The sequence below is a fragment of the Kitasatospora sp. NPDC085464 genome, assembly GCF_044541955.1.
Classification (GTDB): Bacteria; Actinomycetota; Actinomycetes; order Streptomycetales; family Streptomycetaceae; genus Kitasatospora.
The window spans coordinates 1-57,671 of the sequence record NZ_JBITTM010000033.1 but is presented as its reverse complement, the minus strand read 5'-3'; the positions used below and the strand labels follow the sequence as shown (position 1 = coordinate 57,671).

At 73.8% G+C, this 57,671-nt stretch carries 48 protein-coding genes and 1 tRNA gene (1 of these 49 running past the window's edge); 28 read left to right on the top strand and 21 right to left on the bottom strand.

The window, feature by feature from the left end:
* Both ACIGG8_RS27810 and ACIGG8_RS27805 read left to right on the top strand, forming a co-directional pair.
* Positions 1-804, top strand: the final stretch of a protein-coding gene (locus tag ACIGG8_RS27810; protein ID WP_396551546.1) for an AMP-binding protein. Its footprint begins 813 nt before the window's first position; only the last 804 of its 1,617 coding nucleotides appear in the window; the start codon falls outside the window, past its left edge; it ends in the stop codon at positions 802-804.
* Between the two features lie 88 nt (positions 805-892).
* Complete coding sequence (locus ACIGG8_RS27805; RefSeq protein ID WP_396551545.1) at positions 893-2,608, top strand: DUF885 domain-containing protein; 1,716 nt, start codon at positions 893-895, stop codon at positions 2,606-2,608.
* Between the two features lie 289 nt (positions 2,609-2,897).
* Here ACIGG8_RS27805 and ACIGG8_RS27800 read toward each other — a convergent pair whose 3' ends face one another.
* On the bottom strand, positions 2,898-3,383 hold the full coding sequence (locus tag ACIGG8_RS27800; RefSeq protein ID WP_396551544.1) for an SRPBCC family protein: 486 nt from the start codon (positions 3,381-3,383) through the stop codon (positions 2,898-2,900).
* A 91-nt stretch (positions 3,384-3,474) separates the two neighbouring features.
* Positions 3,475-4,158: a TetR/AcrR family transcriptional regulator gene (locus ACIGG8_RS27795; RefSeq protein ID WP_396551543.1), complete on the bottom strand. Its 684-nt coding sequence runs from the start codon at positions 4,156-4,158 to the stop codon at positions 3,475-3,477.
* A 58-nt stretch (positions 4,159-4,216) separates the two neighbouring features.
* On the opposite strand from ACIGG8_RS27795, the gene ACIGG8_RS27790 reads away from it, so the two are divergent.
* Complete coding sequence (locus ACIGG8_RS27790) at positions 4,217-5,689, top strand: aldehyde dehydrogenase family protein (protein WP_396551542.1); 1,473 nt, start codon at positions 4,217-4,219, stop codon at positions 5,687-5,689.
* Between the two features lie 417 nt (positions 5,690-6,106).
* Here the strand turns inward: ACIGG8_RS27790 and ACIGG8_RS27785 are convergent, their stop codons facing one another.
* A complete protein-coding gene (locus ACIGG8_RS27785) occupies positions 6,107-7,066 on the bottom strand; it encodes a GlxA family transcriptional regulator (protein ID WP_396551541.1) in 960 nt (319 codons plus the stop codon).
* An 85-nt stretch (positions 7,067-7,151) separates the two neighbouring features.
* Between ACIGG8_RS27785 and ACIGG8_RS27780 the strand changes: the two genes are divergently transcribed.
* The gene (locus ACIGG8_RS27780; protein ID WP_396551540.1) at positions 7,152-7,748 is read left to right on the top strand and encodes a cysteine hydrolase family protein; all 597 of its coding nucleotides are present in this window, start codon (positions 7,152-7,154) and stop codon (positions 7,746-7,748) included.
* A gap of 21 nt (positions 7,749-7,769) precedes the next feature.
* Here ACIGG8_RS27780 and ACIGG8_RS27775 read toward each other — a convergent pair whose 3' ends face one another.
* Positions 7,770-8,294: a hypothetical protein gene (locus ACIGG8_RS27775; protein WP_350521477.1), complete on the bottom strand. Its 525-nt coding sequence runs from the start codon at positions 8,292-8,294 to the stop codon at positions 7,770-7,772.
* 157 nt (positions 8,295-8,451) lie between these two features.
* Entirely contained in the window at positions 8,452-9,234 is a 783-nt protein-coding gene (locus tag ACIGG8_RS27770) for an SDR family oxidoreductase (RefSeq protein WP_396551539.1), read from the bottom strand.
* A 103-nt stretch (positions 9,235-9,337) separates the two neighbouring features.
* Here ACIGG8_RS27770 and ACIGG8_RS27765 point away from each other — a divergent pair, with 103 nt between their 5' ends.
* Positions 9,338-10,324: a sigma-70 family RNA polymerase sigma factor gene (locus ACIGG8_RS27765; protein ID WP_396551538.1), complete on the top strand. Its 987-nt coding sequence runs from the start codon at positions 9,338-9,340 to the stop codon at positions 10,322-10,324.
* Positions 10,325-10,401: 77 nt separating this feature from the next.
* Here ACIGG8_RS27765 and ACIGG8_RS27760 read toward each other — a convergent pair whose 3' ends face one another.
* Both ACIGG8_RS27760 and ACIGG8_RS27755 read right to left on the bottom strand, forming a co-directional pair.
* Positions 10,402-11,022, bottom strand: a complete 621-nt coding sequence (locus ACIGG8_RS27760; RefSeq protein WP_396551537.1) for a DinB family protein — start codon at positions 11,020-11,022, stop codon at positions 10,402-10,404.
* Positions 11,023-11,074: 52 nt separating this feature from the next.
* On the bottom strand, positions 11,075-11,650 hold the full coding sequence (locus tag ACIGG8_RS27755) for a nucleosidase (RefSeq protein WP_396551536.1): 576 nt from the start codon (positions 11,648-11,650) through the stop codon (positions 11,075-11,077).
* A gap of 546 nt (positions 11,651-12,196) precedes the next feature.
* Between ACIGG8_RS27755 and ACIGG8_RS27750 the strand changes: the two genes are divergently transcribed.
* From ACIGG8_RS27750 to ACIGG8_RS27705, 10 genes are all read left to right on the top strand, one after another.
* Complete coding sequence (locus ACIGG8_RS27750) at positions 12,197-13,525, top strand: hypothetical protein (RefSeq protein ID WP_396551535.1); 1,329 nt, start codon at positions 12,197-12,199, stop codon at positions 13,523-13,525.
* Between the two features lie 120 nt (positions 13,526-13,645).
* Positions 13,646-14,566, top strand: a complete 921-nt coding sequence (locus tag ACIGG8_RS27745) for a glutamate ABC transporter substrate-binding protein (RefSeq protein WP_396551534.1) — start codon at positions 13,646-13,648, stop codon at positions 14,564-14,566.
* 201 nt (positions 14,567-14,767) lie between these two features.
* A complete protein-coding gene (locus tag ACIGG8_RS27740; protein WP_396551533.1) occupies positions 14,768-16,129 on the top strand; it encodes a hypothetical protein in 1,362 nt (453 codons plus the stop codon).
* A gap of 5 nt (positions 16,130-16,134) precedes the next feature.
* Entirely contained in the window at positions 16,135-18,675 is a 2,541-nt protein-coding gene (locus tag ACIGG8_RS27735; protein ID WP_396551532.1) for a tetratricopeptide repeat protein, read from the top strand.
* A gap of 3 nt (positions 18,676-18,678) precedes the next feature.
* Positions 18,679-20,004 (top strand): PP2C family protein-serine/threonine phosphatase, encoded by a 1,326-nt coding sequence (locus tag ACIGG8_RS27730; RefSeq protein WP_396551531.1) that lies wholly within the window; start codon positions 18,679-18,681, stop codon positions 20,002-20,004.
* Positions 20,005-20,120: 116 nt separating this feature from the next.
* The gene (locus tag ACIGG8_RS27725) at positions 20,121-21,476 is read left to right on the top strand and encodes a VWA domain-containing protein (RefSeq protein WP_396551530.1); all 1,356 of its coding nucleotides are present in this window, start codon (positions 20,121-20,123) and stop codon (positions 21,474-21,476) included.
* Between the two features lie 73 nt (positions 21,477-21,549).
* Complete coding sequence (locus ACIGG8_RS27720) at positions 21,550-22,806, top strand: FHA domain-containing protein (protein ID WP_396551529.1); 1,257 nt, start codon at positions 21,550-21,552, stop codon at positions 22,804-22,806.
* A gap of 156 nt (positions 22,807-22,962) precedes the next feature.
* The gene (locus ACIGG8_RS27715; protein WP_350521489.1) at positions 22,963-23,880 is read left to right on the top strand and encodes an ABC transporter ATP-binding protein; all 918 of its coding nucleotides are present in this window, start codon (positions 22,963-22,965) and stop codon (positions 23,878-23,880) included.
* Positions 23,877-25,022: an ABC transporter permease gene (locus tag ACIGG8_RS27710; protein ID WP_396551528.1), complete on the top strand. Its 1,146-nt coding sequence runs from the start codon at positions 23,877-23,879 to the stop codon at positions 25,020-25,022. Before ACIGG8_RS27715 ends, ACIGG8_RS27710 begins: the two co-directional genes overlap by 4 nt.
* 119 nt (positions 25,023-25,141) lie before the next feature.
* A complete protein-coding gene (locus ACIGG8_RS27705) occupies positions 25,142-25,546 on the top strand; it encodes a globin (protein WP_350521491.1) in 405 nt (134 codons plus the stop codon).
* A 141-nt stretch (positions 25,547-25,687) separates the two neighbouring features.
* Here the strand turns inward: ACIGG8_RS27705 and ACIGG8_RS27700 are convergent, their stop codons facing one another.
* The 5 genes from ACIGG8_RS27700 to ACIGG8_RS27680 form a co-directional block, all read right to left on the bottom strand.
* Positions 25,688-26,380 carry a hypothetical protein gene (locus ACIGG8_RS27700; protein ID WP_396551527.1) on the bottom strand — a complete coding sequence of 231 codons (693 nt, stop codon included), beginning with the start codon at positions 26,378-26,380 and terminating at the stop codon, positions 25,688-25,690.
* Between the two features lie 30 nt (positions 26,381-26,410).
* On the bottom strand, positions 26,411-26,875 hold the full coding sequence (locus ACIGG8_RS27695) for an acyl-CoA thioesterase (protein ID WP_396551526.1): 465 nt from the start codon (positions 26,873-26,875) through the stop codon (positions 26,411-26,413).
* 125 nt (positions 26,876-27,000) lie between these two features.
* The gene (gene ettA / locus ACIGG8_RS27690) at positions 27,001-28,665 is read right to left on the bottom strand and encodes an energy-dependent translational throttle protein EttA (RefSeq protein ID WP_396551525.1); all 1,665 of its coding nucleotides are present in this window, start codon (positions 28,663-28,665) and stop codon (positions 27,001-27,003) included.
* A gap of 222 nt (positions 28,666-28,887) precedes the next feature.
* Positions 28,888-30,327, bottom strand: a complete 1,440-nt coding sequence (locus tag ACIGG8_RS27685) for a Cys-Gln thioester bond-forming surface protein (RefSeq protein WP_350521495.1) — start codon at positions 30,325-30,327, stop codon at positions 28,888-28,890.
* Between the two features lie 374 nt (positions 30,328-30,701).
* Positions 30,702-31,280: a single-stranded DNA-binding protein gene (locus ACIGG8_RS27680; protein WP_396551524.1), complete on the bottom strand. Its 579-nt coding sequence runs from the start codon at positions 31,278-31,280 to the stop codon at positions 30,702-30,704.
* Positions 31,281-31,914: 634 nt separating this feature from the next.
* Here ACIGG8_RS27680 and ACIGG8_RS27675 point away from each other — a divergent pair.
* Positions 31,915-31,990 (top strand) — tRNA-Arg (locus ACIGG8_RS27675).
* 258 nt (positions 31,991-32,248) lie between these two features.
* Here ACIGG8_RS27675 and ACIGG8_RS27670 read toward each other — a convergent pair.
* Complete coding sequence (locus tag ACIGG8_RS27670; protein ID WP_396551523.1) at positions 32,249-32,860, bottom strand: TetR/AcrR family transcriptional regulator; 612 nt, start codon at positions 32,858-32,860, stop codon at positions 32,249-32,251.
* Positions 32,861-32,937: 77 nt separating this feature from the next.
* Between ACIGG8_RS27670 and ACIGG8_RS27665 the strand changes: the two genes are divergently transcribed.
* Positions 32,938-33,486 carry a GNAT family N-acetyltransferase gene (locus ACIGG8_RS27665; RefSeq protein ID WP_396551522.1) on the top strand — a complete coding sequence of 183 codons (549 nt, stop codon included), beginning with the start codon at positions 32,938-32,940 and terminating at the stop codon, positions 33,484-33,486.
* Positions 33,487-33,666: 180 nt separating this feature from the next.
* Here ACIGG8_RS27665 and ACIGG8_RS27660 read toward each other — a convergent pair whose 3' ends face one another.
* The gene (locus ACIGG8_RS27660) at positions 33,667-35,181 is read right to left on the bottom strand and encodes an MFS transporter (protein ID WP_396551521.1); all 1,515 of its coding nucleotides are present in this window, start codon (positions 35,179-35,181) and stop codon (positions 33,667-33,669) included.
* A 169-nt stretch (positions 35,182-35,350) separates the two neighbouring features.
* Between ACIGG8_RS27660 and ACIGG8_RS27655 the strand changes: the two genes are divergently transcribed.
* Entirely contained in the window at positions 35,351-36,046 is a 696-nt protein-coding gene (locus ACIGG8_RS27655) for a TetR family transcriptional regulator (protein WP_396551520.1), read from the top strand.
* 35 nt (positions 36,047-36,081) lie between these two features.
* Positions 36,082-36,891 carry an enoyl-CoA hydratase/isomerase family protein gene (locus ACIGG8_RS27650; RefSeq protein ID WP_396551519.1) on the top strand — a complete coding sequence of 270 codons (810 nt, stop codon included), beginning with the start codon at positions 36,082-36,084 and terminating at the stop codon, positions 36,889-36,891.
* A gap of 76 nt (positions 36,892-36,967) precedes the next feature.
* Here the strand turns inward: ACIGG8_RS27650 and ACIGG8_RS27645 are convergent, their stop codons facing one another.
* A complete protein-coding gene (locus tag ACIGG8_RS27645; RefSeq protein WP_350521502.1) occupies positions 36,968-38,194 on the bottom strand; it encodes an acyl-CoA dehydrogenase family protein in 1,227 nt (408 codons plus the stop codon).
* 148 nt (positions 38,195-38,342) lie between these two features.
* Here ACIGG8_RS27645 and ACIGG8_RS27640 point away from each other — a divergent pair, with 148 nt between their 5' ends.
* Complete coding sequence (locus ACIGG8_RS27640) at positions 38,343-38,969, top strand: TetR family transcriptional regulator (protein WP_350521503.1); 627 nt, start codon at positions 38,343-38,345, stop codon at positions 38,967-38,969.
* A gap of 118 nt (positions 38,970-39,087) precedes the next feature.
* A complete protein-coding gene (locus ACIGG8_RS27635) occupies positions 39,088-40,542 on the top strand; it encodes a cellulase family glycosylhydrolase (RefSeq protein ID WP_396551518.1) in 1,455 nt (484 codons plus the stop codon).
* Between the two features lie 19 nt (positions 40,543-40,561).
* On the opposite strand, the gene ACIGG8_RS27630 is transcribed toward ACIGG8_RS27635, so the two are convergent.
* Entirely contained in the window at positions 40,562-42,586 is a 2,025-nt protein-coding gene (locus tag ACIGG8_RS27630; protein ID WP_396551517.1) for a M3 family metallopeptidase, read from the bottom strand.
* 153 nt (positions 42,587-42,739) lie between these two features.
* On the opposite strand from ACIGG8_RS27630, the gene ACIGG8_RS27625 reads away from it, so the two are divergent.
* Positions 42,740-44,452, top strand: coding sequence for a bifunctional 3'-5' exonuclease/DNA polymerase (locus ACIGG8_RS27625; protein ID WP_350521506.1), 1,713 nt, complete (start codon positions 42,740-42,742; stop codon positions 44,450-44,452).
* 65 nt (positions 44,453-44,517) lie between these two features.
* Here ACIGG8_RS27625 and dhaM read toward each other — a convergent pair whose 3' ends face one another.
* Complete coding sequence (dhaM, locus tag ACIGG8_RS27620) at positions 44,518-44,910, bottom strand: dihydroxyacetone kinase phosphoryl donor subunit DhaM (protein ID WP_350521507.1); 393 nt, start codon at positions 44,908-44,910, stop codon at positions 44,518-44,520.
* 148 nt (positions 44,911-45,058) lie between these two features.
* On the opposite strand from dhaM, the gene dhaK reads away from it, so the two are divergent.
* Together dhaK and dhaL are read left to right on the top strand one after the other, a co-directional pair.
* A complete protein-coding gene (gene dhaK, locus ACIGG8_RS27615; RefSeq protein ID WP_350521508.1) occupies positions 45,059-46,054 on the top strand; it encodes a dihydroxyacetone kinase subunit DhaK in 996 nt (331 codons plus the stop codon).
* Positions 46,055-46,066: 12 nt separating this feature from the next.
* Positions 46,067-46,720 (top strand): dihydroxyacetone kinase subunit DhaL, encoded by a 654-nt coding sequence (gene dhaL / locus ACIGG8_RS27610; RefSeq protein WP_396551516.1) that lies wholly within the window; start codon positions 46,067-46,069, stop codon positions 46,718-46,720.
* Between the two features lie 166 nt (positions 46,721-46,886).
* Here dhaL and ACIGG8_RS27605 read toward each other — a convergent pair whose 3' ends face one another.
* Positions 46,887-48,059 carry a PP2C family protein-serine/threonine phosphatase gene (locus ACIGG8_RS27605; protein ID WP_396551515.1) on the bottom strand — a complete coding sequence of 391 codons (1,173 nt, stop codon included), beginning with the start codon at positions 48,057-48,059 and terminating at the stop codon, positions 46,887-46,889.
* Positions 48,060-48,226: 167 nt separating this feature from the next.
* On the opposite strand from ACIGG8_RS27605, the gene ACIGG8_RS27600 reads away from it, so the two are divergent.
* Together ACIGG8_RS27600 and ACIGG8_RS27595 are read left to right on the top strand one after the other, a co-directional pair.
* Complete coding sequence (locus ACIGG8_RS27600) at positions 48,227-48,445, top strand: heavy-metal-associated domain-containing protein (RefSeq protein WP_396551514.1); 219 nt, start codon at positions 48,227-48,229, stop codon at positions 48,443-48,445.
* Positions 48,446-48,525: 80 nt separating this feature from the next.
* Complete coding sequence (locus tag ACIGG8_RS27595; protein ID WP_396551513.1) at positions 48,526-50,808, top strand: heavy metal translocating P-type ATPase; 2,283 nt, start codon at positions 48,526-48,528, stop codon at positions 50,806-50,808.
* 107 nt (positions 50,809-50,915) lie between these two features.
* Here the strand turns inward: ACIGG8_RS27595 and ACIGG8_RS27590 are convergent, their stop codons facing one another.
* From ACIGG8_RS27590 to ACIGG8_RS27580, 3 genes are all read right to left on the bottom strand, one after another.
* Positions 50,916-51,635, bottom strand: a complete 720-nt coding sequence (locus ACIGG8_RS27590) for an SDR family oxidoreductase (RefSeq protein ID WP_350521513.1) — start codon at positions 51,633-51,635, stop codon at positions 50,916-50,918.
* A 574-nt stretch (positions 51,636-52,209) separates the two neighbouring features.
* Positions 52,210-53,499, bottom strand: coding sequence for a citrate synthase (locus ACIGG8_RS27585; protein WP_350521514.1), 1,290 nt, complete (start codon positions 53,497-53,499; stop codon positions 52,210-52,212).
* A 225-nt stretch (positions 53,500-53,724) separates the two neighbouring features.
* Entirely contained in the window at positions 53,725-55,956 is a 2,232-nt protein-coding gene (locus ACIGG8_RS27580) for an ATP-dependent RecD-like DNA helicase (protein WP_396551512.1), read from the bottom strand.
* Between the two features lie 202 nt (positions 55,957-56,158).
* On the opposite strand from ACIGG8_RS27580, the gene ACIGG8_RS27575 reads away from it, so the two are divergent.
* Together ACIGG8_RS27575 and ACIGG8_RS27570 are read left to right on the top strand one after the other, a co-directional pair.
* Positions 56,159-56,950: a VOC family protein gene (locus ACIGG8_RS27575; protein WP_396551511.1), complete on the top strand. Its 792-nt coding sequence runs from the start codon at positions 56,159-56,161 to the stop codon at positions 56,948-56,950.
* A gap of 143 nt (positions 56,951-57,093) precedes the next feature.
* Entirely contained in the window at positions 57,094-57,555 is a 462-nt protein-coding gene (locus ACIGG8_RS27570; protein ID WP_350521517.1) for a GNAT family N-acetyltransferase, read from the top strand.
* The last annotated feature ends 116 nt before the right edge of the window (positions 57,556-57,671 follow it).

Here is a 57,671-nt window from a genome sequence, read left to right as displayed (position 1 = left end):
GCGGTCGAACGCGAGCGCATCACCGACCTCTGGGTGCTGCCGCCGCTGCTGTACCAGCTGCTCGACCATCCGGCGATCGGCCGCACCGACCTGTCCAGCCTGCGCCGGGTCTCGTACGGCGGCTGCGCCGCTTCGCCGTCCCGGGTGCGCGAGGCGATCGAGGTGTTCGGGCCGGTCCTGGTGTCCGGCTACGGGCAGTCGGAGGCGCAGAACATCTCGATGCTCGCGCCGCACGAGCACGACCGGATCGGGCGCGGCGGCCAGCTCTCGGTCGGCCGGCCGCTCCCGGGCGTCGAGGTGGCGGTCCGGGCCGAGGACGGCACCGAGCTGCCGGCCGGGGAGCAGGGCGGGATCCACGTCCGCTCGGCGACCGTCATGGCCGGGTACTGGAAGCGGCCCGACCTCACCGCCGAGGTCCTGCGCGACGGTTGGCTGGACACCGGCGACATCGGCTACCTCGACGAGGACGGCTACCTCTACCTGGCCGACCGGAGCAAGGACAAGATCATCGTGGTCGGCGGGCACGTCTACCCCACCGAGGTGGAGGAGTTGCTGCTCACCCACCCGGCGATCGCCCAGTGCGCGGTCTACGGGGTGCGCGACGCCCAGGAGGCGGAGCACGTCCACGTCGCCGTCGTCCCCGCACCGGGGCAGCAGCCCGAACTGGACGACGTCCGCGCGTTCGTCACCGCCCGCAAGGGCCGGATGTACGCACCGGAGGCCCTGCACGTGCTGGCCGAGATCCCGCTGACGGCCGTGGGCAAACCGGACAAGAAGCTGCTGCGCGACTCCCACGCGGGCTGAGAACTGCCCCCCGGGGGGCGCTTCCGGGCGGATCCTCCGCGGACGATCCGACCGGAAGCACCCCCGACGGATGGGCCATCATGGCGCCATGGCAGATGAAACGATCACCGCTCGCACCATCGCCGACCGCCACCTCGACCGGGTGGCCGCCCACGACCCCTTGCACGCCGCATGGTTGGGCCTGCACCCGGGCGACGACCGGCAGCCGGACCTCTCCCCGGAAGGGTTCGAGGCGCTCGCCGACATCGCCCGACGCACCCTCACCGCGCTCGACGCCACGCACTCCGCCGGCGACCACAAGACAGCCCCCACCGCAGCCGTCACCGCAACGGACCCCGCCGACCGGACCTGCGCCCGGCTGCTCCGCGAGCGGCTGACCGCCGAACTGGCCGTGCACGACTCCGGCGAGAACTTCCGCCAGCTGCGCAACATCGCCGCGCACGTCCACCACGTCCGGGACATCTTCAGCTACATGCCGACCGCCACCGACGACGACTGGGCCGCGGTGGCCGGCCGGATGCGCAACCTGCCCGCCGCCCTCGACGGGTACCGCGCGACCCTCACCGAGGGCATGTCCCGGCGGCTGTTCGTCGCGCCCCGCCAGGCGGCCGCGGTCGTCGACCAGCTCACCGCCTGGACCGGCGAGGACACCGGGAACGCCGGGTGGTTCGCCGGCTTCGTCGCCCCCGGCCCCGAACGGCTGCGCGGCGAACTGGACGCCGCCGCCCTCCGGGCCACCGCCGCCACCGCCGAGTTCCGCGACTGGCTGCGCGACACCTACGCCCCGGCCACCGTCGGCACCCCGGACGCCGTGGGCCGGGAGCGCTACCGGCTCGCCGTGCGCCACCACACCGGAGCCGAGGTCGACCTGGACGAGGCCTACGCCTGGGCCTGGAGCGAGTTCCACCGGACCGCGGCCGAGATGCGCGCCGCGGCCGACCGCGTACTGCCCGGAGCGGGAGCCCTGGAGGCGATGCGGCACCTGGAGCGACACGGCCACGCGGTCGAGGGCGAGGAGGCGGTCCGTGACTGGCTGCAGCAGATCATGGACGGGGCCATCACCGCCCTCGACGGCACCCACTTCGACATCTCCGGGCCGCTGCGCCGGGTCGAGTCCCGGATCGCCCCGGCGGGCAGCGCCGCCTCGCCGTACTACTCCGGCCCGAGCCTGGACTTCAGCCGCCCCGGCCGCACCTACTTCCCCACCCTCGGCCGGGACTCCTTCCCGACCTGGCAGCTCGTCAGCATCTGGTACCACGAGGGCGTCCCGGGCCACCATCTGCAGCTCGCCCAGTGGGTCGCCCTCGCCGACGAACTCAGCCGCTACCAGACGACGCTGGGCATGGTCAGCGCCAACGTCGAGGGCTGGGCCCTGTACGCCGAGCGCCTCATGGACGAGCTGGGCTTCCTCGACGACCCGGCGCACCGCCTCGGCTTCCTCGACGAACAGATGCTGCGCACCATCCGGGTGATCATCGACATCGGCATGCACCTGGACCTGGCCGTCCCGGCCGACGCGGGCTTCCACCCCGGCGAGCGCTGGACCCCGGAACTCGCCACGGAGTTCATGGCCACGTACAACGGCAGCCCGGCCGAGCTGCGCGACAGCGAGATCGTCCGCTACCTCGGCTGGCCGGGCCAGGCCATCGGCTACAAGCTCGGCGAACGCGCCTGGCTGCGCGGACGTGACGCGGCCCGCAGCCGTCTGGGCGCCGGGTTCGACCTCAAGACGTGGCACATGAAGGCGCTCGCCCTGGGCTCGCTGGGACTCGACGACCTGGTCGACCGACTCGCCGCGCTCTAGAGCCGGCGCGACAGCTCGCCCGGCGCGGCAGAACGGGCTCAGCAGCTCGCCCGGCCCAGCAGCCCGCCGGCCCAGCAGAACGGGCGCAGCACCTCCGCCGAATCCCCGGGAGATCCCCACCGGACTTCACCCCACCGTGGGGTTTGGCTCAACGAAGTGCCACCCGGGTGCCGAGAAGGCAAGAGGGGTGGCGGCGCTGAGGGTCGCCACCCCGCTCCGCACACGGTCCGGCCGGGCGGACGTCCGCCCGGCCGTCCGCCCGCCCGTCCGTCCGTCCGTCCGGCGCGGCTCAGGCGGCGCCGAAGTGCCGCTTGGTGTCGCCGATCAGGCCCTTCAGGAACGCCGCACCCGGGACCCCGGTCAGCGCCGCCGGCCGTGCCAGCAGGGGGACCGGCTCGAAGGCGAAGGTCCAGGTGAAGCGGGTGCCGTTCGCCGTGGGCTCGACGAGGTAGTCCTCGCCGAAGCGCCGGAACAGCGGCAGGCTGGCCTGCGCGACGCAGAACGAGTGCCGCACCCCCTCCTCCCACCGCACGAACTCCTCGCGCAGCCGCAGCACGCCGCGCGCGGTGATCTCCCGCGTCGTGCCGACACCGTGCGGGGCGGGCGAGGTGTAGCGGCCGCCGCCCAGACCGCGGCACCAGGACAGCGGCGTGTCGCCGGCGAGGCCCTGCCAGACGGTCTCGGGCGCCACGGGGAGGTCCATGGTGAACGAGTGGCGGTGCGGGGCGGTGTCGAAGAAGGACACGTCGAAGCGTTCGAGCGTGGACCAGGGCATGGTTCCCCTCCTGTCGGTGTGGCGACGTCCTGTCGGTGTGGCTACGTCTGTCCGTGCGGATGCATCAGTCCGTGCCGGACGCGGGGGCCGGTCACCCGCCGGCGGGCGCCCCGCCGCCCACCGCCCGCAGGGCGAAGGGCAGGAAGCGGTCCGCCGCCTCCCGCGCGGTGGCCTCGTCCACCTGCTCCGGCAACCGGGGGGTGAGCAGGAACCGGCCCATCACCGGCCCGACCACCACCTCGCCGAGCAGCTCGGCGTCCTCGACCGGCGGGATCTCCCCCCGCTCGACGGCGCTCCGCACGACCTCGGTCACCCGCCGGTACACGGGCGCCAGGAGGGTCACGGTGAGCGCCTCGGCCAGGGCGGTGTTGTGCGCCGCCTCGCCGATCAGGGCCCGCATCACCCGGCCGCTCTCTCCGGTCATGGCGGTGGCCTTGTCCCGGAGCACCACGCGCAGATCGCCCTCCAGGCTGCCGGTGCCGGGCAGGCCGTACGGGTCCTCCTCGGCGAAGCTCGCGGCGGCGGCGACCACCAGGTCCTCCTTGGACGACCAGCGCCGGTAGAGGGTCGCGGTGGAGACGCCCGCCCTGGCGGCCACCGCGGCGGTGGTCAGTCCGCCGTAACCGTTCTCGGCCAGCACGGCCAGCGTGGCCTCCAGCAGCGCCCGGTCCCGGGCGGCATCCCGGGGGCGACCCCGGCGGGGTGCTGTCCCGGACGGGGCGGGCGACGCGGGCGACGTCGGGGACGCGGGCGGGGTGGGGGTGGTGCGGGTCATGCCGCCAGTTTACCGCCAATAGAAACGAAATCATTTCGTTTCGTTTATGCTCGGCGGCATGAGCGCTTCCACCGAGACCACGCCCGGCACGACCGCCTCCGCCGAGTCGGCGCCTGCCCCCACCGACGCCACCTCCGCCGCAGCAACCTCCGCCGCGGCCACCGTCGCCGCGGCCACCGTCGCCCGCCTCGGCGCCGCCTTCACCGCCGGCCGCACCAAGCCCGTCGCCTGGCGCAAGGCCCAACTGCGCGCCCTGCGCCGCCTGCTGGTCGAACAGGAGGACGTCTTCGCCGCCGCCCTCCACACCGACCTCGGCAAGCACGCCGCCGAGGCGTACACCACCGAGATCGGGTTCACCGTCAGCGAGATCGACCACACCCTGCGCCACCTCGACCGCTGGCTGCGCCCGAGCCGCGTCCCGGTGCCGCTGGCGCTGCAGCCCGCCCGGGCCCGCACCGTGCGCGAACCGCTGGGCACCGTGCTGGTCATCAGCCCCTGGAACTACCCGTTGCAACTGGCCCTGGCCCCGCTGGTCGGCGCGATCGCGGCGGGCAACTGCGTGGTGGTCAAGCCCAGCGAACTCGCCCCGGCCACCTCGGCGGCGCTCGCCCACTGGCTGCCCCGCACGCTCGACCCGCAGGCCGTCGCCGTCGTCGAGGGCGGCGTCCCGGAGACCACCGCCCTGCTGGAGCAGCGCTTCGACCACGTCTTCTACACCGGCAACGGCACGGTCGCCCGCATCGTGATGACCGCCGCGGCCCGCCACCTCACCCCGGTCACCCTGGAGTTGGGCGGCAAGAGCCCCGCCGTCGTCGAGCCGGGCACCGACCTCGCGACCGCCGCCCGCCGCATCGCCTGGGGCAAGTTCATGAACGCCGGCCAGACCTGCGTCGCCCCCGACTACGTCCTCGCCATCGGCGGGAGCGCGACCGCGATCGAGGCGCACCTGACCGCCGCGGTCCGCGAGATGTACGGCACCGACCCGAAGGAGAGCCCCGACTACGGCCGCATCGTCAACGAGCGCCACTTCGACCGCCTGACGGCCCTGCTCGGCGACGGACGGATCGTCACCGGCGGGGACCACGACCGCGCCGAACGCTACCTCGCCCCGACCGTCCTCGCCGACGTCGACCCGGAGGCGCCGGTGATGCGCGAGGAGATCTTCGGCCCGGTCCTGCCGATCGTCAGCGTCCCCGACCTCGACGCCGCCATCGCCTTCATCACCGCCCGGGACAAGCCCCTCGCCCTGTACGCCTTCACCGCCTCGGCCCGCACCAAGCACCGCCTGACCACCGAGACCTCCTCCGGCGCCCTGTCCTTCGGCGTCCCCAACGCCCACCTCACCGTCCCCGGCCTCCCCTTCGGCGGCGTCGGCGAGAGCGGCATCGGCGCCTACCACGGCGCCCACACCATCGACACCTTCAGCCACACCAAGGCCGTCCTCGACAAACCCCTCCCCGCCGACACCCTCCGCCTCGCCTACCCGCCCTTCACCCCCCTCAAGTCCCGCATCCTCCGCCGCTTCCTCTGAACCCCCGCACCGCCGGTCGCCGCCCTCACCGTCCCCCCTACCGGCGGCAACCGGCACTCTCTCCGATTCGACGAAGTCCCGCCGGCCGAGCGAGCACGCCTCCGACGGCCGCTACACACTGTTCTACGCCGTCCACGCCGATGTCCCGGACGACCAGCAGAACGACGTCCTCCGCAAGGTCCGGGACCTGCTCACCGGCGAAGGGCTCAAGGTCACGGAGTACCAGGAGATCCCGGCCGGCGATCCCCCGGCCCAGCCCGCCGCCGCCTTCTCCGCCCGGCACCCCGACAGCCAGTACGTCGTCGACGTCGACAGCACAGGGGGTCACAACCGGATGTCCCTTGCGGTCCGTACTCCTTGCCTGCTGCCGCCGCCCGAGTCGGCCCCGCCGACCACGCCGGCGCCGACCGGTACGGCCTAGTCGTCCTGCCGGCCGCGGAACGCGCGGCGGTACTCCCTCGGGGCCACGCCGACGCGCGCGGTGAAGACCGGCCGCAGGGAGACCGCCGAGGAGAAGCCGCAGCGCGTGGCGACGGTGTCGACGGGGAGGTCGGTCTCCTCCAGGAGGCGCTGGGCGGTGAGGACCCGCTGGTCGAGGAGCCAGCGGGTCGGGGTGGTGCCGGTGGCGGCGGCGAAGCGGCGGGCGAAGGTCCGTTCGGACATCAGGGCGGCGGCCGCCATCCGCGGGACGGTCCACGGGGTGTCGAGGGAGGCGAGGATCTCGGCGCGGACGCGGTCGAGCGGGTCGTCCGCGGTGGGGGCCGGGACCGGGGTGGGGATGAACTGGGCCTGGCCGCCGGCCCGGAAGGGGGCGGTGACCATGGCGCGGGCGATGGTGGCGGCGGCCTGCTGGCCGTGGGCGGTGCGGACGAGGTGGAGGCAGAGGTCGATGCCCGCCGCGACGCCGGCCGAGGTCCACAGGCCCTCGCCGCCGGTGAAGAGCACCTCGGGTCGGACCGTCACCGCCGGGAAGCGGCGGGCGAGTTCGGGGGCGAGGGCCCAGTGGGTGGTGGCCTCGCGGCCGTCCAGCAGGCCGGCCTCCGCGAGGACGAAGGCGCCCGCGCAGAGCGAGGCGATCGGGACGCCGTCGGCGTGGACGGCCCGCAGGGCGTCGAGGACGACGGGATCGCGCTCCGCCGCCGGGTCCTCGACGCCCGGGACGACGACCAGGTCGCAGTCGGCGAGCCCGGCCGTCCCGTGGTCGGGGACACGTTCCAGCCCGCCGCCCAGCCGGACCCGGGTGCCGTCCGGGCCGCAGACCCGCAGGTCGAAGGCGGGCAGTCCGGGCCGGGCGACGCGGTTGGCCCACACCTCGCCGATCACCGCGTAGTCGAAGGCCCGGACACCGTCGAAGATCAGACAACCCACCGTTCGCATGGCAGAGAACCTATGGCAGGAATCCATCGATGGGTGGCATCTCCGCCCATCACGCCGCCGGCACGCCGGCGAGCACGATGGACGCATGACGAACACCGACGCATTCGACGCCCCGCTCACCCTCGACCCCGACGCGGTCCTGCTGCTCATCGACGTCCAGAAGGGCTTCGAGGACCACGAGTTCTGGGGCCCCCGCGACAACCCGCAGGCCGAGCAGCGGATGGCCGAGCTGATCGCCGCCTGGCAGGCCACCGGCCGCCCGGTCGTCACCGTGCAGCACGCCTCCACGGCCGGGCCGCTGGTCGAGGGCACGCCGGGGTACGAGCTGAAGGACTTCGTCGCCGACGTCACTCCCGCGCTGCACATCACCAAGACCGTCAACAGCGCCTTCTACGGCACCCCCGACCTGCACGCCTGGCTCCGGGAGCGCGGCGCCCGGCAGCTGGTGGTCACCGGGATCATCACCAACGTGTGCAACGAGACCACCGCCCGGATGGCGGGCAACCTCGGCTACGACGCGATCTTCCCGACCGACGCCATGCACGCCTTCGACATGACCGGCCCCGACGGGACCACCCTCCCCGCCGCCGAACTCGCCCGCGCCACGGCCACGGTGCTGCACGCGATGCGGTTCGCCAAGGTGGTGACGACGGAGCAGGTGCTCGACGCGGCCGAGGCCTGACCGGCGGCGGAGCCCGGGCGGCTAGTCCCTGATCAGCAGCCGGTACGCGTTCCCCTCCTCGGCGTTGAGCAGCACGTACGACGCCCCGAGGCCGAGCGCGACCTCCCGCAACCGGGCCAACGCCTCGGCCTCGGACGGGACTTCCAGGCCGAGTGCGGCGGCGGCCGCGTCCCGGTCGGCGTAGTGGCCGGGCTCGTCCTCCAGGTACTCCTCGGCCGCTTCCGCGCTCTCCTCCACCGTCAGCCGCCGGCAGTCCCGCCACCACGGCACGGCGAGCAGCAGCCGGACCAGCTCCGGCACCCCGACGGCCAGCAGGGCGGCGCCGCCCTCGGAGTCGGCGAAGAGCACGGGCCGTTCCTCGCCGCCCTCGCCGCAGAGGAAGTAGGTACCGCCCGCGCCGTCCTTGGCCACCGGCTCCAGGGCCTCACCGGAGGCGAGCACCACCGCCTCGACGTGCTCGTACCAACGGGAGGGGTCGAACTCGCCCGGCCAGGCCAGGTAGTCGGCGGCGGCGGGGTTGGCGCGGATCGCGTCGAGGAGGGACATGGCGGCCACCCTACGGCGTACCGCTGACAGGGACTCAGGCCGACCGGAACCGGGCGCCGGGACCCGGAACGGCCGGGAGGACGGGACCGGGACGACCGGGACCAGGCCGGACCCGGGCCGGCCGGACCCGGTCCCACCGGCCCCGGTCCGTCGGGGCTCAGGCCGCCAGCCGCTGCGCCAGGTACTCCTCCCAGGTCCGCCGCCCGTGCTCCGCCCCCGGCCGGGCCAGGTTCTCCCCCGCCCGGTAGGCGCGCCCGACCTTCCCCGGCACCCGCACCGGCAGCTGCCGCCGGCCGCGGCCGCGGGCCTCCAGGTACCGCCGGGTCAGCTCGCGCATCTCGTACACCGTGGGGCCGGCCAGGTCGGGCACCGCCCCGGCGGGCTCGTCCAGCGCCAGCTCGACCATCCGGGCGGCGACCTCGCGCACGTCCACGGGCTGCCAGCGGACGCCGCCGGGGGCCGGGACGACCGGCAGCTTCACCATCTTCTCGACGACGGTGAACGCCAGGTCGTGGAACTGCGCGGCCCGCAGCACGGTGTACGGCAGGCCCGAGCCGGCGACCGCCTCCTCGGCGGCGAGCTTGGCCCGGAAGTAGCCGAGCGGGATCCGGTCCGCGCCGATCACCGAGATGTACACCAGGTGCCGCACGCCCGCCCGCCGGGCGGCCGCGACCAGCAGCGCGGTGGCGGTGTCGTCGCCCTTCGGACCGCCCGCGAGGTGCAGCACGGTGTCCACGCCGGCCAGCGCCTCATCCAGCCGGACGGCCGCCTCGGCCGGGTCTCCGAGGAGGTCGCCGCGCGCGTAGGTCACGCCGTCGGCGGCGGCACGCTGGCGGCGGCTGAGCACGCGCACCGGCCGACCGGCCGCGCACAGCAGCGGCACGACCTGCCGGCCGAGCGTGCCGGTGCCTCCGGTGACCAGGACGGGATTGTTCGTCACGATCGTCTCCGATTCGTCCGGGGCGGGGAGTTGATCTCCCCGCCGCAGCCGTTGTTGGGTGGCTCCTGCTGCCCTGACCCCCGGCGACGAAGGAATGTGACACGTGGACGACGCGGTGGACGAGACATCTGCCCGGACCGCGCTCTTCGAGGAGCAGCGCCCGCACCTGCGCGCGGTCGCCTACCGGATGCTCGGCTCGATCAGCGAGGCCGAGGACGCCCTGCAGGAGGCCTGGCTGCGGTACGACCGCACCGACACCGCCGGGGTGGAGAACCTCGGCGGCTGGCTGACGACGGTGGTGTCACGGGTGTGCCTGAATCTGCTGCGCGCCCGCGCCCAGCGCCGTGAGGAGCCGCTGGAGCCCGCCGGTCCGGGCGGTGAGCCGGGCCCGCCGCGCATCCCGGACCCGCTGCTGCGGCGCGAGGGCGTGGTGGACCCCGAGCAGGAGGTGATGCTCGCGGACTCGGTCGGCCTGGCGATGATGGTGGTGATGGAGTCGCTGTCGCCGGCCGAGCGGGTCGCCTTCGTGCTGCACGACCTGTTCTCCGTGCCGTTCGACGAGATCGCCCCGCTGATCGAGAAGTCGGCGGCCGCGACCCGGCAGCTGGCCAGCCGGGCCCGCCGCAAGGTGCAGGGGCAGGCGCCCGTGCCCGACCCTGACCTCGGCCGCCAGCGGCTGGCCGTGGACGCCTTCTTCGCCGCCGCCCGCAACGGGGACCTCGATGCCCTGGTCGCCGTGCTCGACCCGGACGTGGTGCTGCGTTCGGACGGCGGGGCGGCGATGGCCCGGCACACGGTGGTGCTCTCGGGCGCCGCCACGGTGGCCGGCCAGGCCGTCCTGTGGGGCACGCTGTCGCCGTTCGCCCGCCCGGCGCTGGTCAACGGCACCGCGGGCGCCGTGGTGATCGGCGACAACGGCCGGGCGCTGTCGATCATGGCGTTCACCGTGGCGGACGGCGCGATCGTCGCGATCGACGTTCTCACCGACCCCGAGCGGCTGGCCGCGCTGGACCTCTCGCAGTTCCGGGACCGCCGGGACGACGAGGCGCGCCGGGACGACGAGGCGCGCCAGGACGGCGAGCAGCGGTAGGACGGCGAGCAGACAGCAGGACGGCGAAGGGGTGGGAGGGCCACCGCCTCCCACCCCCGTCCACCCCCGGAGCGTCCTCAGCGCCCGACCGCGCCGTCCAGCTGCTCGCGGATGATGTCCGCGTGCCCGGCGTGCCGACCGGTCTCCTCGATCATGTGGACCAGCACCCACCGCAGCGACGGCCCCTCGGCCGCGTCCGGCCGCAGCGAGCGCACGCCCGGCCGGTCGAGGTCCGGGGCGGCGGCCGCCACCGCGTTGGAGCGCGCGATCGCGTCGCGGTACGCGGCGACCGCGGCGGCCACGGTCGCGTCGTCCAGCAGGTTCTCTTCGGAGTCCCGGGGCTTCTCGCCGACGCCCTGGTAGGCCCACGCGAACCAGTTGTGCTCGACCACGGTCAGGTGCCGCACCAGCCACAGCAGGCTGGTGCCGGAGGGCACGCCGGGGCGGCGGGCGTCCTCGTCGGAGAGCCCGTCGACCTTGGCGAGCACCGCCCCGCGCAGGTAGTCGAGGAAGGCGAGCAGCGTGGTGGGCTCGTCCGCGTTCGCGCTCGGCGGCCGGGTGTCGGAGAGTTTGCTCGGCGCGGCGCCCGGGGCGGCGTTCCCGGTGCCCTCGGTGCCTTCGGTGCCTTCGGTGCGGTCAGCGGGCTCGGCGTGCGCGGCGGGCTCGGCCTGCGCGGTGTTGTCGGTGTTGTCGGTCACCGCGCCACCCTAGCCACCGCCCGTCCGCCGGGGAACGGAATATGAGCGCCCGTCACCAGCCCTGCGCGGCCACCCAGTCGGCGAGGTGCCGGGCACAGTCGTCGACCGACTCCTGCCAGGTGCGCACTGCTCCGGCCCCGGCCTCGTCGCTGACGTGCTTGACCAGCCGCACCGGGACGCCGGCCCGGTGGGCGACGGTGGCGATCGCGTAACCCTCCATGTCGACCAGGTCGGCGTGCTCGGCGAGCCGGTCACGGGCGGCCGGGTCGGAGACGAACAGGTCGCCGGTGGCGAGCACCGGGCCGTCGCCCTTGCCGATCACCAGCGGGGCGCCGTACTGACGCCCGGTGAGCGCCTGCAGGGCCGCGGTGTCGAGGTCGTGCTGGATCACCTGGACCACGTGGTGGGTGCCCTCCCAGCCGGGACGCAGCGCACCGGCCGTGCCGAGGTTGATCACCTCGGAGGGCTTCTCGCCCCCGGCGAGGACGGTGGCCAGGGCGGCGGTGGCGTTGACCTTCCCGATCCCGGTGAGCAGCACGGGCAGTCGGCCGTCCAGGTGGGCGGCCTCCTCGCGCACGGCGACGACGAGCAGCGGGCGGTCGGGCGAGATCGTTCCAAGCAGGCGCATGTGCCCATCGTACGGAGGGAGGGGGTGCCGCACCGGGGAGCGCGCGCCCACGAACGCACCCCCGGCACTCCGCCCGGTCGGGGGAACCGCTCGGGGTGCGGGTGGCGTCGGAGGGTTCGCCACCTCTCCGTACGGGCGACGGCACGAACGCCGACCGGACGACACCGCGAGCGGCACCGCGGGCGTGCGGGCCGCGTGCCCGAGCTTTACGGAGGCGTGCGGAACCGTGCACGACATGCTCAAGATCGGCGCAAGTCGGGTGTGGCCGGGGGGGAGTCACGGCCATACTGCTGCCATCGGCCGGGCCCCGGCGAACGGGCCCGGCTCCAGGGGAGGATGAGGCGGGTGGCGACACCAGAAGGCAACGGCGCACCGGGGGCCGCGATCCCGGCCCGGCCACCGGGAGCACGGGCCGCGACGGGCACGTCGGTGCTCGTGGGTCCCGGCGGCCCCCCGGCGGCCGGCCCCGGCACTGCACCCGGCCGGACACCCGGCCGGGCACTCGCCGGGGCACCCGGCGGACCACCCGCCCGGCGCCCCCGGACGGTGGTCGCCACCGGCGTCCGCGCCCGGCTCGCGCAGGCCGGCCAGACGGCGCCCGGCCGGATCCGGCTGGCCGGTGTGGTGCTGGCGACGCTCACCGTGGCGTTCGGCGGGCTCACCGCCTGGCAGTTGGAAACCAGGGCGCAGGCCGCCGACCGGGTGGTCTCGTACAGCCAGCCGCTCAGCCGGGACGCCGCCGAGATCCACCGCAACCTGGCCGACGCCGCGACCACCGCGGCGAGCGGCTTCCTGCTGGCCGGCGCCGAGCCGAAGGACGTCCGGGACCGCTACGAGCAGGACCTCGCCACGGCCGCAAAGCTGGTCGCCGAGGCCGCCGCCCGGACCACCTCGACCTCCCCCGCGCAGGGCTCGCTCGCCCGGCTGAACCAGCAACTCCCCTCGTACGCCGGTCTGGTGGAGACCGCCCGGGCCGACAACCGGCAGGGCATCCCGCTCGGTGGCGCCTACCTGCGGTACGCCTCCGAGCAGATGCAGACGGTGCTGCTGCCGGCCGCCGCCGAGCTGGCCGCCACCGAGAACGAGGAGCTGGCGAAGGACTACGCCGCCGCCAAGTCGGTGCCGTGGGGGGCGTACGGCCTGGCGCTGGTGACCCTGGCGGCGCTGGTCCAGGTGCAGCTGACGCTGTTCCGCCGCACCAACCGGGTGTTCAACATCGGGCTGCTGGGCGCCACCGCCGCCGTGCTGGCCGGCGCGCTCTGGCTGACCGTCACCGGGCTGACCACCGACGCGGCCCTGAAGCGCAGCGACAGCGAGGGCGCCACCCCGCTGCGGGCGCTCAACTACGCCCGGGTCGACGTGCTGACCGCCCGGCTGGCGGAGAACCTGCACCTCGTCGCCCGCGGCTCCACCACCAAGTACGCCGACCAGTGGAACAAGGCCACCGAGCACCTGGACGGCGTCGCGTCCGCGGACATCCCGCTGGAGCGGCGCTTCGGCTCGCTCCCGGAGGCCGCCCGACTCGCGCCCGCGGCGGCCGAGCAGAGCGTCCAGGACGCGGTGACGCGGTTCGACCAGTGGCGCCAACAGCACGACAAGGCCCGGAAGCTGGAGGTCGACGACGCCGACTACCAGGGCGCCCTGGACGCGACCGTGACGGCCACCGCCGGCGCGCCCACCGCCGACGCCTACTTCAGCGCCACCGACCGGGCGCTCGCCCGGGCCGCCGACATCGAGCAGGACCGGTTCGAGCAGTCCGCGAAGGGCACCGGCGGGGACCTCCGCACCGCCGCCGTCGCGGCCGCGCTGCTCGGTCTGGTGGCCGCGGCCGCCGCGCTGCGGGGCCTGGGCCGACGACTGGCCGAGTACCGGTAACCGGCAAGGGGGAACGGACAGATGCGCAGGACAACCGCACGCACCGGGTCACGCTCGTGGTCACGCTCCGGGTCACGCTCCGGGTCACGCTCGTGGTCACGCACCAGGTCGGCCGCCGCCGTGGCGCTGCTGGCGGCCGGGGCCGCCGTGCTCGCCGGGGGCGGCCCGGTCGGCGCCGCACCGACCGCCGCGGCCGGCACCACCGCCGGGACCGCCGCCCAGCAGGGACAGCAGGCGCAGCAGGACCAGGCCGACTGCGACGTCTACAAGAGCGTGCCGGCGAGCACCGAGGACGGCCCCGCCGTGAAGGCCGTCAAGGCCAAGCGCAGCCTGGTCATAGGCGTCGACCAGAACAGCTACCGCTGGGGCGCCCGCAATCCGAACACCGGCCAGATCGAGGGCTTCGACATCGACCTCGCCCGGGCGATCGGCACCGCCGTCATGGGCGACCCGGACAAGGTGGTGCTCAAGCCGGTGGCGACCGCCGACCGGATCGACGCCATCAAGAAGGGCCGGGTCGACCTGATCGTCCGCACCATGACGATCAACTGCAAGCGGATGGAGGACGTCGCCTTCTCCAAGCCGTACTTCAACATCAGCCAGCGCGTCCTGGTGCCGAAGGCCTCCCCGGCGAAGAACATCGACGACGCGATCGACGGCAGGACGGTCTGCGCCGCCGACGGCTCCACCGCCCTGAACGTGGTCAAGGACAAGAAGACCGCCGGGCGGATCGTCACCGTGGAGAACCAGCTGGACTGCCTGGTGCTGATGCAGCTCGGCAAGGTCGACGCCACCATGACCGACAACGGCCTGGCGGCCGGTCAGGCCGCCCAGGACCAGACCGTGCGGATCGTGGACGGCGAGGCGCAGCCGGAGGTGATCGGCGTCGCCATGCTGAAGGAGAGCCCGGACCTGACCGCCCGGGTCAACCAGGTGCTGGCCGACTACTACGCGCGCGGCGACTGGGCCCGTTCGTACGAACACTGGCTCAAGCCGTACATGCTCAACGAGGCCGACCACTACTGGCCAGGCACGCACTGAGGCACCGCACCGGGGAACCGGCCGGACCGGCGGGCCGGGGCGTTGACGCCGTCTTGACGCCCCGCGCCCGTCCGGCCCGAACGGTCACCGGCTAGGGTTCGGGACGATCACCGCGGGGAGACCGGTGGTGGACACGGGGGTTGTCGCGGGACCGCACGTCACACGTGGCGGGATCGCGCGCGAGGAAGGAAGGACACCGCGGTGGCGGCATCGGCTGGCCCGGTACTGAGCCGGGAGGAGGTGGACCGCGCGCTGGCGCGCCTCGGCGCGGAGCGGGACGCGGTCGAGTCGGCCCTGCTCGCCCTGCAGGACCACCCAGGCCTGCGGCTGCTGGACGGCGCCGAGCTGACCGGGCGCACCCTGGAACGCTGGTCGGTCGCCGGGAAGGGCCTGCCGCTGCTCTGGGCGCTGTTCGACCGCTACTCCGAGGCGCTGGCCTCGGCGCGCGCCGTACGGGCCCGCAAGGCCAAGCCCGGCGCGCCCGAACTCGCCGAGCTGAGCGAGCTGTTGACCGGCGACGCGGTGACCGTCCCGGGCGGCGCGGTGCCGGACGGGCCGCAGCTGCTCGGCGCGCCCGCCAAGCTGGTCGAGCGGATCAGCCTGGACGCGCTGATGGCCCGGATGAACTCCTGGTACGCCACCGTGCTGGAGGTGGTCAGCGCCGCCGACGCGGTCTGGTCGGCGCTGCCGGCCCGGATCGACCTGCTGCTGGCCGAGCTCCACCGGGTGCGGACGCTGGCCGGCTCGCTCGGCGTGCGGGCCGGCAGCCACCCGCTGGGCGACGACCTGGCCGCGATCGAGAAGGACCTCGTCGAGCTGCGCACCGAGGTGCACGGGGACCCGCTGGCGCTGTGGCGCCCGGCCCGGGTGCCGGCCCAGCGCGGCACGGTGCCGGAGGAGTCGGCCTTCGCCGGCCCGGTCGGGGTGGTGGACACCGAGCGGTTCGACCGGGCCGGGCGGGCGCTGGACGGCGTCCGGCTGGAGCTGGAGGACCTGCTGCGGCTGCGCGACGAGGCCGAGGAGCGGCTGCAGGGTGTCGGCGACCTGCTCCAGCGGGCCGACGCCACCCTGGCCGAGGCCCGCCGGGCGCGCGGCGAGGTGCTGGCGAAGATAGCGGCCAGCGACGTCCCGGCGGTGCCCGGCCCGGCCTCGGCGCTGCGCGAGCGGATCGTCGCGGCGCTGGAGCTGCGCCAGGCCGGGCAGTGGGGCCGGCTGGCGCCGCTGCTGGACACGCTGGAGGACGCCGCCGCGAAGGAGTTGGCCCGGGCCCGGCAGTCGCTCACCGAGGTGACCCAGCCGCTGGCCGTCCGGGCCGAGCTGCGCGGCCGGCTGGACGCCTACAAGGCGATGGCGGCCCGGCTGAGGGTCTCCGAGGACCCGGAAGTGATCGAGCACTACGAGAAGGCGCGCTGGCTGCTGTGGAGCGCGCCGTGCGACCTGCGGGCGGCGGCGGCCGCGGTGGCCCGGTTCCAGCAGTCACTGCGGCCCGCCCAGGCCGAGGCGGCACAGGGTCAGGAAGCGACCGGCCAGGCGCCGGTCGACGGACAGGTTCAGGGGGGCTGAGGGTGATGGGCGAGACGTGCGTACGGCCGGAGTGCTCCGGCAGCGGCAGCATCGACGCCGACGGTTACTGCGACGAGTGCGGGCTGGCCCCGGCGGGGACCTCGACGGTCGCCCCGGCGGGAACGTCCGCGCCCGCCCCGGCGGGTGAGGGGGCGGCCTCGCCGCCGGACGCCGCCGGCCCCGGCTCGCCCTGCCCGCGGGACTGCTCGGGCACCATCGACGCGGACGGCTACTGCGACGAGTGCGGCCTCACGCCGCCCGCCGGCGACACCGGCGTCACCCAGCCCTACGTCCCGTCCGCGCGGGTCGGCGCGGACTCCGCCCGCAGCGGCTCGGTCCGCTCGCTGTCGGCCCGCACCGGCTCGGCCCGCTCGATGTCGGGCCGCTCCCGCTCGCACCGCTCGACCCGCACCGGCTCCAGCCGCTCGGTCTCGGTGCGCTCCACCCGCGGCAGCGTCAGCGCGGGCACCCGCAACCGGCTGGGCGCCGGTCTGGTCACCGTGCCGACGGTGGCGACGGCCGACCCGTCGCTGGCGGTGCTGGTCGATCCCGAGGTGCCCGAGCGCAAGCGCTACTGCGCCAAGTGCGAGGCGCCGGTGGGCCGGGAGAAGAACGGCCGCCCCGGCCGCCCGGAGGGCTTCTGCACCAAGTGCGGCACGCCGTACTCCTTCACGCCCAAGCTGCGCCGCGGCGACCTGGTCGGCGGGCAGTACGAGGTGGTCGGCTGCCTGGCGCACGGCGGCCTGGGCTGGATCTACCTGGCGATAGACCGCCGGGTCAACGACAAGTGGGTCGTCCTCAAGGGCCTGCTGAACACCGGCGACGAGGACGCGCTGGCCGCGGCCGTCGCCGAGCGGCGCTTCCTGGCCGAGGTGGACCACCCGAACATCGTCCGGATCATCAACTTCGCCGAGCACCCGGATCCGAGGTCCGGTTCCACCGACGGCTACATCGTCATGGAGTACGTCGGCGGCAAGTCGCTCAAGGACATCGCCAACGAGCGCCGCACCCCGGACAACCGGCGCGAGCCGCTGCCGGTGGAGGTGGCGATCGCGTACGCATTGGAGGCGCTGCCGGCGCTCGGGTACCTGCACAGCCGGGGCCTGATCTACTGCGACTTCAAGATCGACAACGTGATCCAGAGCGGCGACGCGCTCAAGATCATCGACATGGGCGCGGTCTGCCGGCTCGACCACGACGGCCCGATCTACGGCACCGTCGGCTACCAGGCGCCGGAGATCGCCACCCACGGCCCCTCCCCCGCCTCGGACCTGTACACCGTGGCCCGTACCCTCGCGGTGCTCACCTTCGACTTCCAGGGCTACAGCACCACCTTCCGCGACTCGCTGCCCGGCCCGGAGGACGTCGAGGCCTTCGCCCGGTACGAGTCCTACTACCGCCTGCTGGTCCGCGCCACCGACCCGGACCCGGCCCGCCGCTTCGCCTCCGCCGAGGAGATGGCCGACCAGCTGACCGGCGTGCTGCGGGAGATCCTGGCCCTCCAGAACGACCGCCCCTACCCCGCGCTGTCCACCCTGTTCGGCCCCGAACTGCGCGTCGTGGACACCGAACTGGTGCTGCCCACCGAGCAGGCCGGGCAGCTCCGGGTGGCCTCGCTGGACCCGGCCGCCGCCGCCCTCGCGCTGCCCATCCCCCGGGTCGACCCCGGGGACCCCAACGCCGGCTTCCTCGCCACCCTGCTCTCGCCCGACCCCGAGGAGGCGCTCGTCGCCCTGGCCGGCGCCCCCGCCGTCTCGGTCGAGAGCCGGCTGCGCGAGCTGCGCGCCCTGCTCGAACTCGGCCGCCACGACGACGCCGTGACCCGCCTCGACGCGCTGGAGCAGGACCACCCGGACGACTGGCGGGTGGTCTGGTACCGCGGCCTCACCGCCCTGGTGGGGGCCGCCGACGACGGTGGCGAGCCCTCCCTGCGGGCCGCCGCCGAGGCCTTCGACGCGGTCTACGACGCCTTCCCCGGCGAGGCCGCGCCCAAGCTGGCCCTCGCCATCTGCGCCGAACTGCTCGGCGACGGCGGCGACGCGGCCGAGTTCTACCGGCTGGTGTGGGCCACCGACCACGCCTACCTGAGCGCCGCCTTCGGGCTGGCCCGGGTCCGGCTGGGCGGGGACGACCGGACCGGCGCGGTCCACGTCCTGGAGTCGGTGCCGGCCACCTCCAGCCAGTACACCGCCGCCCGGATAGCCGCCGTCCGCGCCCGGCTGCGCGAGCGGCCCGCCACCGACGAGCTGGCGGCCGACCTCGGCGCGAGCTCGGCGCAGCTGACCGCGCTGCGGCTGGACGACCGCCGCCGCGAGGAGCTCTCCGTCGAGGTGCTCGGCGCTGCCCTCGGCTGGGTCGGCGCCGGGTCGGCGGGGGCCCCGCCGGCCGCCGGCCTGGAGGTACTGGGACGTCCCGTACAGGAACGGGAACTGCGATTCGCCCTGGAACAGTCCTACCGGGTACTCGCCCGGTTGGCCGACCGGGCCGAGACCAGGATCGAGATGGTGGAGCGGGCCAACCGTGCCCGTCCCAGGACGTGGGTGTAGCCGATGCCGCAGCAGACCGAGTGCCCGAGCTGTTCCGAGCCGATGGACCCGGAGGACGCCTACTGCGGCTCCTGCGGGGCCGACCGGGACGGCCGGACGGCCCCGGGCGCGATGCCCGCGGGCTGGGCCGCCGCCCGGGGTGAGGCCGTACCGCAGCAGCGCGGGCCGGTCTGCGTGCACTGCGGGCAGCCGCAGGTCACCGCGGACGGCTACTGCGAGGGCTGCGGCGGCGCCCAGCCGCGCCCGCGCGACCACATGGAGAAGGCCCTCGCCGGCGTCGCCGGGGTCAGCGACCGCGGCCTGCGCCACCACCGTAACGAGGACAGCTTCACTGTCGCCGCGAGTTCGCTGCCCGGCGGCGAGCCGGTCGTGGTCGCCGTGGTGTGCGACGGCGTCTCCTCCTCCGACCGGCCGGACGAGGCCTCGGCGACCGCCGTCGACGCCGCCTCCGAGTCGCTGCTGACCTCGCTGGAGGCCGGCCGGGACCCGAACGAGGCGATGCGCACGGCCATCGCCGACGCCGCCAAGGCCGTCGCCGACCTGGCGACCGACGGCGCCGGCCCGGTCCGCCCCGACCTCAACGCACCCGCCTGCACCTACGTCAGCGCGATAGCGGCAGGCGGCCGGGTCACCATCGGCTGGGTCGGCGACACCCGGGCGTACTGGATCCCGGACGACCGCGCCGCCGCCGAGCCGTTCCGGCTCACCCAGGACGACTCCTGGGCGGCCCGGATGGTCGAGGCCGGGCTGATGGGCGAGGCAGAGGCGTACGCCGACCCGCGCGCGCACGCCATCACCGGCTGGCTCGGCGCCGACGCCGAGGAGGTCGTGCCGCACACCCTCGAATTCACCCCGCACGTCCCCGGGGTGGTGCTGATCTGCACCGACGGCCTGTGGAACTACGCCGAGGCGGCCACCGACCTGGCCTACTACGTCCGGCCGGACGCCCGCACCGAGCCGCTCGCGACGGCGCAGACCCTGGTGAAGTTCGCGGTCGCCGCCGGCGGCCACGACAACATCACCGTCGCCGTGCTGCCGATCGACCCGCCGGCCGTCCGGGTCGAGGAGGTCGAGGAGACCCCCACGGCGCTGGACCTGCCCGTGATCACACCGCGACCGGCGCCGGAGGAGGACGAGGACCACGAACCGACCCTGCCGGACATCCCGGTGATCGGCTCGCCCGCCGCCCCGCTGCCCCCGGCACCGCCGGCCCCGCCCGCACCCCCGGCGGTTCCCCCGGCCGTTCCGCCGGCACCGCCCGCCGCGCCGGTCGCGCCGCCGGTGGCACCGCCCGTCCCGCCGCAACCGCCGCACCCGCCGACGGCCTGACCGGGCGTCCGCCGGACGCCCGGTCAGGACGGCGCCACGGTCCGCCGGCCCGGCCGACGGACCGCCCCACCGTCCTGATCGCATCCACCCCTCACCCGACGGGAGCCGACCGCCCCATGGCAACACTGGCTAAGCCGAACCTGCCCAGGTTCGACGTGGAGATCTTCCAGAACGAGTACCTGGCCGACGGCGCCCGCGAGGTCAACGCCATCGTCACCGTCACCGCGACCGGTGGCGGCACCTCCGGCGGTCGCCCGCTCGGGATCACCGACGCCGGGCCGGCCGGGGCCGGGGCCGGCGCCGCCGTGGTGATCCTGGTGGACTGCTCGGGCTCGATGGACTACCCCAAGACCAAGATCAACGGCGCCCGGGAGGCCACCGCCGCCGCCATCGACGCGCTGCGCGACGGCACCGCCTTCGCCGTGGTCGCCGGCACCCACGAGGCCAAGGACATCTACCCCGGCGACGGCACCCTGGCCACCGCCTCGCCCGGCACCCGCGAGCAGGCCAAGGCGGCGCTGCGCCGCCTCACCGCCGCCGGCGGCACCGCCATGGGCACCTGGCTCGCCAAGGCCGACAAGCTGTTCCTCACCCGCACCGACATCGCCATCCGGCACGCCATCCTGCTCACCGACGGCAACAACGAGCACGAGTCGGCCGAGGACCTGGCCCGCAACATCGAGCGGGTCACCGGACACTTCACCGCCGACTGCCGCGGCGTGGGCACCGACTGGCGGATCGACGAGCTGCGCAAGATCTCCTCGGCGCTGCTCGGCACCGTCGACATCGTCGCCGAGCCCTCGGGCCTGGCCGAGGACTTCCGCTCGATGATGACCGGCGCGATGGGCAAGCAGGTCGCCGACGTCTCGCTGCGGATCTGGACCCCGGCCAACGCCGCGGTCAAGTTCGTCAAGCAGGTCGCCCCCGCGGTCGAGGACCTGACCGCCCGCCGCGCCGAGGCCGGGCCCCGGGCCGGCGACTACCCCACCGGCTCCTGGGGCGACGAGAGCCGCGACTACCACGTCTGCGTCGAGGTCCCGGCCGCCTCCATCGGCAACGAGATGCTCGCCGCCCGGATCAGCCTGGTGCTGCCCCCGCAGGTCGGCGGCGGCACCCCCGAGGTGCTCAGCCAGGGCCTGGTCAAGGCGGTGTGGACGGACGACCTGGCGTCCTCCACCCGGATCAGCCCGCAGGTCGCCCACTACACCGGGCAGGCCGAGCTCGCCTCCTCCATCCAGGAGGGCCTGGAGGCCCACCGCGCCGGCGACGTCGACACCGCGACCGCCAAGCTGGGCGCCGCCGTCCGGATCGCACACGCGGCCGGGAACGAGGGCACCTACAAGCTGCTGCAGAAGGTGGTGGACGTGGTGGACCCGAAGGAGGGTACCGTTCGGTTCCGTAAGAACGTGAGCGAGGCCGACTCGATGACCCTTGAGACCCGGTCGACCAAGACGGTACGTGTGAAGAAGTGACCGCTGAAGACGTGACCGGGCCGGCACCCCGGCGCGACGCCGCACCCAGCCGGCCCGAAACGAGGGGGACCTGATGCCGATCTGCCCGAGGGGCCACGAGTCGCAGGCCGAGGACTGGTGCGACTTCTGCGGCTTCCCCATGACCCCGCCGGCCCCGACCCCGGGCGCCCACGGGGCCTACCCGGGGGCGCCCGGCGCCGACCCCGCGCCCGGCGCACCCGCCGGGCACCCGCAGCACGGCGGCGCGTCCTTCGGTGCGCCGCCGCTCCCGCCGCCGATGCCGCCGGGGGCCGTGCCCCCGCCGCCCGGGGCCTACCCGCCGCCGGGTGCCTACCCGCCGCCCGGGCCCACGGCCCCCGGCGCCTACCCCCCGCCCGGGGCGGTCCCGCCGCCCGCGGCGCCGCAGGGCCTCACCGAGGGCCTGGTGGTCTGCCCGATCTGCCGCAGCCCCCAGACCGGCCGGTTCTGCGAGGAGTGCGGCTACGACTACGACCTCTCCACCCCCTCGCGCCGCCAGCCCCCGGCCGTCGGCGCGCCCGCGCCCGGGCCGGCCCAGCCGCCGCCGCTGAACATCCCGGCGGCGTACGGCGGCGCCCCGCAGCAGCCGCAGGACCCGTACGGCCGGGCGCCGCACGAGCAGCCCCCGGCCGCCCCGCAGGCCGCCGTCGCCCCGCCCGTCCCGCACCAGCCGCAGACCCCGGCGCAGCCGCACACCTACGGCTACCCGCCCGCCGTCGGGCACGAGGTGCCCGCACCGGAGGGCGCGTTCCCCGAGGCCCCGGTGCGCGAGGACTCCGGCCCGGTGTACGCCCAGCCGGCCGGCCCCGGCCCGAACAACCGCGGCGGCGACTTCGGCACCTCGTTCCACCTGGCCCCGCCGCAGCAGGCCCAGCAGGAGGCCGCCCCCGCCGAGCCGGTGCGGACCACCTGGATCGCCGTGGTCTCGGCCGACCGGGACTACTTCACCGACATGATGGCCCGCAGCGGCCCCGAGGCGGCCGGCCTGTTCTTCCCGCCGTACTGCCCCGAGCGCCGGATCCCGCTGACCGGCCGCGGCCAGCTGCGGATCGGTCGGCGCAGCCAGCACCGGGGCACGGTGCCGGAGATCGACCTGTCCGTGCCGCCGGAGGACCCGGGCGCCTCGCACCAGCACGCGCTGCTCGCCGAACAGGCGGACGGCAGCTGGGTCCTGGTGGACCAGGACTCGACCAACGGCACCACGGTGAACGGCGGCGCGGAGCCGATCGCCCCGCACACCGCGGTGCCGCTGAACGACGGCGACCGGATCCACGTCGGCGCCTGGACGACCATCACGGTGCACCGCGCCTGACGCCTCCCTGAGGGTCCGTCAGCGACAACTCCGGCCGGGCCGGGCGGAATTCGACTCTCCGCCCGGCCCGGCCGTCGTTCCCCGTTCCTCAAAGGATCCGCAAATCCCGCTCCCCGGTGTGCACAGGGCTCTCCGGAACCCCTATTCTCAGGGCACATGACTGCAGCTATATCCGCCGACGGCATCCGTCAGCGGTACGGGGATGTGCAGGCCGTCGACGGGGTTTCCTTCACCGTCGAGGCCGGCGAGTTCTACGGGATCCTGGGCCCCAACGGCGCCGGGAAGACCACCACCATGGAGATCCTGGAAGGCGTCCGGGAACCGGACGAGGGCCGGGTCGAGCTGCTGGGGATGGCTCCCTGGCCGCGCAATCCGAAACTGCTGCCGCGCATCGGCGTGCAGTTCCAGGCCTCCGCCTTCTTCCGCAAACTGACGGCCCGGGAGACCATCCGCACCTTCGCGTCGTTCTACGGGGTCGGCCCCAAGCGGGCCGATGCGATGCTGGAGCGGGTCGGTCTGGCCGACAAGGCCGAGACCCTGACCGACCAGATGTCCGGCGGCCAGGCCCAGCGCCTGTCCATCGCCTGCGCACTGGCCCACGACCCGGAGCTCGTCTTCCTGGACGAGCCCACGACCGGTCTGGACCCGCAGGCCCGGCGCAACCTCTGGGACCTCCTGCGCGACATCAACGCCGAGGGCCGCACGGTCGTGCTCACCACGCACTACCTGGACGAGGCCGAGGTGCTCTGCGACCGGGTCTCGATCATGGACCACGGGAAGATCCTGCACACCGGTGCCCCGGCGGCGCTGATCCGCGAGATCGACGACACCGTCCGGATCAGCGTGGCCTCCGGACAGCTGCCGGTCGACCGGGCCCGCGAGCTGCTGACCGCGGCCGGCGCCGACATCGCCAACCTGGAGGACGACACCGTCTCGCTCTCCGTCTCCACCCGCCTTCCGGCCCCGGTGCTCAGCGTCCTGGCCGAGCAGAACGCGCTGCGCGGCCTCGAAGTGCGCGGCGCCACCCTGGAGGACGTCTTCCTCCAGCTGACCGGACGGGAGTTCCGCGCATGACCGCCACCACCCCGACCGAACCGAAGGTCCCCGCGCAGCGGGGCGGTCCGGTCTCCGCCGCCGGCGAGCGGGAGCGGGTCAGCGCGTTCTGGAGCCTGTCCCGCGCGATGCTGCTCGGCATGAAGCGCGACCGCACCGCGACCTTCTTCATCCTGCTCTTCCCGCTGGTGTTCCTGGTCTTCTTCGGCACCGTGACCAAGGGCTCCGGCAGCCCGCACGCCAAGGTGGCGCAGGTCGGCGCGGTGAAGCTGTTCGACTCGATGCAGGGCGACGCCCGGGCCGGGCTGAACGAGGTCCTCACGATCACCCGGACCGACGACGAGTCGGCCATGCTGGAGAAGGTCCGCAAGGGCGACTTCGACGCGATGATCGAGCAGGGCCCCGACGGCAAGGTCCAGCTGCGCTACAGCGCCGCCGACACCGTCCGGGCCGGCGCGCTCCAGGGCATCCTCAACTCGGTGGTCCAGAGCGCCAACCAGGCGGCCACCGGGCAGCCACCGGCCTACGTGCTGGACGCCCAGCAGGTCGAGGACAAGTCGCTCAAGCCGATCCAGTTCCTCACCCCCGGCCTGCTCGGCTGGGCCGTCGCCACCGGCGCGGTGTTCGGCGCCGCGCTGACGCTGGTCAACTGGCGCAAGACCAAGGTGCTGCGCCGGCTGCGGCTGGCCCCGATCAGCGCGGGCACGGTCGTCAGCTCCCGGGTCGTGGTCTCGCTGCTGACCGCGCTCCTGCAGAGCGCGGTCTTCCTGGTGGTCGCCACGAGCTTCTTCGGGCTCAAGCTCACCGGGAACTGGTGGCTGATCATCCCGCTGGTGGCCTGCGCGACGCTCGCCTTCATGTCGATCGGCCTGCTGGCCGGTTCGGTCGCCAAGACCGAGGAGGCGGCCAACGGCATCTCGCAGGTCATCGTGCTGCCGATGTCGTTCCTGTCCGGCTCGTTCTTCCCGCTGGACGGCGCTCCGGGCTGGCTGCAGGCCGTCTCCAAGGTGATGCCGCTGCACTACCTGGTCGAATCCGCCCAGTCGGTGCTGACCCGCGGCGGCGGCGTCATGGACGCCCTGCCGACCATGGGCGGACTGCTGCTCTTCGCGGCGGTGCTGACCGGCGTCGCCTGGAAGCTCTTCAAGTGGGAAGACGCCTGATGCGTCCGACCGTTCCGGCCGTCCACCGCTGACGGTCGAGCCCGACGGGGTCGTACGCCCCGGGACCCACGCCTTTGGTCCTGGTGTACGACCCCGTCGGCGTCTGCGACCATGGTCGGGTGAGAGAGATCCGGCGGGGCACGTTGAGCGAGGAGACCTTCTACGACCAGGTCGGCGGTGAGCCGACCTTCCGACGTCTGGCCCACCGGTTCTACGAGGGCATCGCCGAGGACGAGCTGTTGCGGCCGATGTACCCCGAGGACGACCTCGGCCCGGCCGAGGAGCGCATGGCGCTGTTCCTGATGCAGTACTGGGGCGGCCCGCGCACCTACAGCGACCGGCGCGGGCACCCGCGGTTGCGGATGCGGCACGCGCCGTTCAAGGTCGACCGCGCGGCCCACGACGCCTGGCTGAAGCACATGCGGGCGGCCGTCGCGAGCCTGGAACTGCCGGCCGACCACGAGCGGCAGTTGCTGGAGTACCTGGCCTACGCCGCGGCCTCGATGATCAACACCGAGGGCTGAGCCACCCCGACGGGCCGGCGGGCTGATGGCCGCGCCGGCCTGTTGGCCTGCTTGGCCGTTGGCCCATTGACCCACTGGCCCACTGGCCCACTGGCCCATTTGCCCGTTGGTCCGCCGGGCTGGTGGCCGGCCGACTCCGCGCTAGCCGATCGGGCTCAGCCCGAGACCCGCGCCCGGCGCGGCCACGGTACGCACCGCCACCGAGCCTGCCGGGGCGCTCAACCGCAGCCAGCCGCCCGCCCGGTGCACGGACACCGGGGCGCCGGGCTTCAGGAAGCCCATCACGTACGCGGCGTGCACCGCCCGCAGCGGCAGCTCCGGCAGCGCGGACACCGGGCGGGACCAGATCTCGTCGGCCAGCGCGTCCAGCACCGCACGGGTGCGGTGGTGCGCCGGCACGGCCTCGCTGCGCTCGCGGAACTCCCCCACCCCGGCCATGAGTTCGGGGTAGACCTCGGCCACCGGCGGGGCTCCGACCGGCCGCCAGCCGGTGCGCGGCGGCAGCAGCCCGGCCCAGGCCGGGCCGGTCACCGGCGCGGGCAGCGCGACGGTGCCCTCCTCGGCGTCCACGCCGTCCAGCAGCTGTCCCGCCGAGACGGTCAGGTCCACGGGCTCGTCGAGGCCGCCCAGCCGCGCGGTGCGGATCGCCAGCGCGCCCGAACCGCCCAGCGGCAGCCGTCCGAAGACCGCCAGCACGCCGTCCTCGGCGCCCGGCCCCACCGCCTGCAGGCGGACGGCCGCCGCCTTGTCGAAGCGCAGCAGGCGCAGCAGGAAGGCGGAGAGGTCGGCGGCCTCCCCGGCGTCGGTCAGGGCGAGGCGGGCGGTGACGGTCAACGCAGCTCAGCTCGAATCATCACGTGGCGGTCAGACGGCGGCGGGAACGGCCGCGGCCTTTTCGTCGGCGGCGGCCCCGTCCATGAAGCGGCCGAGGAACTCCCGCTCCACGGGCGAGATCCGGCGCGGCCGGCCCTCGGCCAGGTCGTAGGGGACCACCACGGTGGACGCCCGGACGTACACGACGTCGGTGCCGTCCTCGGCGACGTCCTTGATCTCGTACGAGACGGTCAGCGAGGCGCCGCCGATCTTCGTCACCCAGGTCTCGATGGTGACCGGGTGCGGCCGGTGCACCAGCGGGCGCTTGTAGTCGATCTCGTGGCGCGCCACCACCGAGCCGCCCGCGAACTCCCCGGCGCCGGCCGCGGCGGCCTGGGTGAACATGAAGTCGATCCGGGCCTCCTCCAGGTAGCGCAGGAAGACCACGTTGTTGACGTGTCCGAAGGCGTCCATGTCGGACCAGCGCAGTGGGCAGGCGTAGATGTGGCGGGCCACGGGTGTTCTCCTCGGTTCCGGTCGCCCGCCGCCGTCCCCTCGGAGGCGACGGGCGGTGGCGACGGGCCGCGGCCCGGCAGGCCGCCCCGGAGGGCAGTCTGCCGGGCCGTTGTGTCGACTGGGTGTCAGCCTCGGGTCAGCTTCTTGTACGTGGCCCGGTGCGGACGGGCGGCGTCGGCGCCGAGCCGCTCGATCTTGTTCTTCTCGTAGGACTCGAAGTTGCCCTCGAACCAGAACCACTTGCTCTCGCCCTCGTAGGCGAGGATGTGGGTGGCCACCCGGTCCAGGAACCAGCGGTCGTGGGAGATGACCACGGCGCAGCCGGGGAACTCCAGCAGGGCGTTCTCCAGCGAGGAGAGCGTCTCGACGTCGAGGTCGTTGGTGGGCTCGTCGAGGAGCAGCAGGTTGCCGCCCTGCTTGAGGGTGAGCGCCAGGTTCAGGCGGTTGCGCTCACCGCCGGAGAGCACGCCGGCCGGCTTCTGCTGGTCCGGGCCCTTGAAGCCGAAGGCCGACACGTAGGCGCGGGACGGCATCTCGACCTGGCCGACGTTGATCCAGTCCAGACCGTCGGAGACGACCTCCCAGAGGGTCTTCTTCGGGTCGATGTTGGCGCGGCTCTGGTCGACGTAGCTGATCTTGACGGTCTCGCCGACCTTGACCGTGCCGCTGTCCGGGGTCTCCAGGTCCTGGAGCATCTTGAACAGGGTGGTCTTGCCGGCGCCGTTCGGGCCGATGATGCCGACGATGCCGTTGCGCGGCAGGGTGAAGCTGAGGTCGTCGATCAGGACCTTCTCGCCGAAGGCCTTGTTGAGCTTCTCCACCTCGATGACGACGCTGCCCAGGCGCGGGCCCGGCGGGATCTGGATCTCCTCGAAGTCCAGCTTCCGCATCTTGTCGGCCTCGGCCGCCATCTCCTCGTAGCGGGCCAGACGGGCCTTGGACTTCGCCTGGCGGCCCTTGGCGTTGGAGCGGACCCACTCCAGCTCTTCCTTGAGGCGCTTGGCGCGCTTCGCGTCCTTCTGGCCCTCGACCTTCAGACGCGACTGCTTGGTCTCCAGGTACGTGGAGTAGTTGCCCTCGTACGGGTAGGCGCGGCCGCGGTCGAGCTCCAGGATCCACTCGGCGACGTTGTCGAGGAAGTACCGGTCGTGGGTGACGGCCACGACGGTGCCCTTGTACTTCTCCAGGTGCTGCTCCAGCCAGTTCACCGACTCGGCGTCCAGGTGGTTGGTGGGCTCGTCGAGCAGCAGCAGGTCGGGGGCCTCCAGCAGCAGCTTGCAGAGCGCGACGCGGCGCTTCTCGCCACCGGAGAGCTTGGTGACCGGCCAGTCGCCGGGCGGGCAGCCCAGGGCGTCCATGGCCTGCTCCAGCTGGGCGTCCAGGTCCCAGGCCTCGGCGTGGTCCAGGTCCTCCTGGAGCTTGCCCATCTCGTCCAGCAGCGCGTCCGAGTAGTCGGTCGCCATCAGCTCGGCGATCTCGTTGAAGCGGTTGAGCTTCCCCTTGATCTCCTTGACGCCGTCCTCGACGTTCTCCAGGACGGTCTTGGACTCGTCCAGCGGCGGCTCCTGGAGCAGCATGCCGACGGTGAAGCCGGGCGACAGGAAGGCGTCGCCGTTGGAGGGCTGCTCCAGGCCGGCCATCATCTTCAGCACGGTGGACTTACCGGCACCGTTGGGGCCCACGACGCCGATCTTCGCTCCGGGGAGGAAGCTGAGCGTCACGTCGTCAAGGATGACCTTGTCTCCGTGAGCCTTGCGCACCTTGCGCATCGTGTAGATGTATTCCGCCACGTGAGATCGCTCCGGCGTCGTCGGGAGTATTCGGCTTGCAGCGTTCCATTGTGCCGCACCCGGCCGCGGGCCCCGAACCGCCGGGGTGCCCCTCGGGGGTATCCCCGGGCGGTCTTCGGCCCCCCGTCGACACAAAGGCCCGGCCCCCCGCAGCGAGCGGGGGGCCGGGCCTCTCTGTCTCAGGGCCTCAGGCGGTCATCGCCTCGGGGCCCGTGGAGCGGGTCAGGCGGTGGTGCGACCGTGGCGGCCGCGACGGCGCAGGACGAAGACGGCGGCGCCACCGGCCACGACCAGGCCACCGGCGACGGCGGCGAGGATCGGGGTCGAGTCGTTGGCACCGGTCTGGGCCAGGCCACCGGTGCCCGGGGCGGTGCTGGTCGGGGCCGGGGTCGGGTGGCCGGCGCCGGTGCTCGGGGTGCCCGACGGGGTGCCGGTCGGGGTGCCCGACGGGGCCGGGGTGGACGGGCCGGGGGTCGGCGTGGTGCCGGTGCCGGTCTTGCAGTCCAGGACGCCCTTGAACTCGCGGCTGTAGCCGTTCGGGCCGGTGACGGTGATGTCGTAACCGGTCTTCTCGGCGACCTGGACGAGCACGCTCTCGGTCTTGCCCGGCTGGACGGTCAGCTGCTGCTTGCCGACCGTGACGGTGCCGGCCTCGTCGCCACCGTTGGTGACGGAGACGCGCACGCCGCCGTTGGCGCACTCGACCTTGGCGGTGCTGTCGATCAGCGCGCCCTTGCCCTGCTTCCAGGTGGCCTTGGCGGCGTCGGCGACGTTGAGCTTGCTGGAGCCGGCCAGGATCATGGTCTGGCTGTGCTCCTCACGGGTGTAGCCCTTGCTGAGGAAGACACGGCCGCTGGGCACCACGGTGGAGGCGCTGGCGTTCACCGTGACCGAGCCGTCCGGGGTGCCGGCCGGCACGTCCAGGAACAGCTGGGTGTCCTTGGCGATCGGACCGGCGAGCGAGGCGCCGACCGGCTTGTTGTCCTTGTCCAGCAGCTTGACCTTGTCGGCGGCGTCGCCACTGACGGCCAGCTTCACCTCGGAGGCGCTGGAGTTCAGCGTGAACGGGCCGAGCTTGGCGCCGGACTTGCCGGAGACCGAGTCCGGGCTGAGGGTCAGCGACGGCTTGGGCTCGGCGGCGATGCCCTTGTTGGCGGCGCCGGTCAGGTAGTCGCGCAGCTTCTTGGCGTTCTCGTCCTGCGGGACGGCGTTCTTGTTGTCCGAGTACTTCCAGATCGCGGCCTGGGTGCCCGCGGCGGCGGCCTCGGGGCTCAGGGCGGCCGCACCGGCGGCCTTGGCGAGCGCCGTGAGGTCCTTGACCTGCGGGTAGGAGTTCTCCAGGATCCAGCGGATCTTGGCGGCGGCCTCGACCTTGTTCTTGTCGCCGAGGGAGCTGGAGGCCCAGTCGGACTCCTGGTACTGGATCTTCTTCCGGATGTCCACCGGGAAGCCGAAGTCGATGCAGTACGTCTGCAGCTCACCGTCGGCGGTCTTGAGGGTGAAGAGACCGCCGTCGACGGTGCCCTCGCCCTCGACGTTGATCTTCTCGCCGAGCATGGTGTTCTGCACCACGGCGGTCACACCCGCACCCGGGGTGTCGGCCGCGACCGCCGCACCGGCCGCGAACAGGCCTCCGCCCAGCGCCAAGCTGGTCGTGAGCATGACAGTGGTTATCCGGGACAGACTCCGCCCCTGCCTCTGGAACATCTGGGATCCCTCCGGGACAGGCCACACCCGATGGGGACAGCCTGCCGACTTGCCGTGCCGCGCGTGCCCGGTGTGGCACTGCTGCGGGTATGAACCTGACGAATCCTATTGACCCCCAGAGGCCCCGAAACCCCCATGCGAAATCAGGACGATTCCGTATCTGTATCGTTATCAACCCTCTCAGGATCCACACAAGCTGACGGTCGGCCAGAAAATTCTCACCCGACTTTCCGTTATCCGGTCGGATTGCGCGTGCGGGCGCAACAACCTTCTCGATCAACATATTTGTCGACAGAGAAGGGTCACCGACCGGTCAGTTCGGTACCCGATCAGTCACCCCGATCCGCCACCCCCGACTCCCCCTCGGACGCCTCGCCCTGCCCACCGGTCGGCGGCCGCGCGCCCGCCGGCAACGCCCGCGGACCGGGCGCCAGGGCGACCGCGGCGGCCCTGCGCGCCTCCAGTGCGCTCACGATCCACTCCGGCACCGACTCGCCCCCGCCCTCCGGCCCGGCCCGGCCCGCGCCACCCGGGGGCTGCCCGCGCACCCCGGTCGCCCAACGGAACGCCGAGGTACCGCGGGTGAGGTCGTGTCCGACCGATCGGGCGTCGATCTCGGCCCGACTGCGTTTCGCCTCCCCCTCCGCCCACTCCCGCACCCGCAGCCGACCGCTCACCAGCACCGGATCGCCCTTCGCCAGCGAGCCGATCAGGTTCACCGCCAGCGCCCGCCAGGCCGTCACCGTCACCCACTGCGTCTCGCCGTCCACCCAGCACTCGCGCTGCCGGTCGTACCGGCGCTCGGTGCAGCCGAGCCGGAAGTTGGCCATCGGCACCCCGCCGGCGGTTTCCCCGTAGCTCACCTCCGTCGCGACATTGCCGACCACCGTCACATGGGCCTCGTTCACGGCACACTCTCCGTTCTCGCCGATGCACCGTACGGAATCGACCGGTGCGCCTTGAGCGTGCACTTCAGGAGAAATCCGGGCCAGTGACTTCCGAAATCCTGTGGATAACTTGGCCATCGCGGAACAGTTGTCACTCGCAGGGGTGAATTTCGGCCTTCGGGGGGTCGCTTCGCCCCCATCTCTTCGCGGCCATGACAACAAACCCGCTGATCGCCGCCCCGAGCGGCGCGCGCCGGAACACCCGCCGAGGGCCGTCCGCGCACGTCATCCGACCGGTGCAACCGCCATTACCGCCCCCCACCCGCACCATCGGCGGCACATTCTCCGTGTCGAATCCATAACGGGTGAGGAGGCAGCCCCGTAACGACTGCACAACGTCCGGCGCGGAACACTCCCAGACCGCTGCACTCACGGCCTTCACCTGCGATTATCGGACCGCTCCACCGAACCGACACACCAACGACGGTGTCGTCACACCCGGCCGAGGAACTGGACACCCTTATCCTGTCCCCGACAGGGCGAGGGGCCACCACCCCCACCCCCACCCTCAGGTACGGGCCGGACAACGCGCGCCCCGGCGCTCGTCGCCCGATCCCGGCCACGGTCACGCCCACCCCCGGGCGTCGCCCGTCCCGCCCCCATAGCTCAGCGGATAGAGCACCCGCCTTCTAAGCGGTAGGTCGCAGGTTCGAATCCTGCTGGGGGCACCACCCGCAATTCCCGCAGGCCATCGCGCCGATCGCGACCATGTGTAGTCGCGCCGGTTCTCCCGGTAATGCCAAACACCCACCGCGCATAACCCGTGACAATGCGTGTCATGACCGCTTCGAAAACCGCGGCCAATGCCGCCGGTTCCGGAATCGAACGGCTCGGACGGTCCCGCCGGGCTCCGCGAACGGCGGAATCCCGGGCGAATCCCGGGCGAATCCCCCACCCGGGAGCATTCCGGCTGCCCGCCGGAGGGCGGGTCAGGCCGCCAGCCCGGCCAGATGGGCGTCCAGCAGGGCGATCTGCCGCTCCGGCGGGAACTCCCCCGGGGCGAACAGCGCCTGCACCACCAGCCCGAGCACGAAGGCCTGCGCACCGGCGGCGACTTCGGCCGGGTCGGCCTGCGCCGGGAGCTCCCCGAGCCGCTGGGCGTCCGCGACGATCTCCGTGAGCGCCACCCGCGAGCGGGCGTAGCGGCCCGCGTGCGCGTCCGCCAGCTGCGGATCGGCCAGGGCGTGGTCCCAGGAGCCGACCCAGATCCGGTTGCCGGCCGCGGCGTCCGCGTCCAGCGGCAGGACGTCGAGCAGCGCCGCCCGCAGCCGGGGCAGCCCGGCAGGCGGCGGCGGGCTGCCGTCGGCGGGCGCGGTGCGCCGGGGCCGTTCGCCCGAGCGCCGGTCCAGTTCCTCCAGGGCGTGGCTCAGCAGCGCCCGCTTGTTCGGGAAGTAGTGCGTCAACAGTCCCGTGGAGGCGCCCAGTTCGGCGGCGACCGCGCGCAGGGTCAGCCCCTCGAAGCCCCGGGTGGAGAGCACCCTCCACACCCCCTCGGACACTTCCGAGCGGCGGGCGTCATGGTCTCCACGGGCCGGTGTCATGGGGGCTATCGTACATACCAAACGTTTGTTATGAATGATTCCGACCAGCCCGTGCACCGCCCCCGAAAGGCCCGCCCGTGTTTGCCGTACAGCTCACCGACCACGCCGAACTGCGCCCGCTGGAGCCGTGGCAGGCCCCGGAGTTCCTGGCCCACATCGACCGGGCCCGTTCCCACACCGACCCGTGGATCCCCTGGGCCACCTTCTCCACGGACCTGGACTCCGCCCGCGCCACCCTGCAGCGCTACGCCGACGGCCAGGCCGCCGACCAGAAGCGGATCTTCGGCATCTGGAAGGACGGCACGCTGGTCGGCGGCGTCATGTTCGTCGGCTTCGACACCAAGTCCGGCGTCTGCGAGATCGGCGCCTGGACCGAGCCGGCCGGCCAGGGCGGCGGGCTGATCACCGCCGCCGTCCGGCACCTGCTCGACTACGCCTTCGTCACCCGCGGCCTGCACCGGGCCGAGTGGTGGTGCACCTCCGTCAACGCCCGCAGCCGCGCCGTCGCCGAGCGGGTCGGCATGAAGCGGGACGGCGTGCTGCGCGAGTGGTACCTGCACAACGGGGTCCGCCTCGACAAGGAGATCTGGGCGATCCTGGCCCACGAGTGGTCCGCCCAGGCCTGAGGCCCCGGCGGGACCGAGGCCCCGGCAGGCATGGGCCCCGGCGGGACCGAGCCCGGAGCCGGGGCGGCGGGAGCGGACACGACAGGGGCCCGGTGGACTCCCCCGCAGTCCACCGGGCCCCTGCCCGCCCCGGGCGTTCCGCCCCCCGACCGCTCAGGCCGTTCAGGCCGCTCGGGCCGTTCAGGCCGCGAGCACCGGCCGCTGCTCCTCGGAGCGCTCCTCCGCCGCCCCGGTCCCCGTGCCCCCGGCCGCCCGCAGCCGCAGCGCCAACAGCAGCGCCAGCGTCAGCAGCCCGCCCGCCGACACGAACACCACGTCCACGGCGTCCGTGAAACTGCCCAGCGCGTGCTCGCGGGCGGCCCCGGCCAGGGTGCGGAGCGCGCCGAACGACCCGCCGGGCTCGCCGGCCTCGTAGACCCGGGCCAGCACGGTGCCGAACAGCGCCGCGCCGAGCGCGCTGCCGAGGGTCTGGAAGAAGCGCACCCCGGTGGTCGCGACGCCGAGCTGGTGGGCGGGCGCGGCGGCCTGCACCAGCATCACCAGCTGGCCGATCAGCTGCCCCAGCCCGCAGCCCAGCAGGGCGAGTTCGGCCAGCACCACCCACAGCGGGGTGGTCGGTCCGCTGAGGCCGAGCAGGAGCAGGGCGAGCGCCGCGAGGCCCGCGCCGGCCACCAGGAAGGTCTGCGGCAGGTGGCCGCGGGCGGTCAGCTTGCCCACCAGCAGGCCGACCGCGGTCATCCCGGCCGCCATCGGGACGAGGTAGAGGCTCGCCGAGGTCGGGGCCACGCCGCGGGCGAGCTGCAGGTAGATCATCACGTAGACGATCGAGCCGGTCATGGCCATCCCGACCAGGCCCTGGATCGCGAAGCCGAGGCGCACCGCGCGGATCCGGAACAGCGACAGCGGCAGCACCGGCTCGGCCGCGGTGGCCTGGCGCCACAGGAAGAGCGCGAACGCGGCCAGGGTCGCGGCGGCGAGCCCGAGGATCACCGGGGAGGTCCAGGCGTAGTCCTTGCCGCCCCATTCGGTGACCAGCAGCAGCCCGGTGGCGAAGGCGGCGGCGAGGGCCGCGCCGAGGAAGTCCAGGCTGCGGCGCCCGGCCGAGGCGGGCAGTTTGAGCACCAGGGCGGCGCCGACCACGACCAGCAGGCCGATCGGCAGGTTGACGTAGAAGATCCAGCGCCAGCTGAGGTGGTCGGTGAACAGCGCGCCGATCAGCGGGCCGATCGCCATGCCGAGGCCGGCGACGACCCCGCCCACCGCCCCGCCCTTCCCGCCGCCCGCGTCCTCCGGGTCCTTGAGGTGGGCGATCACCACCATGGTGACGCTCATCAGTCCGCCGCCACCGATCCCCTGGACGGCCCGGAAGGCGATCAGTTGTCCCATCGTCTGGGCGGCCCCGCAGAGCGCCGAGCCGAGCAGGAAGGCGCCGACCGCGCCGAGCAGCACGCGCTTGGCGCCGTAGAGGTCGCAGAGCTTGCCGTAGAGCGGGAGCAGCGCGGTGGCGGCCAGGGCGAACGCGCTGACCAGCCAGGGCAGCCGGTCGACGCCGTGGACGGGGTCGAGCTCGCGGACGATCGGCACGCTCACCGCCGACACGATGTTCATGTCGAGCACGGCCAGCACGATCGTGACCAGGCAGATCAGCATGCCCAGCTTGCGCTGGGCCGGTGTCATCAGGGCGGTGGGCGCCATCGTCGAATCCCCCCGGGGTCGTCGGAGTCCGCCCGGACCGGTGCGGTCCGGCGGGAACGGCACCACCATGACAGGATTCTTGGACCCGGTCAATCCTTGATCCCGGGCCACATTTCATCCGAGCCAATCAATGAGCCTGGTCAATCGTTGTTCCTGGTACAGTTCGGCCATGGCGTCCCCTTCCGGCTTCGAACGCGGCCTCGATCACGGCTTCGACCTCGACGCGCTCCCGCTGCGTGAGCGCAAGAAGATCCAGACCGGCATCCGGCTCTGGCGCACCGCCGTCGCGCTGTTCGCCGAACGGGGCTTCGACCAGGTCTCGGTGGCCGAGATCGCGGCCGCCGCCGACGTCTCCAAGATGACCGTCTTCAACTACTTCCCCACCAAGGAAGACCTGGTCATGGGCCCGATGGAGCAGCACCTCGACGAGCCGGCCCGGGTGGTGCGCGAACGCGCCCCGGGCACCTCGGCGGTGGCTGCGCTGCGCGAGCAGTTCCTCACCGCGCTGGGGGAGTTCGACCCGGCCACCGGGCTGAACGACGACCCGGTCGTGCTCGACGTGGTCCGGGTGATCCACCGGACCCCGGCCCTGCTGATGCGCGCCACCGCCGGCTTCGACCAGAAGGCGCAGACCCTGCTGGCCGCCGAACTGCTCGCCCAGGACCCGGCCCACGACGAGCTCACCGCCAGGGTCGCCGCCGCCCAACTGCTGGCCGCCCGGCTGACCCTGACCGGCGAGAACCAGCGCCGGATGCTGACCGGCGAACGCGCCGAGGACGCGCTGCCCGCCGCGCTCGACGCGACCCACCGCGCCTTCGCCCTGGTCGAACGGGGACTCGGGGACTACTGCGCCGACACGCCTTGAGAAGGTGTGCGCACCACGATCATCCGGAGGTACGCATGGACCAGCCCTTGCTCACCCGGGGTCGCACCCCGCTGTCCACCGACGTCGACGGCCTGCTCGCCCACATCGGTGAGGACGGCGTCGCGGTGCTGACGTTCTCGCGCCCGCTGCGCCGCAACGCCATCACGCTGGCCATGTGGCAGGCCCTGCCCAAGCTGCTGTTCCGGATCGCCGAGCAACCGGGCGTGCGGGTCCTGCTGGTCACCGGCGCCGACGGCACCTTCAGCGCGGGCGCGGACATCGACGAACTCGCCGAGGTCTACGGCGACCCGGACCGCGCCGACGACTACCACGCCGTCAACGTGGCCGCCGAGGAGGCCCTGGCGGCCTTCCCGCACCCGACGATCGCGGTGGTGCACGGCGCCTGCGTCGGCGGCGGCTGCCAGTTGGCGGTCGCCTGCGACCTGCGGTTCGTCGCGAACGACGTGCGGATGGGCATCACCCCGGCCAAGCTCGGCGTGGTCTACCCGGCGGTGCCGACCCTGCGGCTGGCCCGGCTGGTGGGCCCGTCCCAGGCCAAGTACCTGCTGTTCTCCGGCGAGTTGGTGCAGGGCCTGCGCACCACCGTGATCGGCCTGGCCGACCGGGTCGTCCCCGCCGGCGAACTGGACGGGAACGCGCTGGAGTTCGCCCGGCTGCTGACCCGGCGCTCGCCGCAGACCATCGGCGCCGTCAAGGCCGCGCTGTCCGTCCCGCCGGAGCAGGCGGCGCAGGCGCTGGAGCCGTGGGAGCGCCGCTCCCGCGAGGCCTCGGACGTCCACGAGGGCCTCGCCGCGTTCCTGGAGGGCCGCCCGCCCCGGTTCTGAGCCCCCGGAGCGTCGGAAACAGGCCGTCCCGCGCCGCACCCCCCACGGGGTCGGCGCGGGACGGCCTGCGGACCGCTCAGCGGATCGGCATCCCCGAGATCGCCCGGGCGATCACCAGCCGCTGGATCTCGCTGGTGCCCTCGAAGATCGAGTAGATCGCGCTGTCCCGGTGCATCCGCTCCACCGGGTACTCCCGGGTGAAGCCGTTGCCGCCGAGGATCTGCATCGCCTGCGCGGTGACGTACTTGGCCGTCTCGCCCGCGTACAGCTTGGACATCGAGCCCTCGGCCGCGGTGAACGGCTGGTTGTTGACCGCCATCCAGGAGGCCCGCCACACCAGCAGCCGGGCCGCGTCGATCCGGGTCTTCATGTCGGCGAGCTGGAAGGCCACGCCCTGGTTGTCGATGATCGGGCGGCCGAACTGCTCGCGCGTCTTCGCGTAGTCCAGCGCCACCTCGTACGCGGCCCGGGCGATGCCGATCGCCTGCGCGCCGACGGCCGGGCGGGAGGCCTCGAAGGTGGCCATCGCCGCGTTGCCCTTGGCGCCCGGGCGCTTGACGCCCTCGCGGGCCCGGGCCAGCCGCTCGTCCAGCTTCTCCTTGCCGCCGAGCAGGCAGCTGCCGGGCACCCGGACGCCGTCCAGCACCACCTCGGCGGTGTGCGAGGCCCGGATGCCGTGCTTCTTGAACTTCTGGCCCTGGCTCAGTCCGGGCGTGCCCGGCGGGACGACGAAGGAGGCCTGTCCCTTGGCGCCGAGCGCGGGGTCGACGGTGGCGACCACCACGTGGACGGCGGCGATCCCGCCGTTGGTGGCCCAGGTCTTGGTGCCGTGGAGCACCCACTCGTCCTTGGCCTCGTCGTACACCGCACGGGTGCGCAGCGCGGAGACGTCGGAGCCGGCGTCCGGCTCGGAGGAGCAGAAGGCGGCCACCTTGACGTCCTCGGGGGTGCCGAACATCTGCGGGGTCCAGGTGCCGATCTGCTCGTCGGTGCCGTTGGCCAGCACCGCGACGGCGGCCAGGGTGGTGCCGACGATGGACAGCCCGATGCCCGCGTCGCCCCAGAACAGCTCCTCCATCGCGATCGGGATGCCGACGCCGGAGGGGTCGAAGTACTGCTGGGCGTAGAAGTCCAGGGAGTAGATGCCCAGCTTGGCGGCCTCCTGGATGACCGGCCAGGGGGTCTCCTCGCGCTCGTCCCACTCGGCGGCGGCCGGGCGCATCACGTCGGCGGCGAAGCCGTGCAGCCAGTCGCGTACGGCGAGCTGGTCCGCGCCCGGGTCCAGCGAGAACGTGCTGCTCATGGGTGCTTGCCTCCGAAGACGTGGTGCGGCCGACCGGGGTGTTACCTCGGGTAACATCGTCGGAGTCTGCTACTGATTGGTAACCGGTGTCAACGCCCGCGACCGGTGTCGACACCGAGTCGGCCCCCCCACTTCCGAGGAGCAGCGCATGTCCCGAGAGCCCCGCCGCGAGCAGCTGCTCAACGCCGCCGACCGGGTCATCCAGCGCGAGGGGCCTAGCGCCAGCATGAACGCCATCGCCGCCGAGGCCGGCATCACCAAGCCGATCCTCTACCGGCACTTCGGCGACCGGAACGGCCTGATCAGAGCCCTCACCGAGCGGCACACCGGCGGCCTGCTGGCCGCCGTCCGCGCTGCCCTCGCCGAGCCGCTGGAGCGCCGCGACCGGGTCGAGCACGTGCTGGACACCTACCTCGCCGGGATCGAGGCCCGGCCCCAGGTCTACCGGCTGCTCACCCACCCCGAGCCGGGCGACCCGAGCGGCGCCGGCAACGCACTCGCCCCCGCGCTCCGGCAGATCGCCGAGGAGATCACCCGGGCCGTACAGAGCCAGGTCGACCTCGGAGCCGACCGCGACCTGCTCGCCGAGGCCTGGGGCCGGGGCATCACCGGCATGGTGCTGGCCGCCGGGGACTGGTGGCTGGAGACCAAGCCCTGCTCGCGCACCCGGATGGTGCAGGCGCTGGCCGACCTGCTCTGGGGCCGCCTGGCCGCCGCCGCGGACCTGCCGACCGCCGTCCTGCCGACCGCCCCGGCCGAGCCCGCGGCGGACTGACCGCCCCGCCCGCACCGACCTCCCGCGGCCGAACTCCCCTTTCGCGCACGACCCTTGTGCAGGGGGCCGCAGCACGGGCATCATCGGGGCCCCCACCCCCCGCCGTGCGAGGTCCCCGATGCGCCTGCGCCGCACCGCCGTTGCCCTGCTGCTCGCCGCCACCGCCGCGCTGACCGCCGCTCCGGCGCAGGGCGCGCCGAACCCGGCCCGGGCCGCCGCGACCGCGCACTTCCCCACCGGCACGGCCACCTCCCCCGACGGCCGCACCGCCCTCACCGACGCCCGCGGCCGCCGGCTCGGGCTGCGCGGCTTCAACCTCGACAAGTACGCCGAGGCCACCGAGGCCGACCTCCGGTCCGTCGCCGCCCAGGGGTTCACGCTCGTCCGGCTGCCGGTCTCCTGGACCAGGCTGGAGCCGCGGCGCGGCCACCTCGACGGCGCCGAGCTGCAGCGCCTGCAGCGGCTCCTCGACTGGGCCGACCGCCTGAACCTGCTCGTCCTGGTCGACTTCCACCAGGACGTCTACGGCCCGGAGTTCGGCGGCGGCACCAACGGCATCCCGGTCTGGGCCACCCGGGACGACGGCCTGCCCTTCACCCCGGACCCGGACGACTGGTTCGCCGGCTACTTCCAGCCCGCCGTCCAGGCCGCCTTCCGCCACCTCTACGACGACCCCGACCTGCGCGCCTGGCAGGCCGACTTCTACACCCGGCTCGCCCGCGAACTGCGCGGCCACCGCTCGCTGTTGGGCTACGACCTGTTCAACGAGCCGTTCGGCCCGGTGGACGGCGACCCGAGCGACCCGGCGGTGCTGGCCGCCGCCTCCGCCGCCCTGGAACAGGGCCGGCTCGCCGACATGTACCGCCGCCTGATCGCCGCCGTGCGCCGGGCCGACACCCGCGCCTGGCTGTTCGTGGAACCGACCGTCCTGGTCGGCCAGGGCGTGCCGACGCAACTGCCCGGCTTCACCGACCCCCGCCCCGGCTCCCCCCGGCTCGGCTACGCGCCGCACTTCTACTCCACCGCCGTCGAGAACGGCGCCGACTGGGACCCGTCCGACGGCTTCGTCGAGCAGTACGCCGCCGCGATCACCGCCTACCCCGCCGCCCACCGCCTGCCGGTCCTGGTCGGCGAGTGGGGGCCGCCGGACTCCCGCCGGCCGGGCAACCGCCTGCTGGTCCGCCGGCAGGTCGCCGCGATGGACGGCTTCGCCGAGGGCTGGACGATGTGGTACTGGTGCCGGGGCGCCGGCGGCTACTGCGCGCTCGACCCGGCCGGGCACCCCGCCCCCGGCGACGAGCCCGCCTTCGGCCCGTACCCGGCCGCCGTGGCCGGCACCGCGGTCCGCACGGACGGCGACACCGTCCGCTGGAGCGCCGACGGCACCGGGCACGGCAGCGAACTCGTCCTGCCGCCCGCCGCGTTCCCGCACGGCGCGGGCGTCGCGGTCTCCCCCGCCGACGCCCGCGTCGAGGTCGAGCAGCCCTCGGACGGACACGCGGGAACCGTAAGGATCCGGCTCCCGCACGCCCGACCGGGCACCGCCGTGACGGTCACCCTCACGGCCCGGTGAGGCCCCGCCGGGCCCCGCGCTACAGCAGCCCCCGGCGGGCCAGCAGCGGCTCGGTCTCCGGCGCCCGGCCGATCACCGCGCGGAAGGACTCCAGCGGGTCCCGGCTGAACCCGCGCGCCAGCAGCTCGCGCCGGAACACCTCGCCGCTCTCCCGCACCGGCCGCCCGTTGCCCTCGAACCACTGCACGGTGTCGGCGTCCAGCACCTCCGACCAGATGTAGGCGTAGTACGCCGCGCTGTACCCGCTGGCGAAGACGTGCTGGAAGTACGTCGTCCGGTAGCGCGGCGGGATCGCGTCCACCCCGACCCCGGCGGCCGCGAGCGCCCGGGACTCGAACTCCTCGGCGTCCGCGATCTCCTCGCCCTGCGGCACGGTGTGCCAGGCCCAGTCCAGCAGCGTGGCCGCCAGGTACTCCACCGTCCGGAAGCCCTGCCCGAAGCCCTCGGCCGCCGTCATCCGCTCGACCAGCCCGGCCGGCAGCGGCTCCCCGGTCTCGTGGTGCCGGGCGTAGTTGGCCAGCACCTCCGGCCGGACCATCCACATCTCGTTGACCTGCGACGGGAACTCCACGAAGTCCCGGGGCACCGAGGTGCCCGAGAACAGCGGGTACCGCACGTCCGAGAACAAACCGTGCAGCGCGTGCCCGAACTCGTGGAAGAGCGTGCGCACCTCGTCCCAGGACATCAGCACCGGCTCGCCGGGCGCCGGGAGCGGGATGTTGAGGTTGTTCAGCACCACCGGCCGCCGCCCGGTCAGCGCGGACTGCTCGACCAGCGAGTCCATCCAGGCACCGCCGCGCTTGGACGCCCGGGCGTGGAAGTCGCCGACGAACAGGCCCAGCGCGGTGCCGTCCTCCTCGAACACCTCGAAGACCCGCGCGTCCGGGTGGTGGGCCGTCAGGTCCGGCCGCTCGGTGAAGCTCAGGCCGTACGCCAGGTTCGCCGCGAAGAACACGCCGTCGCGCAGCACCCGCTCCAGCTCGAAGTACGGGCGCAGCACCGCCGCGTCGACCTGGAAGGAGCTCTGCCGGACCTTCTCCGAGTAGTACGCCCAGTCGTGCGCGGCGATCTCCCCGATCCCGTCCGCGGCGGCCGCCGCGGCCAGCTCGGCGGCCTCCCGGCGGGCGTTGGCCACGGCCGGCCCGACCAGCCGGGCCAGCAGGGCGGAGACCGCCTCGACCGTGCCCGCCGTCTCGTCCGCCACCACGTACGCGGCGTGGCTCGGGTGCCCCAGCAGCGCGGCCCGCTCGGCGCGCAGCCCGGCCATCCGGATCGCGATCGGGCCGTTGGCCTCGATGCCCCGGCCGAGCGAGGCGGCGAGCAGCCGCTCGCGCACCGAGCGGTCGGTCAGCTGCGCGAGTTCGGGCTGACCGGAGGTGTTCTTCAGGCTCAGCACGTACTTGTCCTCGTGGCCGAGCACCCGGGCGTTCTCCGCCGCGCCGGCGATCGCGCCCTCGGACAGCCCGGCCAGCTCCGCCGCGGAGTCCAGCACGAGCGCGTTGGCCCGGGTCGCGGCGTTCACGTTCTGCTGGAACGTGGTGCCCAGCGCGGCGAGTTCGGCGTTCAGCTCGCGCAGCCGGGCCTGCTCGGCCTCGCCCAGCCGGGCCCCGGATCGCTCGAAGCCCGTGTACCGGCGCTCCAGCAGGCGCAGCGACTCCGGGTCCAGGCCGAGCTCCGTGCGGGTCCGGTACAGCGCCTCGATCCGGGCGAACAGCGCGCGGTCCAGGTGGATCGCGTCGTGGTGGGCGGCGAGCAGCGGGCTGACCTTGGCCTCCACCTCGTCCAGCAGGTCGGTGGTGTCCGAGGAGGACTGGTTGCGGAACACCGCGTCCACCCGGCGCAGCAGCTCCCCGGAACGCTCCAGGGCCACCAGGGTGTTCTCGAAGGTCGGCAGGCTCCGGTCGGCGGTGATCGCCGCGATCTCGGCGAGCTGCTCGGCCATCCCGCGCTCATAGGCGGGCAGGTAGTGCTCCTCCCGGATCTCCGCGAAGGGGGGCAGCTCGTAGTCCAGCGTGCTGGGCCGGAAGAACGGGTTCTCGGTCATTTCGCCGACCATACGCGGTGTCACCCGCCCTGCCTATGCGGCCCGAGCCCGTTGTCGTACCCACCCGTTAACGTCAGCGGAGGACACCCGCAAGCCCGCACATCCGTGCCCGTACCCGCACGCCCGACCGCGCGCCGGAGAGGAGCAGCCCCCGTGGCACCCAGGACGGCCCTCGCGCCCGACCCGCACGGCCCCGGCGGCCGCCTCCAGCCGCTGGACGACGCCGGCGCCCCGCTCGGCCCGCCCGAAACCGTCCGCGACCTCGCCGCCGCGGTCGCCGCCCGGGAGGCGGCCGGGCAGACCCGCTGGGTCTGGGCCGCCGCCGACTCCGCGTACGCCCCGCTGCTGGCGCGGCTGCCGGACCGACTCGCCCGCTGCCACGACCTGCGGCTGGTCGAGGCGCTGCTGCTGGCGCACGAGGGCCGGTTCGGCGCGCCGCGCTCGCTCGGCGCCGCCTGGTGCCGGCTGCGCGGCCTGCCCGTCCCGGCGGACCTGGCCGAGCCCGGCCCGGCCGACGCCGACGGCGGCCAGGACACCCTGTTCGCCCCCGACCGGCTGCAGCTGCCCCCGGGCGCCGACCCGCTGGCCGCCGTGGTCGCCGTCCACGCGGAGCAGCAGCGCCGGATCGCCGCGATCGCCGAGCCGGGCGCCCGGCAGCGGTTCCGGCTGCTGGTCGCCGCCGAGTCGGCCGGCGCCCTGGTGGCCGCGGAGATCGCGTACGACGGCCTGCCCTGGCGCACCGACGTCCACGACCGGCTGCTGACCGAACTGCTCGGCCCCCGCCCCGCCGTCCCCGGCACCCAGCCGCGGCGGCTCGCCGACCTCGCCGTCGAGCTCCAGGAGGCCCTCGGCGCCAAGCCGTTCAATCCCGACTCGCACACGCAGGTGCTGCGCGCCTTCGGCGAGGCGGGCATCCAGCTCGGCTCCACCCGGTCCTGGGAGCTCAAGGGCATCGACCATCCGGCCGCCCGGCTGCTCGTCCGCTACAAGGAGCTCGCCCGGATCCACGTCGCGCACGGCTGGGCCTGGCAGGACGCCTGGGCCCGCGGCGGCCGCTTCCGGCCCGAGTACGTGGTCGGCGGCGTGGTCTCCGGCCGCTGGGCCAGCCGCGGCGGCGGCGCCCTGCAGATCCCGCGCATCCTGCGCCGGGCCGTGGTCGCCGACCCGGGCTGGCTGCTGGTGGTCGCCGACGCCGCCCAGCTGGAGCCCCGGGTGCTGGCCGCGCTCTCCCAGGACGCCGGGCTGGCCCGCACGGCGGCCGGCGGCGACCTGTACGAGGCGCTCGCCGCCACCGCCTTCCAGGGCGACCGCGAGAAGGCGAAGCTCGGCCTGCTCGGCGCCATGTACGGGCAGACCAGCGGCGACATCGGCCCGCTGCTGAACACCCTGCGGCGCCGCTACCCGGCCGCGATGGGCTACGTCGAGGCCGCCGCCCGCACCGGCGAGGACGGCGGCGTGGTCGCCTCCCGGCTCGGCCGGGTCTGCCCGCCGGCCTCCGCCGACTTCCTCGACCTGACCGAGGCCGACGCCGCGGGCGAGGCCGGCGGCCGCACGGCCCGCGCCCGGGGCCGCTTCACCCGCAACTTCGTCATCCAGGCCAGCGCCGCCGACTGGGCGCTCGCCCTGCTCGCGGCGCTGCGCCGGCGGCTGGGCGAGCTGCCCGCGACCGGCCCGGCGGACCGCCCGCACCTGGTGTTCTTCCAGCACGACGAGGTGATGGTGCACACCCCGGCCAACCTCGCCGACGACGTGGCCGCCGCCGTCGCCGAGGCGGCCGAGGAGGCCCGCCGGCTGGTCTTCGGCGACACCCCGGTGCGCTTCCCGCTGACCACTGCGGTGGTGGACTGCTACGCCGACGCCAAGTGACGCCCCCGGCCGATGCCCACGTGACGCCGTCGGCCGGCGCCGAGTGACGCGCCCGCCCGGCGCCCCTACAGCTTCCGGAAGGAGCGCGCGTCCTCGGCCGCCGCAACCACCTCGGCCAGCCCCGCGCCGGTCGAGGCGGTGACGGCGGCGGCCACCGCGCCCTCGACGAACGGCGCGTCCACCAGCCGCACGCCCGGCCGCGGCTCGTCCTCCAGGACGGTGACGGCGGTGAGCACCGAGCTGCCGAGGTCCGGCAGCACGACCACGCCCGCCCCGCCGTCCGCCTGCGCGACCGCCCCGGCGATCAGGTCGTAGCTGGTGCCGAGCCCGCCGTCCTCCGTCCCGCCGGCGACCACCACCCGCACGCCGTCCGGGGCGAGTTCACCGAGCAGCTCGCGCAGCCCCTCCGCGAGCCGGGCGCTGTGCGAGACCAGGACGATGCCCACGTTTCCGCTCATGCCGACGACCCTACGGGCAACGCCCGCTGCTCCGGGAGGGTGACCGGAAACGCGCGTGTCGCACCCCGTGCCCACCACCCCCGTCTGGCGTAGCGTCGGGTCGACGGCGTTGACGACCGTAGCGTCCTCACCAAGGGAGCGAAGAGCGTTGAAGAAGCTGATCAACACCCCGGAGGGGGTCCTGGAGGACGCCCTGGCCGGATTCGCCGCCGCCCATCCGGAGCTGGCGGTGGACATCCCGAACCGGGTGATCACCCGGGCCGCCCGCCCGGCCGGGCCCAAGGTCGCGCTGATCTCCGGCGGCGGCTCCGGCCACGAACCGCTGCACGGCGGCTTCGTCGGCCCCGGCATGCTCGACGCCGCCTGCCCCGGCGAGGTGTTCACCTCGCCCGTCCCGGACCAGATGCTGGCCGCCGCCAAGGCCGTGGAGAACGGCGCCGGTGTCGTCTTCGTCGTGAAGAACTACACCGGCGACGTGATGAACTTCGAGCTCGCCGCCGAACTCGCCGCCGAGGAGGGCCTGGAGGTCCGCACCGTCCTGGTCAACGACGACGTCGCGGTCGAGGACTCCACCTGGACGGCCGGCCGCCGGGGCACCGGCGCGACCGTCCTGGTCGAGAAGACCGCCGGCGCGCTGGCCGAGCGCGGCGCCCCGCTGGACGAGGTGGCCGCCCTGGGCGAGCGGGTCAACGCCGCCTCCCGCTCCTTCGCGATCGCGCTCACCGCCGCCACCGTCCCGGCCGCCGGCAAGCCGGGCTTCGACCTGCCCGAGGACGAGATCGAGGTCGGCGTCGGCATCCACGGCGAACCCGGCCGCCGCCGCGAGAAGCTCCGCCCGGCCCGCGAGCTGGCCGCCGAGGTCGTCGAGACCGTCCTGACCGACCACCACCTGACGGCGGGCGACGAGGTGATCGCCCTGCTCAACGGCCTGGGCGCCACCCCGCTGCTGGAGCTGTACGTGGTCTACGGCGAGGTCGCCGCCCGGCTGGCCGAGCGCGGCATCGGGGTGGCCCGCAGCCTGGTCGGCAACTACGTCACCAGCCTGGACATGGCGGGCTTCTCGCTCACCCTCACCAAGGCCGACGCCCAGCTGCTGGAACTGTGGGACGCCCCGGTCGACACCCCCGCCCTCAAGCGGGCCTGAGGAGGATTCGCGATGGACCCCGACACCCCGGCGTTCGACTCCCCGCTGTTCGACACCGCACGGGCCGAGGCCTGGATCCGCGCCGTGGCCGCGGCCGTCGACGAGGAGCAGTCCCGGCTCACCGAGCTGGACTCGGCGATCGGCGACGGCGACCACGGCAGCAACCTCCACCGCGGCTTCACGGCTGCCCTCGCCGCCCTCGACGGCCTTCACCCGACCGGCCCGGGCGCCGTCCTCACCAGGACCGGCACCACGCTCGTCTCCAAGGTCGGCGGCGCCTCCGGCCCGCTCTACGGCAAGGCCTTCCGCGCCATCGGCGCCGCCCTGCCCGAGCCGGCCACCCCGGCCGACGTCGCCGAGGCCCTGTCCGCCGGACTGGACGCCGTGCGTCTCCTCGGCAAGGCCGAGCCCGGGGACAAGACCATCGTGGACGCCTGGACCCCGGCCCTCGCCGCCTTCCGCGCCGCGGCCGCCGGCGGTGCCACGCTCGCCGAGGCCGCCGCCGCGGCCGCCGACGCCGCCGACCGGGGCGCCCGCGACACCGTCCCCCTCCGGGCCCGCAAGGGCCGCGCCTCCTACCTCGGCGAACGCAGCATCGGCCACCAGGACCCGGGCGCCACCTCCACCGCCCTCGTCTTCCGCGCCCTCGCCGACACCACCGCCTGAGCCCGCTCCGCCCCCTACCCGCGCAGTCCCCGGCCCCTCCCCTCTTCCCCGTGCTCCGACCGGGGCGCGGGGAACTGCGCGGAACGGAGGGCCCCGACCGGCACCGCGCCCCGCTCCCCCATGCCCTCCCCCGCACCCCGCGCCCCCGCCGCACTCCTGGCGTCGATCAGCCGTCCGTCCGCGCGATCAGCAGCAGCAACGCGTCGTCTCGCAGCTCCCCGCCGGTGTGCGCCAGCAGGTCCCCGTACACCCGCCCGACCGCCGCCTCCAGCTCGCCCGCCGAGCGCGCGGCTCCCCGCACCAGCGGCCCCACCCGCTCCGCCAGCGGGTAGAACTCCCCGGTCGCCCGGTGCCGCGCCTCGATCACCCCGTCCGTGCAGAGCACCAGCACGTCCTCCGGCCCGAACGGCTGCCCCCAGCTGGTCGGTTCCCCCGCGGCCAGCCGGCCGAGGCCCAGCGGCACCCACGGGTCCGGCGCGTGCAGGACGAACGCCCGCCCCTCGCCGTCGACCCGGATCGGCGGCACGTGCCCGTACTGCAGCAGCTCCACGGCCCCGGGCGCGCGGAACTCCGCGAACAGCGCCGTGGTGAACTCGCCGTCCGGGACGTGCCGTTCGACGCTGGCCTCGACCCGCGCCGCGACACCCCGCAGCCCGGCCTCGTCGTACGCGGCCTCGCGGAACGCGCCCAGCACCACCGCCGCGGTCTGCACCGCCGCCAGCCCCTTGCCCCGGACGTCCCCGACCGCGACCCGGGTGCCGTGCGGCGTCTCCAGGACGGAGTAGAGGTCCCCGCCGATCCGCGAGGCGTCCGCCGCCGACACGTACCGCACGGCCAGCCGCAGCGGCCCGACCACCGGCCCCGGCAGCCGCAGCAGGGCTCGCTGGGCGGCCTCGGCGACGGAGCTGACGGCCGCGAAGGCCGCCGCCCGCCGCATCCGGAGCCCGGCGACCCAGGCCGAGAACAGCGTCACCACCACGTAGCTGACCATCGCGCCGTAGAGGAACCGCGCGTCGTTGATGTTGTCGACCTCGTCGTAGTGGCTGAGCCCGAACACCGCGAGCAGTCCGAGCGTGCAGACCGCGAGCAGTTCGCGGGGCCGCAGGGTGAGGGCCGCGATGGTCGGCACGACGGTCATCAGCGGGGCGAGGTAGCGGTCCTTGCCGGAGAGGAGGTCCGCGAGCCCCACCAGCAGGGTGGCGAGCAGCGCCGGAGCGGCGCGCCGCCACAGCGGCACGTCCTGGAGGTCGGCGGCCAGCAGGGCGCCGCGCTGCCGGTCCGGCGGCAGTCCGGCTGCCCCGGGTGCCGAGGGTGACTGGGCGCGGCGGATCGGAAACACATACCGAACATAAGGGACGATCACGGCACCCACCCGCCCACCCCGTCGCCTACGATTCGATCCACCTCCCCCACCCCCTCGACCTATACCCCTCAGGGGTATGGTGTCATCAGCAGTCATCGACAGTCGTCAGCACAGGAACCCGCACCGACCTCCCGGAGGCCCCGATGTCCAGCACCATCACCTACACCGTGTCCGGCATGAGCTGCGGCCACTGCGAGAAGGCGATCAGCGAGGAGCTCTCCACCCTGACCGGTGTCACCGAGGTCGCCGCCGACGCCAAGGCCGGGACCGTGACGGTCTCCTCCGCCGCCCCGTTGGACGAGGAGCAGGTCCGCGCCGCCGTCGACGAGGCCGGCTACGAGCTGGTCGGCCGCAGCGCCTGAACCACCGAGGTACGGCGGGGCCCCGACCGGCGGCCCGACCGACGGCCCCGCCGTACGCCCCCAGCAAGGAGCTGATCCACATGAGCACGTCCGCCCCCGACGTCGAGGCCCGGGACCGGGTCGAGCTGTCGATCGGCGGGATGACCTGCGCCTCCTGCGCGGCCCGGATCGAGAAGAAGCTCAACCGGATGGACGGCGTCGAGGCGACCGTCAACTTCGCCACCGAGAAGGCCCGGGTCGACTACGGCCCCGGGGTGACGGTGGCCGAGCTGATCGCCACGGTCGAGCGCACCGGCTACACCGCGGAGCTCCCCCCGCCCCCGGCGCCCGCCGTCCCCGAGCCGGCCCGTCCCGCCACCGCGGCGCCCGGGCCGGCCCGTCCCGAACGGACCGACCCCCTGCTCGACCGGCTGCTGATCGGCGCCGTCCTCGGCGTCCCGGTGGTCGTGCTGTCGATGGTCCCGGCCCTGCAGTTCACGAACTGGCAGTGGCTGGCCTTCGCGCTCACCGGCCCGGTCGTGGTGTACGGCGGCCTGCCGTTCCACCGCGCCGCCTGGACCAACCTCAAGCACGGCGCCGCGACCATGGACACCCTGGTCTCGCTCGGCACCCTGGCCGCCTTCGGCTGGTCGGTCTGGGCGCTCTTCCTGGGCCACGCCGGCCTGCCCGGGATGCACCACGCCTTCTCGCTCTCCGTCGGCGACACCGACGCCTCCGCGACGCTCTACCTGGAGACCGCTGCCGCCGTCACCGTGCTGATCCTGCTCGGCCGCCTGCTGGAGGCCCGCTCCAAGCGCCGGGCGGGCGCCGCGCTGCACGCGCTGCTCGACCTCGGTGCCAAGGACGTCGCGGTCCTGCAGGACGGACGCGAGGTGCGCCTGCCCGTGGACCGGCTGGCCGTCGGCACGCGCTTCGTGGTCCGCCCGGGCGAGAAGATCGCCACCGACGGCGTGGTGGTCGAGGGCGGCTCCGCCGTGGACGCCTCGATGCTGACCGGCGAGTCCGCCCCGGTCGAGGTCACCGTCGGCGACCCGGTCACCGGTGCCACCGTCAACGCCGGCGGGCGCCTGGTGGTCGAGGCCACCCGGGTCGGCGCCGACACCCGGCTGACCCGGATGGCCGGGCTGGTCGAGGAGGCCCAGAACGGCAAGGCCGCCGCCCAGCGGCTGGCCGACCGGATCTCCGCCGTCTTCGTCCCCGTGGTGATCCTGATCGCCCTTGCCACCCTGGTCACCTGGCTGCTGGTCACCGACAGCCCCACCGAGGCCTTCACCGCGGCCGTGGCCGTCCTGATCATCGCCTGCCCCTGCGCGCTCGGCCTGGCCACCCCGACCGCGCTCATGGTGGGCACCGGCCGCGGCGCCCAGCTCGGGATCCTGATCAAGGGCCCGGAGGTCCTGGAGACCACCCGCGCGGTGGACACCGTCGTGCTCGACAAGACCGGCACCGTCACCACCGGCCGGATGGCCGTGGTCGCCGTGCACACCGCCGAGGGCGTCGACCGGACCGAGGCGCTGCGCCTGGCCGGCGCCGTCGAACACGCCTCCGAGCACCCGATCGCCGCCGCCGTCGCCGCGGCCGCCGTGGAGCGGACGGGCGAGCTGCCGCCGGTCGAGGGCTTCCGCAGCGTCCCGGGCCGGGGCGTGGAGGGCGTCGTGGCGGGCCGCGCGGTGGTCGCCGGGCACGAGACGCTGCTCGCCGACTGGGCCCTGCACCTGCCGCCCTCCCTGACCCGCGCCAGGGCCGCCGCCGAGGCGGCCGGCCGCACCGCGGTCACGGTCGGCTGGGACGGCGAGGCGCGGGCGGTCCTGGAGGTCGCCGACGCGGTCCGGCCGACCAGCGCCGAGGCGGTCGCCCGGCTCCGCGCGCTGGGCCTGCGCCCGGTGCTGCTGACCGGAGACAACCGGGCGGTCGCCGAGGCGGTCGCGGCCGAGGTCGGCGTCCCCGCGCAGGACGTGATCGCCGAGGTGCTCCCTGAGGACAAGGTCGCGACGGTCAGGCGGCTGCAGGCCGAGGGCGGGGTCGTCGCGATGGTCGGCGACGGCGTCAACGACGCCGCGGCCCTCGCCCAGGCCGACCTCGGCCTCGCGATGGGCACCGGCACCGACGCCGCGATCGAGGCCGCCGACCTCACCCTGGTCCGCGGCGACCTGCTGGCCGCGGCGGACGCCATCCGGCTCTCCCGCCGGACCCTCGGCACCATCAGGGGCAATCTGGTCTGGGCGTTCGGCTACAACGTCGCCGCCCTGCCGCTGGCCGCGGCCGGGCTGCTCAACCCGATGATCGCCGGCGCGGCCATGGCCTTCTCCTCGGTCTTCGTGCTCACCAACAGCCTGCGCCTGCGCCGCTTCCGGCCCGCCTGAGCGGGCCCGGGAAGCTCCCGCGTGCCCCGGGGCCGGGCGGCTCCCGCGCGCCCCGGGGCACGCACGACGGGCCCGGACCGCCACCGGTCCGGGCCCCTCGCCGTACGTCAACGCCCCAGCAGCTCGCCGCCGTTGCAGTGCAGGATCTCACCGGTGATGAACCCGGCCTCGGGCGAAGCGAGGAAGTGCACCGCCGCCGCGACCTCGCCGGTCTCCCCGATCCGGCCGAGCAGGGTGCGGGCCGCCCGCCGGGCCACCTCGGCCTCGTCCAGCCTCGGCCCGAAGAACTCGGTGCCGCTGACCGTCCCGGGCGCGACGATGTTGGCGGTGATGCCCGAGGTGCCCAACTGGGCGGCCAGGAAGTTGTTCCAGGCGTGCAGCGAGGCCTTCGCCGCGCCGTAGGAGCCGGCCCCGCGCAGGGCCGCGATGGAGCTGATGGTGACCACCCGGCCGGAGCCGGGGGTGAGCCGGTCGCGGATCGACTCGGTGAGCAGCACCACCGTCAGCACGTTGCGCTCGAAGTCGCCGCGCCAGCGGGCGAGCAGCGCGTGCGGCCCGCCGCCGACCACGGTCTCCCGGCTGCCGGCGTTGTTGACCAGGACGTCGATCCGCTCGGGCAGTTCGCGCAGCGCGTCCTCCACGGCGTCCGGGTCGGCGAGGTCGCACACCAGCGGGGTGACGTCCGCCCCGAGGTCCGCCGCGGCCTTCTCCAGGACCGCGCGGCGGCGGCCCACGATCACCACGCGGTCACCCGCCTCGGCGAACCGCCGCGCGACTTCGTACCCGATTCCCGTGCCACCGCCGGTGACGACGACGTTCCTGGCCATCTGCGCACTCCCTCCCCAGTTCCGCCGCCGCGCTGCGAGTGTGCGTGGCGGTCCGTACCGGAATGCCACGATTCCTATCACGCTCGGTTGCCGTGACTGCGGGGAGGGTGACGTCCCGCGCGAGAGAAGGTGTGATATGGGCGGGGTACGACGCGCACACGGAGCGTGGCGAGAGGCAGCTCACACCCCCCGGGCGTAACTTCTCGCACCCTGATACGTCTTAGGTTGGTAGTGCGGCAGTTTTTCCGATGGGCGGGGGCACGCTGAACGGCAACGTGTCCCCGCGCTTCCACCGGCTGTCGCCGGCGGGGCTCCGGCGGGCCCCGGGAAGGGTCGTCTTCTCGACGGCCTTCGCGCACGGCGCCGGGGTACTGGCGGGCCAGGGACGCTTTGAGCGGCCGTCTCGGGCTGCGGCCGGCCCCGGAGTCGTGCGCCGTACGGTTCCGTCCCCGCGCGGACCCCTCCGGGGGTGCGGTGCGGGGACGCGGAGGGGCCCGGTCGCTCAGGCAGCGGCCGGGCCCCTTTCAGCTTCCGTCCGGGTCGGTGCCCGGCGTCGGCGTCTTCGCGCGCGTCGTCAGCGACCCTCAAGCGGGACGTAGTCGCGGATCGCGGTGCCGGTGTAGATCTGGCGCGGGCGGCCGATCCGGCTGGTCGGGTCGTTGATCATCTCGTGCCAGTGGGCGATCCAGCCCGGCAGCCGGCCGAGGGCGAACAGCACGGTGAACATGCTGGTCGGGAAGCCCATGGCGCGGTAGATCAGACCGGTGTAGAAGTCCACGTTCGGGTACAGCTTGCGCGAGATGAAGAAGTCGTCCTTGAGGGCGTGCTCCTCCAGCTTGAGCGCGATGTCGAGGAGCTCGTCGCTCTTGCCGAGCTGGCCGAGGACCTCGTGCGCGAGCAGCTTCACCTGGGCGGCGCGCGGGTCGAACGCCTTGTAGACCCGGTGGCCGAAGCCCATCAGCTTGACGCCGGCTTCCTTGTTCTTGACCTTCGTGATGAAGGCGTCGACGTCGCCGCCGTCCTTCTGGATGCTCTCCAGCATCTCCAGCACGGCCTGGTTGGCGCCGCCGTGCAGCGGGCCCCACAGTGCCGAGATGCCGGCCGAGATCGAGGCGAACAGGTTGGCGTGGCTGGAGCCGACCAGGCGCACGGTGGAGGTCGAGCAGTTCTGCTCGTGGTCCGCGTGCAGGATGAGCAGCTTGTCCAGGGCGTTGACGACGACCGGGTTGAGCTCGTAGTCCTCGGCGGGGACGGCGAACGTCATCCGCAGGAGGTTCTCGACGTAGCTCAGGTCGTTGCGCGGGTAGACGAAGGGCTGGCCCATCGCCTTCTTGTACGCGTACGCGGCGATCGTCGGCAGCTTGGCGAGCAGGCGGACCGTCGACAGGTGGCGCTGGGCCGCGTCGAACGGGTTGTGGCTCTCCGGGTAGAACGTGGACAGCGCGCCGACCACCGAGGACAGCATGGCCATCGGGTGGGCGTCCCGCGGGAAGCCCTGGAAGAAGCGCTTGACGTCCTCGTGCAGCAGGGTGTGCTGGGTGATCTCGCGGTTGAACTCCGCCAGCTGGTCCGCGTTGGGCAGCTCGCCGTTGATCAGGAGGTACGCGGTCTCGATGAAGCCGCCCTGCGAGGCGAGCTGCTCGATCGGGTAGCCGCGGTACCGCAGGATGCCGTTGTCGCCGTCCACGAAGGTGATCGCGGACTTGTACGCGGCGGTGTTACCGAAGCCGTTGTCCAGGGTGACCAGGCCGGTCTGCGGGAGCAGCTTCGAGATGTCGAAGCCGGCGTTGCCCGCAGTGCTCTCGACGACGGGGTACTCGTACTCGCCGTCCTGGTACCGCAGTACTACCGAGTTGTCGCTCACGTCTTCCTCACCGACGAAATGAATCCTCTTCCAAGGTGCCCTGACTGTCTCCACCATCCCCCATCCGGAGGACAGTCGCGCACCCGGGGTGGCCCGGAAGGGCCCGCCCCTACAAAACCTGCCGCCGTAGCCGGTACGAACCGGACAAGATCGGCACCACCCTAGGCTCTGCCGTAAATCTCTTCACGTCAAGAGAACATTAGAGGCAACGATCCTGTTGGATAATCATCCAGAAGCAAGCCGATGGTCGAGCGCCGCATGCCGCCGACCTGCACTGACGGCCCGAACGGCCTGCGCGATCGCCTTGCGTGACCCGACCAGTACCACGAGTTTCCTCGCCCTGGTCACAGCGGTGTAGAGCAGATTTCGCTGGAGCATCGTCCAAGCGGACATAGTGACCGGAATCACCACCACCGGGTACTCGCTGCCCTGCGAGCGGTGGATCGTCACCGCGTACGCGTGGGCCAGCTCGTCGAGTTCGTCGAAGTCGTACACCACCTCCTCGTCCTCGTCGGTGACCACCGTCAACCGCTGGTCGTCCACGCTGAGGGCGGTCACCACTCCCACTGTGCCGTTGAAGACGCCGTTCCGCCCCTTGTCGTAGTTGTTGCGGATCTGGGTCACCTTGTCCCCCACCCGGAACGTCCGCCCGCCGAAACGCCGCTCCGCCACCCCCTCCCGGGCCGGCGTCACCGCCCCCTGCAGCAGCGCGTTCAGGTTCCCCGCCCCGGCCGGGCCGCGGTGCATCGGGGCCAGCACCTGGACGTCCCGGCGCGGGTCGAAGCCGAACTTCTGCGGGATCCGCCGCGCCACCACGTCCACCGTCAGCCCGGCCGCCCGCTCCGCGTCGTCCTCGGCGAACAGGAAGAAGTCCGCCAGACCATCCGTCAGCGGCGGCTTCCCCTCGTTGATCCGGTGCGCGTTGGTCACCACGCCCGACTGCTGCGCCTGCCGGAAGATCCGGGTCAGCCGGACCGACGGGATCGGCCCGTCCTCGGCCAGCATGTCCCGCAGCACCTCCCCGGCGCCCACCGACGGCAGCTGGTCCACGTCCCCCACGAACAGCAGGTGAGCGCCCATCGGCACCGCCTTGACCAGCTTGTTCGCCAGGATCAGGTCCAGCATCGAGGCCTCGTCGACCACCACCAGGTCCGCGTCCAGCGGCCGGTCCCGGTCGAACGCGGCGTCCCCGCCCGGCTTCAGCTCCAGCAGCCGGTGCACCGTCGAGGCCTCCGCCCCGGTCAGCTCCGACAGCCGCTTCGCCGCCCGCCCGGTCGGCGCCGCCAGCACCACCTTCGCCCGCTTCGCCAGCGCCAGCGCCACGATCGACTTCACCGTGAACGACTTGCCGCAGCCCGGACCGCCCGTCAGCACCGCGACCTTCTGCGTCAGCGCCAGCCGCACCGACTGCTCCTGCTCGGGCGCCAACTCGGCCCCCGTCCGCTTCGCCAGCCACTCCAGCGCCACCGGCCAGTCCACGCCCGCGAACCACGGCATCCGGTCCGTGTCCGAACGCAGCAGCCGCAGCAGCTGGTTGGCCAGCGAGATCTCCGCCCGGTGGAACGGCACCAGGTAGACCGCGGTGATCGGCTCGCCCGCCTCCCCCGGCACCGTCTCGCGGACCACCCCCTCGACCGCGACCAGCTCGGCCAGGCAGTCGATCACCAGCCCCACGTCCACCTGCAGCAGCTTCACGCCGTCCGCGATCAGCCGCTCCTCCGGCAGGAAGCAGTGCCCCTGGTCGCTGCTCTGCGACAGCGCGTACTGCAGCCCCGCCTTCACCCGCTCCGGGCTGTCGTGCGGGATGCCCACCGCCTGGGCGATCCGGTCCGCCGTCAGGAATCCGATGCCCCAGACGTCCGACGCCAGCCGGTACGGCTCGTTCTTCACCACGCCGATCGACGCGTCGCCGTACTGCTTGTAGATCCGCACCGCCAGCGAGGTCGACACCCCGACCCCCTGCAGGAAGACCATCACCTCCTTGATGGCCTTCTGCTCCTCCCAGGCCGCCGCGATCTTCTTGGTGCGCTTCGGCCCCAGCCCCGGCACCTCGATCAGCCGGGCCGGCTCGTTCTCGATCACCTCCAGGGTGTCCACACCGAAGCGCTCCACGATCCGCTCGGCGAACCGCGGCCCGATCCCCTTGATCAGCCCCGAGCCCAGGTACCTCCGGATGCCCTGGACCGTGGCCGGCAGCACCGTCGTGTAGTTCTCCACCGTGAACTGCCGCCCGTACTGCGGGTGCGAGCCCCACCGCCCGTGCAGCCGCAGCGACTCCCCGACCTGCGCCCCCAGCAGCGCGCCCACCACGGTCAGCAGGTCGTTCCCGCCCCGGCCGGTGTCGACCCGGGCCACCGTGTAGCCGGTCTCCTCGTTGGCGTAGGTGATCCGCTCCAGCACGCCCTCGACCTGCGCGAGCTGGAACGGCTGCTGCCCCGACTGCGCCTGCTTGCTCACCGGGCCCCCTTCGACCGGCACGGGTGGATCATTCCGCTACGCACGGTACCGCCCGGCCCCGACAAGCCCACAGCCGCGAACGGGATCCCGGGCCGGAAGCCTGCCGTGCAGCGCCATCGCCGAGGTGCCAGGCTGTGAGTAGGCAGGGGGACCGTCGACCGCGCCCGCCCGGGCCCGGCCCGTCCGAGGAGCAGTGCCCGACATGCTCAACACCGCCTTCCGCCCCGGCGCCCCCGACTGGCTCGACCTGAGCAGCCCCGACACCCGGGCCTCCGTCGACTTCTACACCGCGCTGTTCGGCTGGACCTTCGACTCGGCCGGCCCCGAGTCGGGCGGCTACGGGTTCTTCCGCCTCGACGGCCGGATCGTCGCCGCCCTCGGTCCGCTCACCGACGACAGCGCCCTGCCGGGCTGGACGCTCTACTTCGCCACCCCCGACGCCGACCGCACCACCGCGCTGGTCGAGAAGGCCGGCGGCCGCGTCCGGTTCGCCCCCTTCGACGTCTTCACCTCGGGCCGGATGGCCGGCTACACCGACCCGACCGGCGCCGACTTCGCCGTCTGGCAGCCGCACGACACCCGCGGCCTGGACGTCGTCGACGAGGAGGGCAGCCTCTGCTGGGCCGAGTGCCACAGCATCGACGCCGAACTCGCCAAGTCCTTCTACCGCACCGTCTTCGACTGGCAGGAGCAGGACGTCCCGTTCGACGGCTCGATCTACACCGTCCTCACCCCCGCGGGCGGCGGCACCGACGACGCCCACGGCGGCATCGTCCAGCTCGGCCCCCAGCAGACCGCCGCCGGCACCGGCTCGCACTGGCTCCCGTACTTCGAGGTCCCCAACGCGGACGCCAGCCTCGCCATCGCCGGCACCATCGGCGCGACCGTGAAGGTCGCCGCCGCCGACGTCCACGGCGTCGGCCGCCTCGCCCAGCTGGTCGACCCGCACGGCGCGGTCTTCGCCGTCATCACCAGTGCCCCGCCCGGGGCGTGACACCGCCTCACCCCGGCCCGACGCCGCCAGGGACCTTGCCCACCCCTGAGCGGCCCTGATCGGCCCCCAGGAGGGCCGTGCAGGGGCGCTACGGGCGTAGACAGGGACGGGTGGGAACCACGAAAGGCTTCTATTCTCTGATCATGAACGACACGACCGATCTGACGATCCGCCGGGCGACCGGGGCGGACCTCCCGGCCATCGTGGCGATGCTCGCGGACGACCCGCTGGGCGCGACCCGCGAGAGCCCCGACGACCTGACCGCCTACCGCACCGCCTTCGCCCGCATCGAGGGCGACCCGCACCAGCACCTGGTCGTCGCCGACCGCGCCGGCCGGACCGTCGGCACCCTGCAGCTCACCGTCGTGCCGGGCCTCTCCCGACAGGGCTCCACCCGCACGATCATCGAGGCCGTCCGCATCCACGCCGACGAGCGCGGCAACGGGCTGGGCTCCGTCCTGATCGAGTGGGCCGTCCAGCGCTCCCGCGAACTCGGCGCCGACCTCGTCCAGCTCACCTCCGACGCCACCCGCACCGACGCGCACCGCTTCTACGAGCGGCTCGGGTTCGTTCCGTCACACGTCGGCTTCAAGCTGAAGGTCTGAAAGCGGCGCCCGAACCAGTGTCCGGAAATGCAAAGAACCCCTGATCCGAGTGGATCAGGGGTTCTTTGGAATGATTGTTCGGCGGCGTCCTACTCTCCCACAGGGTCCCCCCTGCA

Bases quoted from the DNA above. Each gene is read 5' to 3' on its own strand.
- ACIGG8_RS27805 (WP_396551545.1), top strand. From the start codon at position 893: ATGGCAGATGAAACGATCACCGCTCGCACCATCGCCGACCGCCACCTC.
- ACIGG8_RS27800 (WP_396551544.1), bottom strand. From the start codon at position 3,383: ATGCCCTGGTCCACGCTCGAACGCTTCGACGTGTCCTTCTTCGACACC.
- ACIGG8_RS27795 (WP_396551543.1), bottom strand. From the start codon at position 4,158: ATGACCCGCACCACCCCCACCCCGCCCGCGTCCCCGACGTCGCCCGCG.
- ACIGG8_RS27790 (WP_396551542.1), top strand. From the start codon at position 4,217: ATGAGCGCTTCCACCGAGACCACGCCCGGCACGACCGCCTCCGCCGAG.
- ACIGG8_RS27785 (WP_396551541.1), bottom strand. From the start codon at position 7,066: ATGCGAACGGTGGGTTGTCTGATCTTCGACGGTGTCCGGGCCTTCGAC.
- ACIGG8_RS27780 (WP_396551540.1), top strand. From the start codon at position 7,152: ATGACGAACACCGACGCATTCGACGCCCCGCTCACCCTCGACCCCGAC.
- ACIGG8_RS27775 (WP_350521477.1), bottom strand. From the start codon at position 8,294: ATGTCCCTCCTCGACGCGATCCGCGCCAACCCCGCCGCCGCCGACTAC.
- ACIGG8_RS27755 (WP_396551536.1), bottom strand. From the start codon at position 11,650: ATGCGCCTGCTTGGAACGATCTCGCCCGACCGCCCGCTGCTCGTCGTC.
- ACIGG8_RS27735 (WP_396551532.1), top strand. From the start codon at position 16,135: ATGGGCGAGACGTGCGTACGGCCGGAGTGCTCCGGCAGCGGCAGCATC.
- ACIGG8_RS27730 (WP_396551531.1), top strand. From the start codon at position 18,679: ATGCCGCAGCAGACCGAGTGCCCGAGCTGTTCCGAGCCGATGGACCCG.
- ACIGG8_RS27725 (WP_396551530.1), top strand. From the start codon at position 20,121: ATGGCAACACTGGCTAAGCCGAACCTGCCCAGGTTCGACGTGGAGATC.
- ACIGG8_RS27720 (WP_396551529.1), top strand. From the start codon at position 21,550: ATGCCGATCTGCCCGAGGGGCCACGAGTCGCAGGCCGAGGACTGGTGC.
- ACIGG8_RS27715 (WP_350521489.1), top strand. From the start codon at position 22,963: ATGACTGCAGCTATATCCGCCGACGGCATCCGTCAGCGGTACGGGGAT.
- ACIGG8_RS27710 (WP_396551528.1), top strand. From the start codon at position 23,877: ATGACCGCCACCACCCCGACCGAACCGAAGGTCCCCGCGCAGCGGGGC.
- ACIGG8_RS27685 (WP_350521495.1), bottom strand. From the start codon at position 30,327: ATGCTCACGACCAGCTTGGCGCTGGGCGGAGGCCTGTTCGCGGCCGGT.
- ACIGG8_RS27670 (WP_396551523.1), bottom strand. From the start codon at position 32,860: ATGACACCGGCCCGTGGAGACCATGACGCCCGCCGCTCGGAAGTGTCC.
- ACIGG8_RS27660 (WP_396551521.1), bottom strand. From the start codon at position 35,181: ATGGCGCCCACCGCCCTGATGACACCGGCCCAGCGCAAGCTGGGCATG.
- ACIGG8_RS27655 (WP_396551520.1), top strand. From the start codon at position 35,351: ATGGCGTCCCCTTCCGGCTTCGAACGCGGCCTCGATCACGGCTTCGAC.
- ACIGG8_RS27650 (WP_396551519.1), top strand. From the start codon at position 36,082: ATGGACCAGCCCTTGCTCACCCGGGGTCGCACCCCGCTGTCCACCGAC.
- ACIGG8_RS27645 (WP_350521502.1), bottom strand. From the start codon at position 38,194: ATGAGCAGCACGTTCTCGCTGGACCCGGGCGCGGACCAGCTCGCCGTA.
- ACIGG8_RS27640 (WP_350521503.1), top strand. From the start codon at position 38,343: ATGTCCCGAGAGCCCCGCCGCGAGCAGCTGCTCAACGCCGCCGACCGG.
- ACIGG8_RS27635 (WP_396551518.1), top strand. From the start codon at position 39,088: ATGCGCCTGCGCCGCACCGCCGTTGCCCTGCTGCTCGCCGCCACCGCC.
- ACIGG8_RS27630 (WP_396551517.1), bottom strand. From the start codon at position 42,586: ATGACCGAGAACCCGTTCTTCCGGCCCAGCACGCTGGACTACGAGCTG.
- dhaM (WP_350521507.1), bottom strand. From the start codon at position 44,910: ATGAGCGGAAACGTGGGCATCGTCCTGGTCTCGCACAGCGCCCGGCTC.
- dhaL (WP_396551516.1), top strand. From the start codon at position 46,067: ATGGACCCCGACACCCCGGCGTTCGACTCCCCGCTGTTCGACACCGCA.
- ACIGG8_RS27600 (WP_396551514.1), top strand. From the start codon at position 48,227: ATGTCCAGCACCATCACCTACACCGTGTCCGGCATGAGCTGCGGCCAC.
- ACIGG8_RS27595 (WP_396551513.1), top strand. From the start codon at position 48,526: ATGAGCACGTCCGCCCCCGACGTCGAGGCCCGGGACCGGGTCGAGCTG.
- ACIGG8_RS27590 (WP_350521513.1), bottom strand. From the start codon at position 51,635: ATGGCCAGGAACGTCGTCGTCACCGGCGGTGGCACGGGAATCGGGTAC.
- ACIGG8_RS27575 (WP_396551511.1), top strand. From the start codon at position 56,159: ATGCTCAACACCGCCTTCCGCCCCGGCGCCCCCGACTGGCTCGACCTG.
- ACIGG8_RS27570 (WP_350521517.1), top strand. From the start codon at position 57,094: ATGAACGACACGACCGATCTGACGATCCGCCGGGCGACCGGGGCGGAC.